General features: G+C 59.8%; 56 protein-coding genes, 1 other RNA gene and 4 pseudogenes (2 of these 61 only partly in view). 39 read left to right on the forward strand and 22 right to left on the reverse strand.

Features of this window, described 5'->3' with window-relative positions; translation table 11 throughout:
- The 3 genes from JFU37_RS13290 to sutA all read left to right on the forward strand — a co-directional run.
- A protein-coding gene (locus tag JFU37_RS13290) for an ammonium transporter (protein WP_201115710.1) crosses the window boundary here: on the forward strand, positions 1-654 show its end. 684 nt of this gene lie to the left of the window's left edge; 654 of the gene's 1338 nt are visible here — the last part of the coding sequence; its start codon lies off the left edge, out of view; its stop codon occupies positions 652-654.
- A 214-nt stretch (positions 655-868) separates the two neighbouring features.
- Positions 869-1294, forward strand: a complete 426-nt coding sequence (locus JFU37_RS13295; RefSeq protein WP_201115711.1) for a secondary thiamine-phosphate synthase enzyme YjbQ — start codon at positions 869-871, stop codon at positions 1292-1294.
- Positions 1295-1396: 102 nt separating this feature from the next.
- On the forward strand, positions 1397-1720 hold the full coding sequence (gene sutA / locus JFU37_RS13300; protein ID WP_201115712.1) for a transcriptional regulator SutA: 324 nt from the start codon (positions 1397-1399) through the stop codon (positions 1718-1720).
- A gap of 159 nt (positions 1721-1879) precedes the next feature.
- On the opposite strand, the gene JFU37_RS13305 is transcribed toward sutA, so the two are convergent.
- From JFU37_RS13305 to lptM, 6 genes are read right to left on the reverse strand one after another with little or no spacing between them, the layout of a single operon-like run.
- Positions 1880-2587 (reverse strand): HAD family hydrolase, encoded by a 708-nt coding sequence (locus JFU37_RS13305; RefSeq protein WP_201115713.1) that lies wholly within the window; start codon positions 2585-2587, stop codon positions 1880-1882.
- Positions 2584-3483, reverse strand: coding sequence for a tyrosine recombinase XerC (gene xerC, locus JFU37_RS13310; RefSeq protein ID WP_201115714.1), 900 nt, complete (start codon positions 3481-3483; stop codon positions 2584-2586). Before xerC ends, JFU37_RS13305 begins: the two co-directional genes overlap by 4 nt.
- A gap of 2 nt (positions 3484-3485) precedes the next feature.
- On the reverse strand, positions 3486-4211 hold the full coding sequence (locus JFU37_RS13315) for a DUF484 family protein (RefSeq protein WP_201115715.1): 726 nt from the start codon (positions 4209-4211) through the stop codon (positions 3486-3488).
- Positions 4212-4224: 13 nt separating this feature from the next.
- Positions 4225-5055 carry a diaminopimelate epimerase gene (gene dapF, locus JFU37_RS13320; RefSeq protein ID WP_201115716.1) on the reverse strand — a complete coding sequence of 277 codons (831 nt, stop codon included), beginning with the start codon at positions 5053-5055 and terminating at the stop codon, positions 4225-4227.
- A 4-nt stretch (positions 5056-5059) separates the two neighbouring features.
- Positions 5060-6307 (reverse strand): diaminopimelate decarboxylase, encoded by a 1248-nt coding sequence (lysA, locus tag JFU37_RS13325; protein ID WP_201115717.1) that lies wholly within the window; start codon positions 6305-6307, stop codon positions 5060-5062.
- Positions 6308-6316: 9 nt separating this feature from the next.
- Positions 6317-6490, reverse strand: coding sequence for an LPS translocon maturation chaperone LptM (gene lptM / locus JFU37_RS13330; protein ID WP_201115718.1), 174 nt, complete (start codon positions 6488-6490; stop codon positions 6317-6319).
- 338 nt (positions 6491-6828) lie between these two features.
- Between lptM and cyaY the strand changes: the two genes are divergently transcribed.
- From cyaY to rnk, 3 genes are all read left to right on the forward strand, one after another.
- Complete coding sequence (gene cyaY / locus JFU37_RS13335; RefSeq protein ID WP_059403923.1) at positions 6829-7161, forward strand: iron donor protein CyaY; 333 nt, start codon at positions 6829-6831, stop codon at positions 7159-7161.
- Positions 7162-7165: 4 nt separating this feature from the next.
- Complete coding sequence (locus tag JFU37_RS13340; RefSeq protein WP_201115719.1) at positions 7166-7393, forward strand: DUF1289 domain-containing protein; 228 nt, start codon at positions 7166-7168, stop codon at positions 7391-7393.
- A 308-nt stretch (positions 7394-7701) separates the two neighbouring features.
- Complete coding sequence (rnk, locus tag JFU37_RS13345) at positions 7702-8112, forward strand: nucleoside diphosphate kinase regulator (protein WP_201115720.1); 411 nt, start codon at positions 7702-7704, stop codon at positions 8110-8112.
- Between the two features lie 6 nt (positions 8113-8118).
- Here the strand turns inward: rnk and JFU37_RS13350 are convergent, their stop codons facing one another.
- The 3 genes from JFU37_RS13350 to JFU37_RS13360 form a co-directional block, all read right to left on the reverse strand.
- On the reverse strand, positions 8119-10965 hold the full coding sequence (locus tag JFU37_RS13350) for a class I adenylate cyclase (protein WP_201115721.1): 2847 nt from the start codon (positions 10963-10965) through the stop codon (positions 8119-8121).
- A 197-nt stretch (positions 10966-11162) separates the two neighbouring features.
- The gene (locus JFU37_RS13355) at positions 11163-11408 is read right to left on the reverse strand and encodes a TIGR02647 family protein (RefSeq protein ID WP_201115722.1); all 246 of its coding nucleotides are present in this window, start codon (positions 11406-11408) and stop codon (positions 11163-11165) included.
- A gap of 234 nt (positions 11409-11642) precedes the next feature.
- Positions 11643-11927 carry a hypothetical protein gene (locus tag JFU37_RS13360; RefSeq protein ID WP_123403861.1) on the reverse strand — a complete coding sequence of 95 codons (285 nt, stop codon included), beginning with the start codon at positions 11925-11927 and terminating at the stop codon, positions 11643-11645.
- 124 nt (positions 11928-12051) lie between these two features.
- Between JFU37_RS13360 and JFU37_RS13365 the strand changes: the two genes are divergently transcribed.
- Positions 12052-12711 (forward strand): glutathione S-transferase family protein, encoded by a 660-nt coding sequence (locus JFU37_RS13365; protein WP_201116491.1) that lies wholly within the window; start codon positions 12052-12054, stop codon positions 12709-12711.
- Positions 12712-12840: 129 nt separating this feature from the next.
- Here JFU37_RS13365 and argH read toward each other — a convergent pair whose 3' ends face one another.
- Positions 12841-14235, reverse strand: coding sequence for an argininosuccinate lyase (gene argH, locus JFU37_RS13370; RefSeq protein WP_201115723.1), 1395 nt, complete (start codon positions 14233-14235; stop codon positions 12841-12843).
- Between the two features lie 349 nt (positions 14236-14584).
- Between argH and JFU37_RS31285 the strand changes: the two are divergent.
- From JFU37_RS31285 to rsd, 8 genes and pseudogenes are all read left to right on the forward strand, one after another.
- Positions 14585-14698 (forward strand): annotated as a pseudogene (locus JFU37_RS31285) (sensor histidine kinase); the annotation flags it as partial.
- Positions 14695-15441: a LytR/AlgR family response regulator transcription factor gene (locus JFU37_RS13375; protein ID WP_201115724.1), complete on the forward strand. Its 747-nt coding sequence runs from the start codon at positions 14695-14697 to the stop codon at positions 15439-15441. The pseudogene JFU37_RS31285 and the gene JFU37_RS13375, both read left to right, overlap by 4 nt.
- A 139-nt stretch (positions 15442-15580) precedes the next feature.
- Positions 15581-16522, forward strand: coding sequence for a hydroxymethylbilane synthase (gene hemC, locus JFU37_RS13380; protein WP_201115725.1), 942 nt, complete (start codon positions 15581-15583; stop codon positions 16520-16522).
- Complete coding sequence (locus JFU37_RS13385) at positions 16519-17286, forward strand: uroporphyrinogen-III synthase (RefSeq protein ID WP_201115726.1); 768 nt, start codon at positions 16519-16521, stop codon at positions 17284-17286. Before hemC ends, JFU37_RS13385 begins: the two co-directional genes overlap by 4 nt.
- Before the next feature lie 16 nt (positions 17287-17302).
- Positions 17303-18457 carry a uroporphyrinogen-III C-methyltransferase gene (locus JFU37_RS13390; RefSeq protein ID WP_201115727.1) on the forward strand — a complete coding sequence of 385 codons (1155 nt, stop codon included), beginning with the start codon at positions 17303-17305 and terminating at the stop codon, positions 18455-18457.
- Entirely contained in the window at positions 18454-19692 is a 1239-nt protein-coding gene (locus JFU37_RS13395; RefSeq protein WP_201115728.1) for a heme biosynthesis protein HemY, read from the forward strand. The genes JFU37_RS13390 and JFU37_RS13395 overlap by 4 nt, the downstream gene beginning before the upstream one ends.
- 430 nt (positions 19693-20122) lie before the next feature.
- A complete protein-coding gene (locus JFU37_RS13400; protein WP_201115729.1) occupies positions 20123-20578 on the forward strand; it encodes a disulfide bond formation protein B in 456 nt (151 codons plus the stop codon).
- 177 nt (positions 20579-20755) lie between these two features.
- Positions 20756-21214 carry a sigma D regulator gene (rsd, locus tag JFU37_RS13405; protein ID WP_201116492.1) on the forward strand — a complete coding sequence of 153 codons (459 nt, stop codon included), beginning with the start codon at positions 20756-20758 and terminating at the stop codon, positions 21212-21214.
- A gap of 78 nt (positions 21215-21292) precedes the next feature.
- On the opposite strand, the gene JFU37_RS13410 is transcribed toward rsd, so the two are convergent.
- Positions 21293-21958, reverse strand: a complete 666-nt coding sequence (locus tag JFU37_RS13410; protein ID WP_201115730.1) for an FKBP-type peptidyl-prolyl cis-trans isomerase — start codon at positions 21956-21958, stop codon at positions 21293-21295.
- A gap of 192 nt (positions 21959-22150) precedes the next feature.
- On the opposite strand from JFU37_RS13410, the pseudogene JFU37_RS31290 reads away from it, so the two are divergent.
- Both JFU37_RS31290 and JFU37_RS31295 read left to right on the forward strand, forming a co-directional pair.
- Positions 22151-22489: pseudogene (locus JFU37_RS31290) on the forward strand (AlgP family protein); the annotation flags it as partial.
- A gap of 179 nt (positions 22490-22668) precedes the next feature.
- Positions 22669-23328 (forward strand): annotated as a pseudogene (locus JFU37_RS31295) (hypothetical protein); the annotation flags it as partial.
- Here the strand turns inward: JFU37_RS31295 and JFU37_RS13420 are convergent.
- Positions 23325-23789, reverse strand: a complete 465-nt coding sequence (locus JFU37_RS13420) for a TIGR02444 family protein (protein WP_201115731.1) — start codon at positions 23787-23789, stop codon at positions 23325-23327. The pseudogene JFU37_RS31295 and the gene JFU37_RS13420 overlap by 4 nt on opposite strands.
- A gap of 50 nt (positions 23790-23839) precedes the next feature.
- Here JFU37_RS13420 and JFU37_RS13425 point away from each other — a divergent pair, with 50 nt between their 5' ends.
- From JFU37_RS13425 to JFU37_RS13445, 5 genes are all read left to right on the forward strand, one after another.
- Complete coding sequence (locus tag JFU37_RS13425; RefSeq protein ID WP_201115732.1) at positions 23840-25750, forward strand: ATP-binding cassette domain-containing protein; 1911 nt, start codon at positions 23840-23842, stop codon at positions 25748-25750.
- Positions 25750-26331 (forward strand): mechanosensitive ion channel family protein, encoded by a 582-nt coding sequence (locus JFU37_RS13430; protein WP_201115733.1) that lies wholly within the window; start codon positions 25750-25752, stop codon positions 26329-26331. Before JFU37_RS13425 ends, JFU37_RS13430 begins: the two co-directional genes overlap by 1 nt.
- Before the next feature lie 211 nt (positions 26332-26542).
- Positions 26543-27175 carry a LysE family transporter gene (locus JFU37_RS13435; protein ID WP_201115734.1) on the forward strand — a complete coding sequence of 211 codons (633 nt, stop codon included), beginning with the start codon at positions 26543-26545 and terminating at the stop codon, positions 27173-27175.
- Between the two features lie 194 nt (positions 27176-27369).
- Positions 27370-29268: an FTR1 family protein gene (locus JFU37_RS13440; RefSeq protein ID WP_201115735.1), complete on the forward strand. Its 1899-nt coding sequence runs from the start codon at positions 27370-27372 to the stop codon at positions 29266-29268.
- A gap of 113 nt (positions 29269-29381) precedes the next feature.
- Entirely contained in the window at positions 29382-29837 is a 456-nt protein-coding gene (locus JFU37_RS13445; protein ID WP_201115736.1) for a YaiI/YqxD family protein, read from the forward strand.
- A gap of 105 nt (positions 29838-29942) precedes the next feature.
- On the opposite strand, the gene elbB is transcribed toward JFU37_RS13445, so the two are convergent.
- Positions 29943-30611, reverse strand: a complete 669-nt coding sequence (elbB, locus tag JFU37_RS13450; protein ID WP_201115737.1) for an isoprenoid biosynthesis glyoxalase ElbB — start codon at positions 30609-30611, stop codon at positions 29943-29945.
- Positions 30612-30726: 115 nt separating this feature from the next.
- Here elbB and JFU37_RS13455 point away from each other — a divergent pair, with 115 nt between their 5' ends.
- Positions 30727-31962 (forward strand): sterol desaturase family protein, encoded by a 1236-nt coding sequence (locus tag JFU37_RS13455; protein WP_201115738.1) that lies wholly within the window; start codon positions 30727-30729, stop codon positions 31960-31962.
- On the opposite strand, the gene JFU37_RS13460 is transcribed toward JFU37_RS13455, so the two are convergent.
- Positions 31943-32569: a DedA family protein gene (locus JFU37_RS13460; RefSeq protein WP_201115739.1), complete on the reverse strand. Its 627-nt coding sequence runs from the start codon at positions 32567-32569 to the stop codon at positions 31943-31945. The genes JFU37_RS13455 and JFU37_RS13460 overlap by 20 nt on opposite strands.
- 207 nt (positions 32570-32776) lie before the next feature.
- Between JFU37_RS13460 and hemB the strand changes: the two genes are divergently transcribed.
- Both hemB and ppk1 read left to right on the forward strand, forming a co-directional pair.
- Positions 32777-33790: a porphobilinogen synthase gene (hemB, locus tag JFU37_RS13465; RefSeq protein ID WP_201115740.1), complete on the forward strand. Its 1014-nt coding sequence runs from the start codon at positions 32777-32779 to the stop codon at positions 33788-33790.
- An 18-nt stretch (positions 33791-33808) separates the two neighbouring features.
- Positions 33809-36031, forward strand: a complete 2223-nt coding sequence (gene ppk1, locus JFU37_RS13470) for a polyphosphate kinase 1 (protein WP_201115741.1) — start codon at positions 33809-33811, stop codon at positions 36029-36031.
- 171 nt (positions 36032-36202) lie between these two features.
- Here the strand turns inward: ppk1 and ppx are convergent, their stop codons facing one another.
- Positions 36203-37705, reverse strand: coding sequence for an exopolyphosphatase (ppx, locus tag JFU37_RS13475; protein WP_201115742.1), 1503 nt, complete (start codon positions 37703-37705; stop codon positions 36203-36205).
- A gap of 365 nt (positions 37706-38070) precedes the next feature.
- On the opposite strand from ppx, the gene trxA reads away from it, so the two are divergent.
- The 5 genes from trxA to JFU37_RS13500 all read left to right on the forward strand — a co-directional run bounded on the left by trxA (position 38071) and on the right by JFU37_RS13500 (position 44675).
- On the forward strand, positions 38071-38400 hold the full coding sequence (gene trxA / locus JFU37_RS13480; protein ID WP_003206727.1) for a thioredoxin TrxA: 330 nt from the start codon (positions 38071-38073) through the stop codon (positions 38398-38400).
- 246 nt (positions 38401-38646) lie between these two features.
- Entirely contained in the window at positions 38647-39906 is a 1260-nt protein-coding gene (gene rho / locus JFU37_RS13485) for a transcription termination factor Rho (RefSeq protein WP_007942421.1), read from the forward strand.
- A 298-nt stretch (positions 39907-40204) separates the two neighbouring features.
- Entirely contained in the window at positions 40205-42160 is a 1956-nt protein-coding gene (locus JFU37_RS13490; RefSeq protein WP_201115743.1) for an acyltransferase family protein, read from the forward strand.
- 80 nt (positions 42161-42240) lie between these two features.
- On the forward strand, positions 42241-43707 hold the full coding sequence (gene ubiD, locus JFU37_RS13495; RefSeq protein ID WP_150712980.1) for a 4-hydroxy-3-polyprenylbenzoate decarboxylase: 1467 nt from the start codon (positions 42241-42243) through the stop codon (positions 43705-43707).
- The gene (locus JFU37_RS13500; protein WP_201115744.1) at positions 43707-44675 is read left to right on the forward strand and encodes a CDP-6-deoxy-delta-3,4-glucoseen reductase; all 969 of its coding nucleotides are present in this window, start codon (positions 43707-43709) and stop codon (positions 44673-44675) included. Before ubiD ends, JFU37_RS13500 begins: the two co-directional genes overlap by 1 nt.
- A gap of 54 nt (positions 44676-44729) precedes the next feature.
- On the opposite strand, the gene JFU37_RS13505 is transcribed toward JFU37_RS13500, so the two are convergent.
- Positions 44730-45209, reverse strand: a complete 480-nt coding sequence (locus tag JFU37_RS13505) for a sn-glycerol-3-phosphate transporter (RefSeq protein ID WP_201115745.1) — start codon at positions 45207-45209, stop codon at positions 44730-44732.
- A gap of 353 nt (positions 45210-45562) precedes the next feature.
- On the opposite strand from JFU37_RS13505, the gene JFU37_RS13510 reads away from it, so the two are divergent.
- Positions 45563-46231: a gamma-glutamylcyclotransferase gene (locus JFU37_RS13510; protein ID WP_201115746.1), complete on the forward strand. Its 669-nt coding sequence runs from the start codon at positions 45563-45565 to the stop codon at positions 46229-46231.
- 45 nt (positions 46232-46276) lie between these two features.
- Here JFU37_RS13510 and JFU37_RS13515 read toward each other — a convergent pair whose 3' ends face one another.
- Positions 46277-47254, reverse strand: coding sequence for an NADPH:quinone oxidoreductase family protein (locus tag JFU37_RS13515; protein ID WP_201115747.1), 978 nt, complete (start codon positions 47252-47254; stop codon positions 46277-46279).
- 150 nt (positions 47255-47404) lie between these two features.
- Here JFU37_RS13515 and JFU37_RS13520 point away from each other — a divergent pair, with 150 nt between their 5' ends.
- Positions 47405-47815: a flagellar basal body-associated FliL family protein gene (locus tag JFU37_RS13520; protein ID WP_201115748.1), complete on the forward strand. Its 411-nt coding sequence runs from the start codon at positions 47405-47407 to the stop codon at positions 47813-47815.
- Positions 47816-47922: 107 nt separating this feature from the next.
- Here JFU37_RS13520 and JFU37_RS13525 read toward each other — a convergent pair whose 3' ends face one another.
- Positions 47923-48372: an EVE domain-containing protein gene (locus JFU37_RS13525; RefSeq protein WP_201115749.1), complete on the reverse strand. Its 450-nt coding sequence runs from the start codon at positions 48370-48372 to the stop codon at positions 47923-47925.
- Positions 48373-48555: 183 nt separating this feature from the next.
- Between JFU37_RS13525 and JFU37_RS13530 the strand changes: the two genes are divergently transcribed.
- Complete coding sequence (locus tag JFU37_RS13530; RefSeq protein ID WP_201115750.1) at positions 48556-48708, forward strand: hypothetical protein; 153 nt, start codon at positions 48556-48558, stop codon at positions 48706-48708.
- A 35-nt stretch (positions 48709-48743) separates the two neighbouring features.
- On the opposite strand, the gene JFU37_RS13535 is transcribed toward JFU37_RS13530, so the two are convergent.
- The 4 genes from JFU37_RS13535 to JFU37_RS13550 all read right to left on the reverse strand — a co-directional run bounded on the left by JFU37_RS13535 (position 48744) and on the right by JFU37_RS13550 (position 50167).
- On the reverse strand, positions 48744-49349 hold the full coding sequence (locus tag JFU37_RS13535) for a 5-formyltetrahydrofolate cyclo-ligase (protein ID WP_201115751.1): 606 nt from the start codon (positions 49347-49349) through the stop codon (positions 48744-48746).
- 85 nt (positions 49350-49434) lie between these two features.
- Positions 49435-49613, reverse strand: a non-coding RNA gene (ssrS, locus tag JFU37_RS13540) — 6S RNA.
- 30 nt (positions 49614-49643) lie between these two features.
- The gene (locus JFU37_RS13545; protein ID WP_201115752.1) at positions 49644-49961 is read right to left on the reverse strand and encodes a cell division protein ZapA; all 318 of its coding nucleotides are present in this window, start codon (positions 49959-49961) and stop codon (positions 49644-49646) included.
- Positions 49958-50167, reverse strand: coding sequence for a TIGR02449 family protein (locus JFU37_RS13550; protein ID WP_007942437.1), 210 nt, complete (start codon positions 50165-50167; stop codon positions 49958-49960). Before JFU37_RS13550 ends, JFU37_RS13545 begins: the two co-directional genes overlap by 4 nt.
- Positions 50168-50369: 202 nt before the next feature.
- Here JFU37_RS13550 and JFU37_RS13555 point away from each other — a divergent pair, with 202 nt between their 5' ends.
- The 6 genes and pseudogenes from JFU37_RS13555 to JFU37_RS13580 all read left to right on the forward strand — a co-directional run.
- Positions 50370-50930: a YecA/YgfB family protein gene (locus JFU37_RS13555; RefSeq protein ID WP_201115753.1), complete on the forward strand. Its 561-nt coding sequence runs from the start codon at positions 50370-50372 to the stop codon at positions 50928-50930.
- 27 nt (positions 50931-50957) lie between these two features.
- The gene (gene pepP, locus JFU37_RS13560; protein ID WP_201115754.1) at positions 50958-52292 is read left to right on the forward strand and encodes a Xaa-Pro aminopeptidase; all 1335 of its coding nucleotides are present in this window, start codon (positions 50958-50960) and stop codon (positions 52290-52292) included.
- Positions 52289-53476 carry a 2-octaprenyl-6-methoxyphenyl hydroxylase gene (gene ubiH, locus JFU37_RS13565; protein ID WP_201115755.1) on the forward strand — a complete coding sequence of 396 codons (1188 nt, stop codon included), beginning with the start codon at positions 52289-52291 and terminating at the stop codon, positions 53474-53476. The genes pepP and ubiH overlap by 4 nt, the downstream gene beginning before the upstream one ends.
- A gap of 70 nt (positions 53477-53546) precedes the next feature.
- Positions 53547-53621 (forward strand): annotated as a pseudogene (locus JFU37_RS31300) (tetrameric acyl-CoA thioesterase); the annotation flags it as partial.
- Between the two features lie 9 nt (positions 53622-53630).
- The gene (locus JFU37_RS13575; RefSeq protein ID WP_201116493.1) at positions 53631-54848 is read left to right on the forward strand and encodes a 2-octaprenyl-3-methyl-6-methoxy-1,4-benzoquinol hydroxylase; all 1218 of its coding nucleotides are present in this window, start codon (positions 53631-53633) and stop codon (positions 54846-54848) included.
- 221 nt (positions 54849-55069) lie between these two features.
- A protein-coding gene (locus JFU37_RS13580; protein ID WP_201115757.1) for an extracellular solute-binding protein crosses the window boundary here: on the forward strand, positions 55070-55262 show its 5' portion. Its footprint extends 812 nt past the window's final position; only the first 193 of its 1005 coding nucleotides appear in the window; its start codon is at positions 55070-55072; its stop codon lies off the right edge, out of view.

Raw genomic sequence — 55262 nt, forward strand, 5'->3', positions numbered from 1 at the left:
TTCCCGACCACGCCGATGGCACCGCACAACCTCGGTTATACCCTGATGGGTGCCGCAATGTTGTGGGTCGGCTGGTTCGGCTTCAATGCCGGTTCCGCCGCTGCGGCCAACGGCACTGCCGGTATGGCGATGCTGGTCACCCAGATCGCAACCGCCGCCGCTGCACTGGGCTGGATGTTCGCCGAGTGGATCACTCACGGCAAACCTAGCGCACTGGGTATTGCTTCGGGTGTGGTCGCCGGTCTGGTTGCAATCACTCCGGCCGCTGGCACCGTAGGCCCGATGGGCTCTCTGGTGATTGGCCTGGCAGCGGGTGTGGTGTGCTTCTTCTGCGCCACCACGCTGAAACGCAAACTGGGCTATGACGACTCCCTGGACGCCTTCGGCGTACACGGCATCGGCGGTATTCTCGGCGCGATCCTGACCGGTGTGTTCGCGGCACCGTCCCTGGGTGGCTTCGGCACCGTTACCGACATCGCCGCACAAGTCTGGATTCAATGCAAAGGTGTGGGCTTCACGGTGATCTACACCGCAATCGTCACCTTCATCATTCTCAAGGTCCTGGACGCTGTCATGGGCCTGCGTATCACGGAAGAAGAAGAGGCTGTCGGCATCGACCTGGCACTTCATAACGAACGCGGCTACAACTTGTAAGACGCGCATAAAAAACTTGCCCGGCTTGCCGGGCATTTTTTTGTCCGGAATTTGTCAGTGAAGAAGCAGCTGAAAGGTTTTTTTCTTACAGCTTTGGCCGTGTTTACGGCGGACGTTTTTCTGCGGCCAATGGCTTACGTGATGGAAGGAATATTAGGGCCTTTGTTTTTTCCCAGAGCGCGCTAGAATGCGCCCCGAACGTGCGGAGAACTGTATGTGGCAACAGACTCTGATTACCCTGCGGGCGAGGCCCCGGGGCTTTCATCTGGTAACGGACGAGTTACTCGCTGGCCTGCCTGAACTCAAGGCGTGTCGGGTCGGTCTGTTGCATTTGTGGCTACAGCATACCTCGGCGTCGTTGACCATCAACGAGAACGCCGATCCGGCGGTACGTCGCGACTTCGAACGATTTTTCAATCGTCTGATCCCACAAGGAGCAGACGGCTATGAGCATAACGACGAAGGCCTGGACGACCTCCCGGCGCACTTCAAGGCCAGCGTGCTTGGCTGTCAGCTCAGTTTGCCGATTACGGCAGGCCGATTGGCGTTAGGGACCTGGCAAGGTGTTTATCTGGGCGAGCACCGTGATTCTGGCGGTGCCCGTAAAGTCCTCGCCACCGTGCACGGTGAAGAGGCATAAGCCGTTGGTCACCAATGGCGGTTGAATTTTTTCCGGCGGCCGTCGACAGACGGCGAAGCTGGGCTATAACTAATCTGCTTTTCGCAAGTCATGAGGTAGAACATGAGCGACGATGATCTGGAAAACGACGACCTCGAAGTAGGCGACGACGACGAAACCGAAGAAGGTCTGGAAGCAGCGGTGGAAGACGTCGCTGAAGACGACGGCGGTGATACGCCCGTTCCGACCGCCAAAGGCAAGGCCAAGGCAGCGGTATCGGTCGATGAGCTGCCGAGCGTCGAAGCGAAAAACAAGGAGCGTGATGCTCTGGCGCGGGCTATGGAAGAGTTCCTGGCCAAGGGCGGCAAGGTGCAGGAAGTGGAGGCCAACGTGGTCGCCGATCCTCCCAAGAAGCCTGACAACAAGTACGGCAGTCGGCCTATCTAAGCGTCTGCTACTTGCTTGCTGAAAAAGCCCGCCGTCGCTGCGGGCTTTTTCATGGGAGCAAGATCAAAAGATCGCAGCCTTCGGCAGCTCCTACAGGAAATCCCATGTAGGAGCTGCCGAAGGTTCGGGCCGCGTTCGGACGATCTTTTCAGAAACGCCTCAAATCCTGGCCGAGTTCCACCGCGCCAACAACGCCGGCAACTCCGTCAAGCTGCGAATCTCGGCATCCGGTGCCTTCTGCGCTTCCCACATTTTGCCCGCCGGGTTAAACCAGATCGCCCGCAACCCTGCCTGCTGGGCGCCGGCAATGTCATCACCCGGATGATCGCCAATATGCACCGCTGTCTGGGCGGTAGCGCCACCCCGCTGCAACGCCTCATGAAACAGTCGCGCGTCCGGTTTGGCGATGCCGATGTCTTCAGCGCACAAGGCAAATCTGAAGTAATCCGCCAGGCCCAGCCGACGCACATCGGCATTGCCGTTGGTCACCACGCCGAGGGCATAGTGCTTGGCCAGAATCTCCAGCGTCGGCTCGACGTCAGGAAATACTTCGATCTGATGTCGCGCATGCAGGAACACTTCAAAGCTCTGATCGGCCAGGTCTGAAGCCTGGCGATGGTTATAGCCAGCCTCTTCCAGTGCATGGAACAGCACCCGTCGGCGCAAGGCACTGATGCGATGTTTGAGCCCCGGTTCACTGCTCAGGACCCGCTCACGAATGGTCCACAAATGTTCCACCGGGACCGAGCCAAGGTTCGGTGCATGCTCGGTCAGCCATTCGCGCAAAACGGCTTCGGCGCTGGCGATCACCGGGGCGGTGTCCCACAGGGTGTCGTCGAGGTCGAAGGTGATCAATTGGATGGTCATGAATCATCGCCCTTAATGCGTTTGGCCCGTGGATGGGCACTGTCGTAGACCGTCGCCAGGTGCTGGAAGTCCAGGTGGGTGTAGATCTGGGTGGTCTTGATGTCCGAGTGTCCGAGCAACTCCTGCACCGCCCGAAGGTCCTGGGAGGACTCCAGCAAGTGGCTGGCAAAGGAGTGTCGCAACATGTGTGGATGCAGATTTTGTCCCAGCTCGCGTTCGCCGGCAGCCTTGACCCGCACCTGAATCGCCCGAGGGCCCAGGCGCCGGCCTTGCTGGCTAACGAACACGGCGTCGTCCGCGGGGTGGGTCATGGCGCGTAGCGGTAACCACAACTCCAGTGCTTCGCGGGCCTTTTTACCCACGGGTAAAAGACGGGTCTTACTGCCTTTACCGAGCACTTGAACCATGCCGTCTGCCAGGTCCAGTTGATCGAGATTGAGCCCGGTCAGCTCCGACAACCGCAATCCGGAGGAATAGAACAGCTCGAGAATCGCCTGATCCCGACGCGCCAGAAAATCATCCTCCACCGCACCTTCAAGCAATTGCAGTGCGCGATCGGTGTCGAGGGTTTTCGGCAGGCGGCGTTCGCCCTTGGGCGGCGCCAGGCCGTTGGCCGGGTCGTGATCGCAGAGACCTTCGCGGTTCAGATAGTGATAAAGCCCACGCACCGCCGACAGTAGCCGCGCCAGGCTGCGGGACGATTGGCCCTGTGAATGCAGGCGCGCGATCAGGCTGCGCAGGCGCTGGATGTCTAGCGCGGCCCAGCTGTCGATGTTCTGTTTGACACACCAGCCCAGCACTTTGTCGAGGTCGTGGCGGTAGGCGTACAGCGTGTGAGGCGACACCTGCCGCTCACTGCGCAGGTGTTCGCAGTAAGCGTCCAGTTGTCGTTCCACGATCAGCGCACCGAGCGTAGGGAATTGTTGACCCGTGGCAAGACGCGGCCCATGACTTCGGCGATGTAGCTCAGGAACAGTGTGCCCACCGAACTCTTGTAGTGTTGCGGGTCGCGGCTGGCGATGGCCAGGACGCCGTGGATGCCCTGGTAGCTGATGGCGACGACGGCGGTGGAACCGATCTGCTTGCGCTGCTCTTCGCCGAACAGGAAGTCCAGCTCGTGCTCACGCAGGCTGCCGCTGACGCTTTTTTCTTCCGAGAGCAGGCCGCCAATGGCCGTTTGTGCGTCGGCATGCGTCACCCAGCGGCCTACTGGCATCGGGTTGTCGCCCAGCAGGATCAGGCTCACAAAGGGCACCTGAAAATCCTGGCGCAGGCTGTCTTCGACGCTGATCACCACGTCGTCCAGGCTGGTGGCATCCATCAGCGCGAGAATCAGGCGGCGGGTCTTGTCGAAGAGACGGTCGTTGTCGCGGGCCACGTCCATCAAGTGCGAGAGGCGATGACGCAACTCGATGTTGCGGTCGCGCAGGAGGGTCATCTGGCGCTCGACCAGCGAAATGGTGTCACCACGCTGGTGCGGAATACGCAGGGCCGGGAGCAGCTCTTCGTGCTCGACGAAAAAATCCGGATGCGCCTCCAGGTACGCGGCAATCGCCGCCGCCTCCGGGCTTTCGGACGGTGATTCGTCGGGCTGTCGGGCGGGTACCTGAGGCTTATCTGTCATGGATTTCGCTCACTCAAAGACGCACTTGTCCTTCGTATACGCGGACTGCCGGGCCGGTCATCATGACCGGTTGGCCAGGGCCTGCCCATTCAATGGACAGGCGCCCGCCGGGCAGGTCGATCAATAGCGGCGAATCCATCCACCCCTGGCTGATCGCGGCCACCGCGGCCGCACAGGCGCCGGTTCCGCAGGCCTGGGTTTCCCCGGCCCCGCGCTCCCAGACGCGCAACTGCGCGCGGTTCCGGTCGATGACCTGGAGAAAGCCGACATTGACCCGCGCCGGGAAGCGCGGGTGATGTTCGATTTTCGGCCCCAGTTCATGCACCGGTGCATTGTTGATGTCACTGACCCGTAGCACGGCATGAGGGTTACCCATGGACACGGCGGCCAGGTCAACCATGGCGCCGTCGACGTCGACCTGATAGCTCAACGCCTGCTCCGGCGCCTGGAAGGGGATATCGGCCGGCACCAGGCGCGGTGCACCCATATTGACACCGATCTGGCCGTCGCTGCGGATATCCAGTTCGATGATGCCGCTTTTGGTCTCGACGCGGATCTGCCGTTTTGCGGTCAGACGCTTGTCGAGTACGAAGCGGGCGAAGCAGCGCGCACCATTGCCGCACTGTTCCACTTCTGAGCCGTCGGCGTTGAAGATCCGATAGCGGAAGTCCACGTCCGGGTTGCTCGGCGCTTCGACGATCAGCAACTGGTCGAAACCGATGCCGGTGTGCCGATCGCCCCATTGCTTGGCGTGCTTGGGCAGAATGTGCGCGTGCTGGCTGACCAGGTCGAGGACCATGAAGTCATTACCCAGGCCGTGCATCTTGGTAAAACGCAGCAGCATGGTTTTACTCCGGCAGCAGGCTTTCGCCAGCAAACAACTCGGCTACCGTCTCACGGCGACGCACTTCAACTGCCTGATGACCGTCCACCAACACTTCGGCGGCGCGGCCGCGGGTGTTGTAGTTGGAACTCATGACAAACCCATAGGCGCCGGCCGAATGCACGGCCAGCAGGTCACCTTCTTCCAGGGCCAGCTGACGATCCTTGGCCAGGAAGTCGCCGGTTTCGCAGATCGGCCCGACGATGTCGTAAGCGCGAGCTGCGGTCGCGCGCGGGCGCACGGCGGTGACGTCCATCCAGGCTTGATACAGTGCCGGGCGGATCAGGTCGTTCATGGCGGCGTCGACGATGGCAAAGTCTTTGTGTTCGGTGTGCTTGAGGTACTCGACCTGAGTCAGCAACACGCCGGCGTTGGCGACGATGAAACGGCCTGGCTCGAACACCAGCGCCAGTTCACGACCGTCGAGACGCTCGCGTACGGCTTTGATGTAGTCGGCAGCCAATGGCGGCTCTTCATCGCGATAACGCACGCCCAAACCACCACCGAGATCGATGTGGCGCAGGTAAATGCCGCAATCGCCGAGGCGGTCGACCAGACCTAGCAGGCGGTCGAGGGCATCAATGAACGGTGGCAGCGTGGTCAGTTGCGAACCGATGTGGCAATCGACGCCGACCACTTCCAGGTTCGGTAGCTGCGCGGCACGGATGTACACGTCTTCGGCGTCGGCGATGGCGATGCCGAACTTGTTCTCTTTCAGGCCGGTGGAGATGTACGGGTGAGTGCCGGCATCGACGTCCGGGTTCACGCGCAGCGAGATCGGTGCGCGAACGCCTAGCTCGGCGGCGACGACTTGCAGGCGTTCGAGTTCGTCGGTGGATTCGACGTTGAAGCAATGCACGCCGACTTCCAGGGCGCGACGCATGTCGTCACGGGTCTTGCCGACCCCGGAGAACACGATCTTGTCGGCGCTGCCGCCAGCGGCCAAAACGCGTTCCAGCTCACCACGGGAGACGATGTCGAAACCGGCGCCAAGACGGGCCAGGACATTCAGTACACCCAGGTTGGAGTTGGCTTTGACTGCAAAGCAAACCAGGTGCGGCATGCCGGCCAGCGCATCGGCGTAAGCCAGGTACTGGGCTTCGATGTGGGCGCGGGAGTAGACGTAGGTCGGCGTGCCAAAACGTTCGGCAATGGCGGACAGGGCAACACCTTCCGCGAACAGCTCGCCGTCACGGTAGTTAAAAGCGTCCATGGCGTTCCCTTATTGGTAGACGTCGTGCTTGTGTGCTTTCGAAGGAGATTGCTGCGACGCCTTGGCCTGCTCGGCAGGATCCTGGCTGTCGTCGGGCAGGTACAGCGGGCCTTTTTGACCACAGGCCGACACTAGGCAGGCAACCGCGACGAGCGCAGCAAGGGAAGAGATCAGGCGCTTCATGGCGAAATCCTTGAAAATGCGTTAATTGCGCCGGAGTATACCGGCCACCCGGCAGCTTGCCTATGCGACGCGGCTCCCGTCCGGCGGGGCTTTGTGGCGAGGGGATTTATCCCCGTTCGGCTGCGCAGCAGTCGCAAGCATTCACGCTTAACCTTGAACTGCTGGGGCTGCTGCGCAACCCAACGGGGATAAATCCCCTCACCACAAAGGCCCGCTCCCACAGGTACAGCGTTTGATGTACCTAAATCGGTCCTTGATCGTTATCCTTTGCAATCACCGGGGCTCGCCCGTATCTTGCGGCGCTTGAGCGTGAGTAGACACTTTTTGAGGTTCCCGCAATGAGTTTGACTGAAGCCCGTTTTCACGATCTGGTCGATGCCACCCAGCAGACGCTGGAGGATATTTTTGACGAGAGTGACCTGGATATCGATCTGGAGAGCTCGGCCGGTGTGCTCACCGTCAAGTTCGAAAACGGCAGCCAGTTGATCTTCAGCCGTCAGGAGCCGCTGCGTCAGTTGTGGCTGGCGGCAGTGTCCGGCGGTTTCCACTTCGACTATGACGAAGAGAGCGAACGCTGGATGTGCGACAAGAGCGAAGAGCAACTGGGCGAAATGCTAGAGCGCATCGTCAAGCAGCAAGCCGGTGCTGATTTCGATTTCGAAGGCCTGTGAGACCGTGACTCAGCCTGTACCTGTTCGTCCGCCCAAGCCGCTCTACAGCAATGTCAGCCCGGCGGTGCCTTCGCCGTGCAGCGGCGTTTGTCGGCTGGATGAGCAAAAGGTTTGCCTGGGGTGTTTTCGCCATGTCGAAGACATCCGCGAATGGCGCTCGGCGGACGATGAGCGCCGCCGGGTCATCTGTGCCCAGGCCTCGAATCGCAAAGCCACCACCAATTCTGTGTAGGAGCTGCCGAAGGCTCGGGCCGCGTTCGGACGATCTTTTGATCTTTTGATCTTTTGATCTTCTGGCGGCGCGGCTCGTAAAGATCAAAAGATCGCAGCCTGCGGCAGCTCCTACAGGGATCGCGCACAGAAGATCGTGTAAAGGGGGCGTGTACAGGGATCGTGCAGACCGTCCGGTGCTGACTTGTATATTTATTGAGCTGTGATAGTGTCCGGAAACGCCTCAACCCATCGAGGCTCGTGAAAACCCCGCCTTTTTCTGGCGGGGTTTTGCTTTTTCTGTGCAGAAGAAAGGAGTCTGCCTCAATCATGACCGCACCTTCCATCACCCTTACTCGACTGGACGTTCAACGTCTGGAGCGCCTGATTGACAGCCTGGATGACACGTTGCCGGGCGTGATCGCGCTGCAAACCGAACTGGACCGCGCCGATACCCTGGTCAGTCACGAAGACGTGCCGGCCGATGTCGTGACCATGAATTCCCGTGTGCATTGCCGCGAAGAGAGCAGTGGCAAGGACTATCACCTGACGTTGGTTTACCCGAAGGACGCCAACGCCGACGAAGGCAAGATCTCCATTCTGGCACCGGTCGGCAGCGCGCTGCTCGGCCTCAAAGTGGGTCAGCACATCGACTGGCCCGCACCGGGCGGCAAAACCCTGAAGCTGACCCTGCTGGAAGTCGAATCGCAGCCGGCCAATGGCGGCGCTTTTCCGGAATAAAACGCCTCAGACCTGCTCGAGCGCCTCGTTCAATGCGCGCTCCAGGTCAGCTTTGTAGCGCAGGTATAAATTGCTTGAACTCGGCCCATCACCGAGCAAACCAGACAGGTCCAGGTCGGTGATGTAGCAGCGGTAGCGCTCAGTCTCGCGGCGCTGCTCGACGATTTCCCGGGCGACCACGCTGAACAGCTGGTCACCATGTTCCAACTCTGAAAATTCCCGCTGATTGCAATACAACGTGACCTGCACTTTACCCGGCTGGGCTTTGCCGACGATCGCCTGCACGTCGTAAAACGGTTTGTTGATCGGGGATTGCGGCGCCGGCCGGGCTTCGACCCGGCGCGCTCGACCCGGACCTGAAGGCAGCAGTTGGTAATACAGCGTTTCCAGGCTCAAAGGTTGTGCGGCGTCCATCGGCAGTAGGGCATCGCGCCGGTACTGGATCGATTGCAGGAAGCGTTGTAACGGCACCAACAGGCTTTGTTCGTCGTGGTAGGGCAGCCGCTGCTGCCACAAGGCGTTGAACTCATCGAGTACATACAGATCGGCGAGGCCTTCGTTGATCCGGTAGAACACCTGAATACAGTCCGTCCGGCCCATCGGCAGAATCAGCGCCAGGTCATGCTCTTCCAGCGCCTTTGGGTCCAGGTGCAGCGGGCTGTAGCTCACCCGTTCTGCGCCCAGGTAATCGAGTAGCGCAGGCAGCGTGGCGAGGGCAACGTGATTGACCTGCCCGGGCACCAGCTCCAGCACGTGATAGTGCTGCTGGACCTGAATCAGGTAGCGATGATTGAGTTTGCTCAGCAGCAGGTTTTGCGCGGTGTCGAGGATTTCCTCGACCCGCTGGGCGATGAACTGCGCACGGTTGTGGCAGAAGCAGCGCACACGCAATTTTGGCGGCTGCGCTGTGGCTGGCAGGTTGTTGAGGTAATCTCGCACGCAGTCGAGCAAGGCGTGGCGGCCATCGAAGCGGTTGACCAGCACCTCGTTCCAGCTATTGAGCGTGACCTGGTCCAGTGTCAGCACCAGATTTTCCCTGACGCCTGCGTAGCTCAGGGAGTCGGTGCGCTCGGTGGTCATCAGAATGTTCAGGTCGCGGTGGTGCTTGAGCGGATCAATGCCGACGTTAACCAGAATCAGCACTTCACTTGGCGCACTGGCGCGCAATAGCGGTTCTTCGGCTACGGTGGGCAGCGGCAGCGCGATGCTCTGTTGCAGGCTGCCGAGCAGGTTGAACAGCTCGAACTCGCTCAGGTCGCTGGTGCCCGGATGCAAGGCCAGTCGGGTGCTGCTGTCGATCACGCCGTTGCGGTGACACCAGGCCAACAACTCCAATAATTGGCGGCTGCGTTTGATCGGGGCGAAATGCTCCCACTCCTGGGCCGTCAGGCTGCCGTTGTACAAACCCCATTGGGCTTGCCCCGATTCTTTCTTGTTCGGCGCCTGCACCAGCGTCAGTGTGTCTTCGGCCAGGTCCGGGGCGATGCCCGGGTTGATGAACTCGACCTTGTTGGCCTTGCGCTCGAAGGCCGCGTACAGCCGCCGACCCAGGACGTTCAGGTCGCGTTTGTTGATCAAGCTGACGGTTTGTTCGCTGCGGGCGAACTGAGTCAGGAAGCGGTAGCTGTAATTCAGCTCGTTGACCAAGGCCCGCCGTTCAGCGCTGACCTGACGCACTTTCCACTGGCTGCGGCTGTCGAGCAAGGCCAGCTGACGCTGATCCCACTGCCACTCGTGGCTCAGGCGTTCAAGCAGCGAGCGTTGCCAACTTTGAGTGCGACTGCTGCTGCCGGTCAGCTTGCGATTGACCTTCAGGTACAGCGCCCGACGCACCAGTTCCAGACGTTCTGGCTCGCCACGGGCGGTGAGGTATTCCTCGATGCGCCGGTAGACCACGACGTAAGGGTCCAGCTCGTCGAGGTCGAGCTGATTGGCGAACACGGCTTGCTTGAAACGCAGGCTCAGGCAGTGAACCCTCGGGTGTTCGCTGGCGTAGACCTCGGTCAGCAGCAGCTTGAGCACCGATTTATAGGGGGACTCGATGCCCTTGAACAGTTGCCAGAGCCCGGCGCCGACGAATTCGCCAGGGGGGATATAGGCCAGGTGCCCCAGGTCCAGGGTTTCATCGGCGCGGATAAAGCGCTTGGAAATCAGCGTGTGGGTGTAGCGGTCGTAGCTTGCCTCTTCGTAGACCGGCACCAGCCACCAGATCGGGGTGCGCCCGGCCAGCCAGATCGCGGTGCGATAAAATTCGTCCAGCAGCAGGTAGTGCTGGGTGGTGCCGCAATCTTCTGAACTCAATTGTGTATCGCGTTCGCCGCGCACGAAACGGGTCGGATCGATCAGGAAGAAGTGTGCCTCGGCACCTTGGCTGGCAGCCCAGGTCTCGAGCAGCTGGCATTTTTTGCGCAGCTCGGCGAGATCGTTTTCGCTCAGGTCCGGACCGTGACAAACCCATACGTCCATGTCGCTCTGATCGGCCTGAGCCAGGGTGCCGAGGCTCCCCATCAGGAACAGGCCGTGAATGGGGCGCGGCGGATTGCTGCCATGACGTGGCTTGTAGGAAAACGAGCGAGTCAGGCGCTGAGCTTCGGCGAGGGTGTTGGCGTCGGGCTCGAAGTTCGACAGCCCGGCCGGTGTACTGCCCGAAACGTAGCCCGGCAGCAGTGGATGATTGACGTGGAAAAACAGCGGCAGCAGGGTCAATACCCCTTGCTGGCGGGACGACAGGCCTTCCATGGCGCGCGCCATCCGGCCCTCGTTGAGCGTCAGAAAACGTGCACGCAGTTGATTCAGAACCTTGCGGTCTATTCCCTCGGCCAGATCGGGGCGGATTTCATGGGTGCGGGTCATGTCAGCTCAAACCGGCTCGCAGGGCTCGGACGTGGAAGGTCACAGGGTGAGGGGCAGTTTAGCGCCTCGGCCCCGGGACTTTTAAGCTGATTTTGTTTTTCTGGCGTCAGATTTCTATCGCGGGGCGACACGGCAGATAACAGAGTGTGCCCGCGGAAATCCCGTGGCAGGGGTTTCCGTGGGCGAAACGATAATGCTCAGGCTGTTTCCTGGACGCTCAGAATGGTGAGAACGGTTTGCACATTTTGCGCGGCGTCACGGCCCAGGCTGGTCAGATAACCACCATCGGGCTGGTCGATCAGTTCTTTTTCGTACAGGCGTTTGGCAGCGGCAATGGCTTTCGGAGCAGCGGTCTGATGAATTTTCAAACCTTCCTGGGAACTGTCCAGGTTGAAGAGCGCGAGGATTTCCAGTTCGGCAACCAACTCAGGGGTAAGCGACATAAGGACTCCAGACTTTCTAGGAATTGGACGACAGCGCCCCTAAGGTGAGCTCACTTGTGCGGCATGTCCAGTGCTCGCGACAGGGTTTTTCGCCTCGGGCGACATTCCCCGGTAACGGAGTGTTGTAGGAGCGAGCTTGCTCGCGAAAATCGTTAACGATCATGCGGGGCATCTGATTTCCCGCAGCGACCTTGAGTTTTTCGCGAGCAAGCTCGCTCCTACAGGGGGGCGGGCTTACTTCTTTTCCGGTGGCAGCTCTGGCAGTGCACGCAGCGCGGTTTCATACCATTCGGTGTTGAACGCGCGGTCTTCTTCGAGGATTGCGTCGATTTCTACCGCCAAAACGTGGGCCATCAGGTTGAGGATTTCTTCCCGTTCGTAGCCCACCAGCGTCAACTTGTTGAACGTCGCCTTGGCGGCTGGCGGGTTGTCGCTTTCAATCTGGTTTTCGATGGCTTCGATCAGGGTGTTTTCGGTAAATTCTTCTTCGTCGCTATCGATGTCGGTTGGCTCGCTCATGGCAGGCTCCTAAAGTTAAGGCAGCCAGTTTACCTGCATTCAGCACTGTGATGCTGCTGGCAAGAATCGCCTTTGCGTTCTATAAAACAGGACTGCCAACCCCGCACGGCCTGGAGGCTTTATGATGCTCAAGCTTTATGGATTTCCCGTCAGTAACTACTACAACATGGTGAAACTGGCGTTGCTCGAGAAGGACCTGCCCTTCGAAGAGGTGCCGTTTTACGCGGGAACAAGCCCGGAAGCGCTGGCCATCAGCCCGCGCGGAAAGATCCCGGTGCTACGTGCCGAGCAAGGTTTCATCAATGAAACCGCTGTGATACTCGAGTACATCGAGCAGAGCCAGAAAGGCACGCCGCTGCTGCCGAGCGATCCATTTGAACGGGCGCAAGTCCTGGCGTTGGCCAAGGAAATCGAGCTGTACATCGAACTGCCCGCGCGAGCCTGTTACGGCGAAGCGTTTTTCGGCACGCCGGTGCCGGACGCGATCAAGGACAAGACCAAGGCTGAGTTGCTGCTGGGGTTCGCCTCGCTGGGCCGGCATGGCCAATTCGCCCCTTACGTAGCGGGTGATAGCCTGAGCGTGGCGGATTTGTATTTCCTGTACAGCGTGCCGTTGGCGAGTGCCGTGGCGCAGAAACTGTTTGGCCTGGATCTGTTGGCGGAGATTCCTGCGGCCAAGGCGCTGCTGGAGCGTTTGGAGAAGAACCCGAACGTGCAGCGGATTGCGGCGGACAAGGAAGCGGCGATGCCAGCCTTTATGGCGATGGTTGCGTCCAAGAGGTAGGTTTGTAGCGTCCTTTAGGCCGCTTTCGCGAGCAAGCCCGCTCCCACATTAGAGGGGTGGTGAACACAAATTCTGTGAACACCGGAGATCCAATGTGGGAGCGGGCTTGCTCGCGAAGCTTTTGACAATTTAGCGGCTGGCGAGCAGTGCCTGGCCGCGAGCCACAGCCTTCTTGACCTGCGCCGGCGCAGTGCCGCCGATATGGTCACGGGCATTTACCGAGCCTTCCAGCGTCAGTACGGCAAATACGTCCTGATCAATCTGGTCGCTGAACTTGCGCAGCTCCTCCAGGCTCATTTCCGCCAGGTCCTTGCCGCTTTCCACGCCGTACTTCACGGCATGGCCAACGATTTCGTGGCAGTCACGGAACGGCAGGCCACGGCGTACCAGGTAGTCGGCCAGGTCGGTGGCGGTGGAGAAGCCGCGCAGTGCCGCTTCACGCATTATTGCGTGCTTGGGTTTGATCGCCGGGATCATGTCGGCAAAGGCCCGCAGCGAGTCGCGCAAGGTGTCGGCGGCATCGAACAGCGGTTCTTTATCTTCCTGGTTGTCCTTGTTGTAGGCCAAAGGCTGGCCTTTCATCAGGGTTAGCAGGCCCATCAGTGCACCGAACACGCGGCCGGTCTTGCCGCGAACCAGTTCTGGCACGTCCGGGTTTTTCTTTTGCGGCATGATCGAGCTGCCGGTGCAGAAACGGTCCGGCAGATCGATGAACTGGAACTGCGCGCTGGTCCACAGCACCAGCTCTTCGGAGAAGCGCGACAAGTGCATCATCGCGATGCTCGCGGCCGAGCAGAATTCGATGGCGAAGTCGCGATCGGAGACGTTGTCCAGCGAGTTGCCGCCGACGGCGTCGAAGCCCAACAGTTGGGCGGTGTATTCACGGTCGATCGGGTAAGTGGTGCCGGCCAGCGCGGCGCTGCCCAGCGGCATGCGGTTGGTGCGCTTGCGGCAATCCACCAGACGCTCGTAGTCGCGGCTGAGCATTTCGAACCAGGCCAACATGTGGTGGCCGAAGGTCACCGGCTGCGCGGTTTGCAGGTGAGTGAAGCCCGGCATGATGCTCCCGGCTTCGCGTTCGGCCTGTTCCAGCAAGCCTTTTTGCAGGCGGGTAATTTCGCCCAGAATCAGGTCGATCTCGTCACGCAGCCACAAACGAATGTCGGTGGCGACCTGGTCGTTACGGCTGCGGCCGGTGTGCAACTTTTTACCGGTCACGCCGATGCGGTCGGTCAGACGCGCCTCGATGTTCATGTGCACGTCTTCAAGGTCGATGCGCCAGTCGAACTGGCCGGCCTCGATTTCACCCTGGATGGTTTTCAGGCCGTCGGTGATGCTGTCGCGCTCGGCATCGGTCAGCACGCCGACCTTGGCCAGCATGGTGGCGTGGGCGATCGAGCCCATGATGTCGTGGCGATACAGGCGCTGGTCGAAAGTGACGGAGGCGGTGAAGCGGGCGACGAAGGCGTCGACGGGTTCACTGAAGCGGCCGCCCCAGGACTGATTGGTCTTGTCAGTGCTCATGAATTCGCTCGTATCGGCTGAAGAAAGATGGCGTAGAAAGCTGCCGCGGATAATAACAGGGTTGCCAATCCTGTCGCTGACACTGGTCGGTACGTTTTTTTCTCATGGCCCGGCCCATACTCGGGGGTGTGCACGGGGCAATTGCGCAACGATATTTTTCAAATGAGCAATATCGTCTCGGCAACCGTCTACAGTTGGACAGTAGGATCAGTGCACTTCTAGATGCTGCAACTGACTATAAGAAGAGGGGATGTTCATATTGTGTATCAACAAACCCTGTGGCGATGCCTCGCCAATGTTGGCCTGGGTCGCCAATCGCCAGGCAGATGAAAATTTAGCCGTCGGTCGGGCGGCACTTTTTGGCCTTCGCGCTAGTCTTAGCGTGGATCGCGGTGACGGACGTCACTTCACCTGTCTACGCTATCCTTGTGCGAGACTCACGCAGGAATCCAGCGCAATATGAATGTCCTGATCGTTGATGACGAACCCCTGGCCCGCGAGCGCCTGAGCCGAATGGTCGGCGAACTCGAGGGATACAGTGTCCTGGAGCCCAGCGCCACGAACGGCGAAGAAGCGTTGGCACTGATCGACAGTCACAAACCGGATATCGTGCTGCTCGATATCCGCATGCCGGGCCTTGATGGCCTGCAAGTGGCTGCACGGTTGTGCGAACGCGAAACCCCGCCCGCCGTTGTGTTTTGCACAGGGCCCGATGAATTTGCCGTGGAAGCCTTACAGGCAAGCGCCGTAGGCTATCTGGTGAAACCTGTGCGTACTGAACATTTACATGAAGCGTTAAAGAAAGCCGAGCGGCCCAATCGCGTCCAGCTCGCCGCCCTGACCCGTCCCGCCGCCGAAAGTGGCAGCGGCCCGCGCAGCCACATCAGCGCCCGAACCCGTAAAGGTATTGAACTGATCCCGCTGGATCAGGTGGTGTACTTCATTGCGGACCACAAATACGTCACCTTGCGTCACGAAAGCGGCGAAGTGCTGCTGGATGAACCGCTCAAGGCGCTTGAAGACGAGTTTGGCGACCGTTTCGTGCGTATCCACCGCAATGCACTGGTCGCACGAGAGCGCATCGAACGCCTGCAACGCACACCGCTGGGGCATTTTCAGCTGTTCCTGAAGGGCCTGAACGGTGACGCCCTGATCGTCAGTCGACGCCATGTGGCTGGCGTGCGCAAGATGATGCAACAGCTTTAATTCGCTGTTCGCAGGCAAATTTCGCACCCGCTTGCCGGACATCCGAGGCCAGGGAGGCCAAGCAGTTTCTGATACAAGTCAAAGAGGATTTGGCTGAGCTGTTATTATCCGCCGTATCTATTCAAGTACGGATTGATCCATGTCCTCTCGCGAAATCCGCATCGCCACCCGCAAAAGTGCTCTCGCCCTGTGGCAGGCCGAATATGTCAAAGCCCGTCTTGAGGAGGCCCATCCAGGTCTGCTCGTGACGTTGGTGCCCATGGTCAGTCGCGGCGACAAGCTGCTGGACTCGCCACTGTCGAAAATCGGTGGCAAGGGCTTGTTCGTCAAGGAACTGGAAACCGCGCTGCTGGAAAACGAAGCCGACATCGCCGTGCACTCGATGAAAGACGTGCCGATGGATTTCCCCGAAGGCCTCGGTCTGTTCTGCATCTGCGAGCGCGAAGACCCGCGCGATGCCTTTGTCTCCAATACCTACGCCAGCCTGGAGGCGTTGCCGCCAGGCAGCATCGTCGGGACGTCCAGCCTGCGCCGTCAGGCCCAGCTGTTGACCCGTCGCCCGGACCTGAAAATCCGCTTCCTGCGTGGCAACGTCAATACCCGGCTGGCCAAGCTCGATGCCGGCGAATACGACGCCATCATCCTCGCCGCCGCTGGCCTGATTCGTCTGGGCTTTGAAGATCGCATCACCTCGGCCATCAGCGTCGACGACAGTCTGCCGGCGGGCGGCCAAGGCGCGGTCGGTATCGAATGCCGCAGCGTTGACAGTGAAATCCACGCGCTGCTGGCGCCGCTGCACCACCAGGACACCGCCACTCGCGTGACGGCTGAACGCGCGCTCAACAAACACCTGAATGGCGGCTGCCAAGTGCCAATCGCCTGCTACGCCGTGCTTGAAGGCGAGCAGATCTGGTTGCGTGGCCTGGTGGGTGATCCGAGCGGCGGCTTGCTGCTCAGTGCCGAGGCCCGTGCACCGCGCAGCGACGCTGAAGCCTTGGGTGTGCGAGTGGCCGAGGACCTTCTGCGCCAAGGTGCCAACGACATTCTAAAAGCAGTCTACGGCGAGGCAGGTCACGAGTGACTGGCTGGCGCCTGCTGCTGACGCGTCCCGCAGATGAGTCGGCGGCCCTGGCCGGTGTGTTGGCGCAGACGGGGATTTTCAGCAGCAGTTTGCCGCTTTTGGAGATAGAGCCGATCCCGGTCTCTGACACAATGCGCAGGGTGATGCAGGATCTGGATGCCTACTGCGCAGTGATCGTGGTCAGCAAGCCGGCGGCCAGAATCGGCATTGATCTGGTCAGCCGGTTTTGGTCACTGCCACCGGCTCTGAAATGGTTCAGCGTGGGCGCGGCAACCGCACAGATCCTCGAAGATCACGGACTGGATGTGAGCTTCCCTGCGGAGGGCGATGACAGCGAAGCCTTGCTTGACCTTCCTCAGCTGCACGAGGCGATCGCACGGTCCGCCCCACGCGTACTGATCATGCGTGGAGAGGGTGGACGCGAGTTACTCGCTGAGCGTTTGCGCGAGCGAGGTGCTAGTGTCGAGTATCTGGAGTTGTACCGTCGTGACCTGCCGCAGTACCCGCCGGCGGCACTCCCTGACCTGATCAAGGCGGAACGCTTGAACGGGCTGGTGGTCAGCAGTGGACAGGGTTTTGAGCACCTGCATCAATTGGCCGGCGATGCCTGGCCGCAGTTGGCGCAGTTGCCGTTGTTTGTTCCAAGCCCGAGGGTCGCCGAGCTGGCATGTGTCGCCGGGGCCCAAACAGTTGTGGATTGTCGCGGCGCCAGTGCCGCGGCTTTGCTGACGGCGTTACGGGAGCATCCCGAACCCGTTCTCTAATGCAAAGGATGGATACGTGAGCGAAACAGCCTTGCCTAAAGATGACGTCCAGCCAGTGCTCGATGCGCCGGTTGAAGCACCGGTTGAAACTGCGCCACCTGCTGCAGTGCAGCGCCGAGGTAACGGGTTGGCAATCGTCGCGCTGCTGCTGGGCGCTGCCGGTGTTGCGGTAGGTGGTTGGGGAGTCTGGCAGGTGCGTCACTTGCAGGCCACGAACCAGCAGCAATTGAGTCAGGTGCAGGCATTGAACGATCAGGCGCAGAGTCTGAAACTCAATGAGCAACGCCTGAGCGCTCGGCTTGAACAGCTGCCTCCCGCCGACGAGCTGGAAGCACGCAGTCGTCTGGTGACGCAGCTGCAAGGCGATCAACAACGCTTGAACCAGCGACTGGAAACCGTCCTGGGTGCCAGTCGAAAAGATTGGCGTCTGGCCGAGGCCGAGCACTTGTTGCGCCTGGCCAGCCTGCGTCTTTCCGCCTTGCAGGACATCAGCAGCGCCCAGGCCCTGGTGCAGGGCGCTGATGAAATTCTCCGCGAACAGAACGACCCGGGCTCCTTTGCCGCTCGCGAGCAAGTGGCCAAAACGCTGGTGGCATTGCGTAGCACCGAACAGCCGGATCGCACAGGGCTGTTCCTGCGACTGGGTGCCTTGCGCGATCAGGTGATCGACCTCACAGAGCTGGCGCCTGAGTTCAAGGAGCGTAACGAATCCCTGATGCGCCCGACCGCCGATGGCGACGGCGCCAGTCGCTGGTCGCAATGGTGGGATCAGATTTCGCGCTACATCCGCATCGACTTCGATGCTGACAAGAACGTGCGGCCCTTGCTGGCCGGGCAGAGTTTGAGCCAGGTACGCCTGGCCCTGAGCCTGGCGCTGGAGCAGGCACAATGGGCTGCGCTCAATGGCCAGGTAGCCGTTTACACCCAGGCGCTGACAGAAGCGCGGGACGTACTCAAAGGCAATTTCAACCCGGATAACCCTCAAAGCAAAGTGATGCTTGAGCAGATTGGCGAGTTGAGCAGGCAGCCGGTCACCGTCGTCACGCCGGATCTGACCGGTACGCTAAGTGCGGTTCAAGGTTATCTGGAGCGGCGTAATGTCAACGCCGAAGACTCGATCAAGCCCATGGCGAAACCTGCCGCGAATACCTCGCAGGAGACCACGCCATGAAGCGTCTCTATGTGATCGTGTTTCTGGTTATCGCCGCTGCCGCCGCGTTGGGGTTGGCGATTGCCGAGCATTCCGGCTATGTGCTGATCGCCTACAAGAGCTTCCGTTTCGAATCGAGCCTATGGGCAAGCCTGGCGTTGTTGGCGGTCCTCTGGCTGGTGTTCTGGGGCATCAAGGCGTTGATCGAATTGGTGACGACCTCCAGCGGTGTGGTCAATCCCTGGTCCCGGCGCAATCGTAGTCGCCGGGTGCAAGCGGCGATAGAACACGGTCAGCTGGATCTGGCTGAGGGTCGCTGGGCTAGCGCGCAACGTCATCTGCATCGGGCCGCCGAAGCCGAGCGTCAGCCGCTGCTTTACTACCTCGGGGCAGCTCGTGCCGCGAACGAACAAGGCCGCTACGAGGAAAGCGACAACTTGCTGGAGCGCGCCCTCGAGCGTCAGCCCCAGGCCGAGTTGGCGATTGCCCTGAGTCACGCGCAATTGCAGACCGATCGCGGTGATACCGAAGGCGCCCTGACGACCCTGGAAGCCATGCATGAGCGTCATCCTCATAACGTTCAGACCTTGCGTCAATTGCATCGCCTGCATCAGCAGCGGGGCGATTGGCCGGCGGTGATTCGCCTGCTGCCCGAACTGCGCAAGGACAAGGTCCTGCCACCGTCCGAGCTGGCTGAACTGGAGCGCCGTGCCTGGGGTGAAAATCTGTCTCTGGCGGCGCATCAGGAAGAGGGCGGAACGATCGGTCTGCAATCGCTCAATAGTGCCTGGCAACAGCTGACCTCGGCCCAGCGCCAGGAGCCGCAATTGGTGCTCGCTTATGCCGAGCAACTGCGGCAACTGGGTGCGCAGGTCGAGGCCGAAGAGGTCCTGCGAGCGGCACTCAAGCGCAACTACGACAGCCATTTGGCGCGTCTGTACGGGTTGGTTCGCGGCAGTGATCCGGCGCGTCAGTTGCACACCGCCGAAAGCTGGCTAAAGGACCATCCGGCCGATTCGAGCTTGCTGCTGACGTTGGGCCGCCTGTGTCTGCAGAGCAGTCTTTGGGGCAAGGCGCGGGATTACCTGGAAAGCAGCCTGCGTGTGCAGCGCAATCCGGAAGCCTGCGCGGAGCTGGCGCGACTGCTGGCTCAGCTGGGCGATACCCAGCGCAGCAATCAGTTGTTCCAGGAAGGCCTGGGCCTCCTGGATGAGCGTCTGCTGGCGGCACCGTTGCCGGTTCCAGCACACGCCTGATGTTTCACCTCTGTAGCGGCCTGCGTTCGGCTGCGAAGCAGTCGCAAAACCAGGCTCCGCCGTGCATCAGGTACACCGTGCATGCAGGTTTTACGACGGCTTCGCCGCCGAACGCAGCCTCGCGGGCTCGGCAGCTGCTACAAAGATCGAAGTCGTACCCGCCCCTGTAGCAGCTGGCGAAGCCTGCGTCCGGCTGCGCCAGCTGCATACAGGGGGCGTGGTTAATAGGGTTGTCCAGGCGCGAATACTCGACGATTTCTTACGTCCGTAGTTCTTCATCGGCATAGTCCTACATAGGACTACACCTGATCCTCTCGCTCCTGTCGGGATTTCCCTACACTTCTGTTGAAGTGTCCCTGCAAGCCTGCCTTGTAAGGCTGGCGCGCTTTCCTCTACCGTAACTGCCTGTCTCAACTGTTACGGAAAAGCCATGCCTTTGGCCTGCACACGTTCCTTGTTCTTCATGACTTTCATTGCAGGTGCCCTGACGTTGGGCGTTTCTTATTACCTGGAATATGCGGTTGGCCTAAAGCCCTGCGACATGTGCGTGTTGCAGCGGATTTGCCTGGCGCTGCTCACCGGTGTCTACCTGATGGCGTCGTTACACGGTCCCGGCGGCTTCGGAACGTTTGTGTATTGGTTGCTCGGGCTGTTTTGCAGTCTGGCCGGTACAGTCACGGCGTGGCGCCAGGTGTTGTTGCAGTGTGATCCCGACTGTGCCGAAGTTTCGTGGACACTGTTCGACCTGAGCATTCCGGAGTGGAGTCTGCTGTTTTTCGTTGCGATGATGATGCAGGGCGTTTCCCAGTTGCTGCGCGCCGTCTGGATCGCTACTTCGCGACCACTCAGCGGCGAGTCGTCGCACCGGGCATTGGCGGGCGATTAAACACTTGTATGAACTTTATCGCGTGCGTACCTTGAAGGCATTGTCGCGCGGGCATAATCTGGCCCGCACGTGTCATTGGAATTATGTTGCTCGAATGACGCTCTGCCTGGTCGATTCTTGGTCTTCAAGTTGCGACAGGTGTAGAGCAGCATGACCCACAAGGGAAGAGAGATCACCATGCTCGAAAGTTGTCAGAATGCTCAGGAACGTTGGGGTGGAGTGCATCTGCTGATCGATCGCTGGTTGCAGGAGCGTCACGAACTGGTTCGGGCCTATGATGCTCTTGGCGCCAAGCCTGAGGCTCTGGGCGAAGACCGAAAACCGTTGCAGGAATTCTGCGGAGTGCTGGTCGATTACGTGTCTGCCGGACATTTCGAGATCTACGAACAGTTGACCGGCGAAGCCAAAGCGTTTGGTGACACTCGCGGGTTGGAACTGGCCGAGACGATCTACCCGCGCATCGACGTCATCACCGAGAAGCTGCTCGCCTTCAACGACCTGTGTGATGCAGGTCAATGCGTAGCGGAGAAATTCAAGGAACTGGGTGGCTTGCTGCATGAACGCTTCGAACTGGAAGACTGCCTGATCGAAGTGCTGCACACCGCTCACAAGGAAGAGGACTCGGTTCAGGCCTGAACCCCCTTCCAGCAAGACCCGGCCTTCCAGCAAAAAGCTAAACGGTGCGCTCTGCGCGCCGTTTTTCGTTTGTGCTGTTCAGCTCGTGGCACCGCGTAATTCGACCTCGAACACCAGCGGCGTGAACGGCGCGATCAAGTCGCCGGCACCGTCGGCGCCATAGGCTTGGGCCGATGGAATCACCAGGCGCCATTTCGCGCCCACCGGCATGTTTTGCAGCGCACTGCGCCATCCAGTGATCACGCTATCGAGACTGAACCACTGCGGTTGAGTGTTCTGATCGAACACGGTGCCGTCGGGAAGACGACCGATATACAACACCTGGACTTTTCCGTTCGGGCCGGCTTTGGCGCCCGTGCCCGGAGCCAGCTCGGTCACCAATATTCCATCGGCCAATTCACGAACGCCGGGTTTGGCTTTTTCTTCGGCGAGAAAACGCCGTTCTTTTTCGAGGGCGACTTCGCTTTGTGCAACGGCGGGTTGCTCGGCGACCTGCGCTTCGTGCTCGGCCAGGATCTGTTCGATCTGCTCGTCCTTCAGTGCCAAAGGCTTGCCTTGATAGGCTTGCTGCAAACCGTCGAGCAGGGCCTGTAGTTGCAGATCAGGAACCTCCTGGCGCAAGCGTTCGCCGAGGCTCGCACCGAGGCTGTAAGCAAGATCGTGAGCGTCATTTTCCTTGGTTTTTTCGGCGGCCTGAGCCACGGAAAAAAACACGCACAGCGATAAAAAAAGGTAGCGCGACATGGGCACTCTCCGACCTGAGATGCGCAGGATTATGCCAGTGTGAATGTGCTTAACGGTGAACTGGTTTTGCGCAGGCGCAGAAGATTTTCCATTCGTTGCAACGCAGCGCTTTGGATACTGTCAACATGCCCTAGCGGCGGTAGCAGCAGAGGTCTAGTATGAGCCGCACCCACGTCAGCCAGGAGGTAAACCATGTCGGCCACCAAGAAGCCTGTAAATACCCCGTTGCACTTACTCCAACAACTCTCGGGCAGCTTGCTCGAGCATCTGGAAACCGCTTGTTCCCAAGCCATGGCTGATGCTGAAAAACTGCTCGCCAAACTGGAAAAGCAGCGCGGAAAAGCGCAAGAAAAATTGCACAAATCCCGTACCAAATTGCAGGACGCCGCAGCGGCCGGTAAGGCCAAGGCGCAAACCAAAGCGAAGGACGCGGTGAAGGAGCTTGAGGACCTGCTTGATGCCCTCAAGGATCGTCAATCCGAAACTCGCAGCTACATCCTGCAACTCAAACGCGATGCTCAAGAAAGCCTGAAACTGGCCCAGGGCGTCGGTCGTGTACAAGAGGCCGTCGGCAAGGCGTTGTCCCTGCGTTCGGCCAAGCCTGCTGCGGCTCCTGCCAAGAAAGCCGCTGCCACACCGGTTGCTGCAAAAGCACCCGCTAAACCTGCCGCCAAAGCTCCGGTGAAAGCCGCCGCCAAAGCTGCAGCAAAACCAGCAGCGAAAAAACCGTCGCTGCCAGCGCTGCGAAACCGGCTGCTAAAACAACGGCTGCCAAGCCTGCCGCCGCCAAGCCAGCCACTGCAAAAACGGCTGCTGCAAAACCAGCCGTGGCGAAAACAACGGCTGCCAAACCAGCTGCAAAAACAGCCGCTAAACCTGCTGCCAAACCAGCTGCAAAAACGGCCGCTAAACCTGCAGCCAAACCAGCTGCCAAAACCGCTGCGGCAAAACCTGCTGCGAAGCCGGCTGCCAAACCTGTCGCGGCTAAAGCTGCTGCAAAACCAGCTGCCAAACCAGCGGTAAAAGCTGCTGCAAAACCAGCAGCCAAACCAGCGGTAAAAGCTGCTGCAAAACCAGCCGCTAAACCGGCAGCAAAACCTGCTGCGGCTAAACCTGCCGCTGCTGCCAAGCCGGCCACTGCCAGCGCTGCAAAACCTGCCGCAGCCAAACCTGCTGCCAAGCCAGTCGCGGCCAAACCAGCGGTGAAAAAACCGGTTGCCGCCAAGCCGGCCGCCGCGCCAGTTGCCAAGCCAGCCAACCCGGCTCCGGTAGCAACGTCTGCTTTAGCAGCAGCCACCTCGACAGCCACGCCAGCGCCAACGCCGGCCGCCGCATCGATCGCAGCAACCACCCCAACCAGCGCTTCCTAAGTGCCGGTTGCCGCGACGCGCAGCTGATGCAGCGCGTCGCGGTCCAGGGGGGCGGCGCCAGCCGCCATACCTTCCAGCCAGGCCGATAGATCGGTCGCCTCACACTGCGGCCAGCTTTGCGCCAAACGCTCCAGTCGCAATAACAGATGCCGTTCGGCTTCCATCTCCAAAAACTTCACTTCTTCGCGTAAATCATTAAGTCCCACATCCTCGCTAGCGGCGTCTTTCCATTGCGCCCGCAAGGCGCGCAACGGTTGCACGACATCCGCGTCCCAAGGCCCGGCGACATCGCGAAGCAGCTGCAAGCGTTGGTCGTTGCAGGTAACGCCACGCTCTCCCAGCCACAACCCGCACAGCAGCAGGCATACATTCACACCCGTCGACTGCAAGTGCAGGCAGACAGGTTCAACGCCGCGACGGGAATAAGTGTCGACGGAAAAGCTCCACAGGTCAGAGGACATAGTGCTACTCGCGCTAGTTGCGATCGAAGCTGGTAGACTCCGCCGCCATTATGATTCGACTTCAGAACCTGACTTTACAGCGTGGCCCGCAACGTCTGCTAGAAGACGCCGAGCTGACCCTGCACGCCGGCCACAAAGCCGGCCTCATCGGTGCCAACGGCGCCGGCAAATCGAGCCTGTTCGCCTTGCTTCTGGGTGACCTGCACCCGGACTCGGGTGATTGCTTCTTGCCGGCAGACTGGCGCATCGCCCACATGCGTCAGGAGATCGACACCCTCGATCGCGTGGCGGTCGACTACGTGCTCGATGGCGACCTGCGCCTGCGCGAGGTGCAACGCGACCTCGCCGCAGCCGAAGCGGCGCATGACGGTGCCGCTCAGGCCCGCCTGCACTCGGAGCTCGACAGCGCTGACGGCTACACGGCCGACGCCCGGGCCCGCAAGTTGCTGGCCGGCCTTGGGTTCACCAACGATCAGATGGATCGCCAGGTCGGAGATTTCTCCGGTGGTTGGAGGATGCGTCTGAACCTGGCGCAGGCTTTGATGTGTCCATCAGACTTGTTGCTGCTCGACGAACCGACCAACCACTTGGACCTCGACGCGATCATCTGGCTCGAAGAGTGGCTCAAAAGCTATCCCGGCACCTTGATGCTGATTTCCCACGACCGGGATTTCCTCGATGCCGTGGTCGATCACGTGGCCCACGTCGATCAGCGCAAGATCACCCTGTATCGCGGCGGCTATAGCGCCTTCGAGCGTGCCCGCGCCGAACGTCTGGCCCAGCAACAGCAGGCTTACGAGAAGCAGCAGGTGCAGCGTGCGCACATGGAAAGCTACATCGCCCGGTTCAAGGCCCAGGCCACCAAGGCCCGCCAGGCCCAGAGCCGGATCAAGGCGCTGGAGCGAATGGAAGAGCTGTCCGCCGCTCACGTCGATTCCCCGTTCGATTTCGTCTTCCGCGAGTCGGTGAAGATCTCCAGTCCGTTGATTGATATCTCCGACGCTCGACTGGGTTACGGCGAGCGAGCCGTGCTGGAGAAGGTCAAGCTGCAACTGACCCCTGGCGCGCGGATCGGGTTGCTCGGCCCTAACGGTGCGGGTAAATCGACCCTGATCAAAAACCTTGCGGGTGAGCTCGAGCCGTTGTCCGGCCGATTGACCCGTGGCGAGAACACCGTCGTCGGCTACTTCGCTCAGCATCAGCTGGACTCTCTCGACGCCAAGGCGAGCCCGTTGCTGCATATGCAGCGCCTGGCGCCGACCGAGCGCGAGCAGACCCTGCGTGACTTCCTTGGCGGTTTCGACTTCCGCGGCGCACGCATCGACGAGCCGGTGCTGAATTTTTCCGGTGGCGAAAAGGCTCGTCTGGCGCTGGCGTTAATCGCCTGGGGCCGGCCGAACCTGTTGCTGCTCGACGAACCGACCAACCACCTGGACCTGGAGATGCGCCTGGCACTGACCATGGCCCTGCAGGAATTCAGCGGCGCGGTATTGGTGGTCTCCCACGATCGTCATTTGCTCAAAAGCACCACCGACAATTTCTATCTGGTGGCGGACGGTAAGGTCGAGGAGTTCGACGGCGACCTGGAAGACTACACCCGGTGGCTGGTGGATTATCGCCAGCGCAATGCGCCGGTCAGCAACACGCCGGTCAACCCGGACAAGACCGACAAGAAAGCCCAGCGCCAAGCCGCTGCTGCGTTGCGTCAGCAACTGGCACCGCACAAGCGTGAGGCTGACAAGCTGGAAGCCGAGTTGGGCAAGCTGCATGAGAAGCTGGCGAAGATCGATGCCAGCCTCGGTGACAGCGACATTTACGAGCCGGCACGCAAGAACGACTTGCGTGATCTGCTGGCCGAACAGGCCAAGCTGAAGGTGCGTGAAGCCGAACTGGAAGAAGCCTGGATGGAAGCCCTCGAATTGCTCGAAAGCATGCAGGCGGAGCTAGAGGCGCTGTCCTGATGGAGGCGTTCAAGCTGCCATTGCCTGCGGTGTGGATTGAGCCGATCTGGCTTGTCGTGCAAATTCTGCTGATTCTGCTGGCCGGTTACTTTACCCAGCGCTTCGTCGCCAAATGCCTGACTCGTTTGGGCGAGCGCTACCCGTTTCCACCACAGCTGCTGATGCCGCTGCGGGGCGGTCTGCGCTGGTTGATCATGGGCAGCGCGTTGATCTTCGTGCTGGAGCGCCTCGGGGTTTCCGCCACGGTGCTGTGGACTGCGTTGTCCGGCTTCGTCGCTGTCGCCGCGGTGGCGTTCTTCGCCATGTGGAGTGTGCTCTCCAATCTGCTGTGCGCGATTCTGATTTTTACCGTCGGCCCGTTCCGCCTCGGTGACGTGGTCGAGTTGGTGGACACCACGGACAAGCCCGGCGTTAAAGGCCGGGTGGTGGCGATCAATCTGCTCTACACCACGCTGATCGAAGCCGAAGCGCTCGGCACCGGCAGCGCCATGGTGCAAGTGCCCAATAGCCTGTTCTTCCAGCGCTCGGTTCGACGCTGGCGCGGCAGCGATGTATTCCCTTCAAGCGGGTTTGAAAAGTAAGCCCGCTTGCGACTAAAGCGTTCAAGCAAAAAAGATCGCAGCCTTCGGCAGCTCCTACAGGGGATCGCATTCCAATGTAGGAGCTGCCGAAGGCTGCGATCTTTTGCTTTTGGCGCTTCGCGATCCCCGTTTCCTACAAAAAAATCGGTAGTCATCGGCTCAAAGCCGCATTAGCTTAGACGTCTGTTACGGGTTTGAGTCGAGGTGTGCGATGGAGCTTCAAACATGGCTGGCGTTTTTTGCCGCCTGCTGGGTGATCAGTTTGTCGCCTGGTGCCGGCGCCATTGCGTCGATGTCCAGTGGTTTGCAATACGGTTTCTGGCGTGGTTACTGGAACGCCCTGGGCCTGCAATTGGGCCTGGTGGTGCAGATCGCGATTGTCGGCGCCGGCGTCGGCGCAATCCTCACCGCGTCGGCCTCTGCTTTCTATGCGATCAAATGGTTCGGCGTGGCGTATCTGGTTTATCTCGCGGTCAAGCAATGGCGCGCGCTGCCCAGCAACATGAGCGATAACGCGGCGATACGGCAAATCGGTAAACCGCTGGTGCTGGTGTTCCGTGGTTTCCTGGTGAACATCAGCAACCCCAAGGCGCTGGTGTTCATGCTGGCGGTATTGCCGCAGTTCATTGACCCTCATGCGCCACTGCTGGCTCAGTACCTGATCATCGGTGCGACCATGGTGTGCGTGGATCTGATCGTCATGGCCGGTTACACCGGGCTGGCGTCCAAGGTATTGCGTCTGCTGCGCACTCCCAAACAGCAAAAACGCATGAACCGGACCTTTGCCGGACTGTTCATTGGTGCGGCGGCGTTCATGGCGACGCTGCGTAAAGCGACGATGTAATACCGTCAGGTACAAAAAAGGCGACCCTTGAGGTCGCCTTTTTTGTGTGTTGCAAACTCATTGTGGCGAGCGAGCTTGCTCAATTTGTGAGCATTAAAATCGGCGCCAATCGCGAAGCCACTACAACAAAGCTTGAGTGAAAGTCATTGGGAGTGAACAATGTGTTACTTCGTATTATCAATTGAGATTCATTCATGACTGCCCCGTCCCGTTTCCTGGCCTGGCTGGTGTTTCCTCTGTTTGCCTTGTGCAGTTTCAACCTGCTGGCTGACACCGTGGAAGGTGCGCCGCAAGCGCTGCATTTACTCGACTACATCAGCGCGGATTACCCGGAGTCGGTGCAAGCGGGCAAGGTCATCAATGAGTCCGACTACCGCGAGCATCTGGACGCTATCAAGACGCTGCAAGGGTTGATCGCGGCGATGCCGGCCAAACCGGAAAAAGTCGGCTTGGAGCAGGGCGTCGGCACGCTACGCAATGCAATCGTTGCACATCAGGACGCCGCGGACGTCACCCGCCAGGCACGGCAACTCGGTGCGAAGCTGGCCGTGGCCTACGAAGTCAGCCAGGCACCGATCATTACGCCGGATCCCACCCGCGGCGCGCCGCTGTACGCTCAACATTGCTCGGTCTGCCACGGCGACGCGGGGGCGGGTGATGGTCCGGCCGGTGTCGGTCTGATGCCGCCTCCGTCCAACCTGCGTGATGCCGCGCGCATGGACCACCTGAGCCTCTACGCGATCTACAGCACCTTGGGCCTGGGTGTCGAAGGTACCGACATGCCGGCCTTCGCCGATCAGCTGGATGACCGTCAGCGTTGGGACCTGGCGACCTACATCGCCAGCTTCAGCGCCGATCCGGCTGCCGCAACAGCCAACGAGACCTACAACATCGCCGACCTGGCCCGCCAGACGCCGGCCGAAGTACAGAGCGCCAAAGGCCCGCAAGCCGCAGCGAGCTATCGTGCGCAACGCGCTCAGCCGCCGCAGGTCAAGCGTGGCCCTGCGCAGCTGCTCGATTACACCGCAGCGACGCTGGACAAAAGTATCGCGGCTTACCGTGCCGGTGATCACGATCAGGCGTATGACTTGTCGGTAGCGGCGTATCTGGAAGGTTTCGAATTGGTCGAAAGCTCCCTCGATAACGTCGACGCCAACGTGCGCAAGGACACCGAAAAATCCCTGATGGCTTACCGTCAGTCATTGCAGGATGGTTTGCCGGTGGCCCAGGCCCAGCAACGCCTGGACACGGCCAAGGCCAAGTTGAAGGAATCTGCCGGGCTGCTGGGCAGTGATGGCTTGAGCTGGTCGTTGAGCTACATATCCGGCCTGCTGATTCTGTTGCGCGAAGGCCTGGAAGCGATTCTGGTGCTGGCGGCGATCCTCGCTTTCTTGCGCAACACCGGCCAGCAGTCGGCGGCGCGTAGCGTCAACGTCGGCTGGGGGCTGGCGCTGTTGGCCGGCCTGGGGACCTGGGCGCTGGCGGCCTATGTGATTGATGTCAGCGGTTCGCAGCGGGAATTGCTGGAAGGCGCGACGGCGCTGTTTGCCGCGGTCATGGTGCTCTGGCTCGGTGTGTGGATGCACGACCGTCGCCACGCGGCGGCCTGGCAGGATTACATCAAGAGCAGCCTGGTGGGCGGTGGCGGACGTTTCGGCTTTGCGACGCTGGCGTTCTTCTCGGTCTATCGCGAATTGTTTGAAGTGATTTTGTTCTACGAGACCCTGTGGTTGCAGGCAGGTCCGGCAGGACATAACGCGGTACTGGCCGGTGGTGCAACGGCGTTGGTGCTGCTGGTCGGTCTGGCGTGGGTGATTTTGCGTGGCTCGGCGAAGCTGCCGCTGTCGCTGTTCTTCAGCATCAATGCCGGTCTGTTGTGTGCGTTGTCGGTGGTGTTCGCCGGGCATGGTGTGAAAGCATTGCAGGAGGCCGGCATTTTCGGCACCCGGCCGGTGCCGTTCTTTGACTTCGACTGGCTGGGGATCCACGCTGATGCGTATTCGCTGAGTGCGCAGGCCGTGGCGATCATTGCGATCATCGTGCTGTATAGCCGCAGCCGGATGGCCGAGAAGCGGCGGGTGCAGGTTTCCTGACCGAGTGATCCTTTAAAAGATCGCAGCCTTCGGCAGCTCCTACAGGGGATCGACGTACACCTGTAGGAGCTGCCGAAGGCTGCGATCTTTTGCTTTCAACAGAGGAAAAAACAATGCGTGTCTGGATCGATGCCGACGCTTGCCCTCGGGCAGCCAAGGACCTGGTGGTGAAGTTCGCGCTCAAGCGTCAGTTCGAGGTGGTGCTGGTGGCGGGGCAGCCGCAGATCAAGCCGGGGCTGGCGTTGGTGAAGCTGATCGTGGTGCCGAGTGGCCCGGATGCGGCCGACGATTACCTGGTGGAGCACGCCGTACCCGGTGAGTTGGTGATCTGCAGTGATGTGCCATTAGCGGATCGGCTGGTAAAGAAAGGCGTGGCGGCGTTGGACCCACGGGGCAAGGAATTCGATGCGCAGAACATGGGCGACCGGCTGGCGGTGCGTAACCTGTTCACCGATTTGCGTGAACAGGGTCAGATGAGCGGCGGGCCAGCGCCCTTCGGCGAACGCGAGAAACAGGCGTTTGCCAATGCGCTGGACCGGATCCTGACGCGGCTATCGCGCAAGCTGTAGGAGCGAGCTTGCTCGCGATAAACCTGAGAGCGACCGGGAGTGTCAGGCTTGCTGCGTCATCGTTGACGACCATCGCGAGCAAGCTCGCTCCTACGGTAAACCGTGTCAGGCATCGTTTTCGTGGGTCAGTTCGAGTACGCGGTCGACCAGTTTGTTGATGCCCGAAGCCGCCTCGCTGATGCTCTGCGCCAGCATATAGGCCGGCGTACTGACCAGTTTTCGTGCCTTGTCTTCGACTATTTCGCTCACAGCGCAGTCGGTATGGGTGGCGCCCATCTTGTTCATGGCGGCGGCCGTCTCGGCGTCGTTGCCGATGGTGCAGGTCACGCCAGGCCCGTAGATTTTCGCGGCCAAGGCCGGCGAGATGCAGATCAGCCCCACCGGTTTGCCCGCTTCGGCAAAGGCTTCAGCCAACGCCAGCACGTCGGGTTGCACGGTGCAGCCGGCGCCTTCGACGGCGAAGTTGGAGAGGTTCTTGGCCGCCCCGAAACCGCCAGGAACAATCAGCGCATCGAAGTCTTCAACGTTCGCGTCGCGAATGTCCTGAATGTTTCCCCGGGCGATTCGCGCCGACTCCACCAGCACATTGCGCGACTCGGGCATTTCTTCGCCGGTCAGGTGATTGATCACATGCAACTGCGCAACATTGGGTGCGAAGCACTGCACCTGAGCACCCCGCTGGTCCAGTCGTAGCAAGGTGATCACACTTTCGTGGATCTCGGCGCCGTCGTACACGCCACAACCGGAAAGGATCACTGCAATTTTTTTGCTCATGGGTTTTTCTCCAGATTCATGGCGTTAAATGTCCACTAATTTGTCACTCGTTGCCATAGGGTTAATTCACGACTACACCTAGGATCTGTCCTCAAGATTCCGACCAGGACGCGTCATGGACTTCATTCTGTATGCGGTGCCGTTTTTCTTTGTGCTGATTGCCGTCGAACTGCTGGCCGACCGTTGGCGCGGGGTGAGCAACTATCGGGTGGCAGATGCGATCAACAGCATCAGCACCGGGGTGCTGTCGACCACCACCGGCCTGTTGACCAAAGGCGTCGGCCTCGTCACGTATGCGTTTGCCCTCAAGCATCTGGCGCTGTTCGAATGCTCGGCCGACAGCGTTTGGGTCTGGGTATTCGCCTTTGTTCTTTACGACTTCTGCTATTACTGGCTGCATCGCATGGGCCACGAGCGCAATATTCTCTGGGCCGCCCACTCGGTGCATCACCAGAGCGAGGATTACAACCTTTCCACGGCCCTGCGCCAGACCAGTACCGGCTTCCTGCTGAGCTGGATTTTCTACTTGCCCATGGCGGTGCTCGGCGTGCCGTTGCTGGTGTTTGTCAGCGTCGCCGCGCTGAACCTGCTGTACCAATTCTGGGTGCATACCCGACACATTCCCAAGCTCGGCTGGTTCGAGTGGTTCTTCGTCACGCCGTCCAATCATCGGGCCCACCATGCACAGAACGCTCTCTACATGGATCGTAACTACGGCGGGGTGTTCATTATTTGGGACCGTCTATTTGGCTCGTTCCAGGAAGAGGACGACAACGAACCGGTGATTTTCGGCGTGACCACACCGCTGGCGAGCTGGAATCCGTTGTGGGCGAACGTGCAGTTCTATGCGCAGCTGTGGGAAGACGCGCGGCGCGCCGACAGTGTCTGGGACAAACTGCGGATCTGGTTCATGCGCACCGGTTGGCGGCCGGCGGACGTCGCGGCCAAGTACCCGATAAACAAGCCTGATCTGGGCCAGTTTCGCAAATTCGACGTGCCACTGGACGGACGTCAGCAGCGGTATATCGCGTTGCAGTTCTGCGTCTACATCGCCCTGGGCAGCTACTTGATGAACCTGGAGCCGCATCTACCGACTGCCGCGTTGGTGCTCGGCTGGAGTGCCGTGGCGCTGGGATTGTTTACCTTGGGCGTGGCCCTGGAGAATCGCCCGTGGGCGTTGAAGCTGGAGCTGTTGCGGCTGGCATCGAATGTGCCGCTGGTATGGCTGGCGCCGGTGGTCGGGCTGTGGCCGGCCAGCGCAGCAGGCTGGGTCGGCTTGCTCAGTTACAGCCTGCTTAGCGGAATCGGTCTCTACTGTTGCAGAAACCGCTTCACTCGACTCGTGTCTTAGTCCCGGCGGCTTTTTCGGCCTTCAGGGCCTGCTCGTCAGCGTAGATTTTTTTCGCCAGACGGGCGTTCTTGAAGCGCCGGCGCAGCCACAGGACAAAGCCCAGCACCAGCAGGGCGCCGAGCACCCACAGCTCGTACTTCTTGACGCTACCCAGCAAGCCTTCAAGTACCGCGCCGAAATGATAGGCGGCAGCGGCCAGCGCGGTTGCCCAGATGGCTGCGCCAATCCCGTTCAGCAGCAGGTAACGTCCCGGCGGATAGCCCGACAGGCCAATCGCCACGGGCATCACCGTGCGCAAACCATAGACAAAACGGAAGCTCAGCACCCAGATGTCCGGGTGCTTGCGGATATGTTCCAGCGCCCGATCGCCCATCATTTGCCAGCGCGGTTTGCGTGCCAGCAACTTGCGGCCGTGCCTGCGGCCCAGGAAGTACCACAGCTGGTCGCCGGCATAACTGCCGAAAAATGCCACGACAACCACAATGTTGATGTCCATGTATCCACGGAACGCGAGGAAGCCTGCGAGCACCAGAATGGTTTCGCCTTCGAAGAACGTGCCGAGGAAGAGGGCAAAGTAGCCGAAGTCATGCAGAAATTGTTGGAGCATTGTCTGGGTGCTGGCGAAATGAACGCGCAGCCTAACCCTTCATGCACATTCATGAAAGTGTCCAAATGTGTCTCGACGTGAACATTTCCTACAAGGACAATGGAATGCGACTACCTGTCACAGGGTGCGCATAACTGTCACGCGTTCGTCATAATGGCCGCTTATAACTGTCACGCTCGCCTGCCAGCGCGGGCTCAGGAGTCTGTCGTGAGCTTTACCCCCGCCAACCGTTTGTTTCCTGCAACCCGCCTGCGTCGCAACCGTCGTGATGATTTCTCGCGTCGACTGGTCCGTGAAAACGTCCTGACCGTCGATGACCTGATCCTGCCGGTGTTTGTGCTGGACGGTGAAAACCGTCGCGAAGCGGTGGCTTCGATGCCGGGCGTCGAACGCCTGACCATCGACCTGTTGCTTGAAGAAGCCGCCAAGTGGGTGGCGTTGGGGATTCCGGCGCTGGCGCTGTTCCCGGTAACACCGTCCGAGCTCAAGTCGCTGGACGCCGCCGAAGCCTGGAACCCTAATGGTATTGCCCAGCGCGCCACTCGCGCCTTGCGTGCGCAATTCCCTGAACTGGGTGTGATCACCGACGTGGCCCTGGACCCGTTCACCACCCATGGTCAGGACGGCATTCTCGACGAAGAAGGCTACGTACAGAACGACATCACCGTCGACGCACTGGTCAAACAAGCCCTGTCCCACGCCGAAGCCGGCGCTCAGGTGGTGGCCCCGTCGGACATGATGGACGGTCGCATCCAGGCCATTCGCGAAGCCCTGGAGCTGGCGGATCACGTGAACGTGCGGATCATGGCCTACTCGGCCAAATACGCCAGCGCCTATTACGGCCCGTTTCGCGATGCGGTTGGTTCGGCGCTGAACCTGGGCAAGGCCAACAAGGCCTCCTATCAAATGGACCCGGCTAACAGCAATGAAGCCCTGCACGAAGTGGCGGCGGACTTGTCAGAAGGCGCGGATATGGTCATGGTCAAGCCAGGCATGCCGTACCTGGACATCCTTTACCGGGTCAAAGAAGAATTCAAAGTGCCGACGTTTGTTTATCAAGTCAGCGGCGAATACGCCATGCACATGGCGGCGATCCAGAATGGCTGGTTGAGCGAAGGGGTTATCCTCGAATCCCTGACCGCTTTTAAACGTGCAGGTGCCGATGGCATCCTGACTTACTTTGCCGTCCGTGCCGCTCAATTGTTACGAGAGCAAAAATAGCCCTCCCAGGAACATTCCATGAATACCGAAGGACTCACTGAAGTTGCCGTAAAAGAGGCTCAACCCGTGGTCGAGCAAATCGCCGAAACCCCGCCGGAGCTGGAGCCAGCTCCGCCTGCGGTGGTGGCCGACACCGCAGCAGCGGCGCCGGCGATTGCCATTCCCGGCCTGGATGACAGCAGCCTGTACATCCATCGCGAGCTTTCGCAACTGCAGTTCAACATCCGCGTGCTGGAACAGGCGCTGGATGAGTCCTACCCGTTGCTGGAGCGGCTGAAGTTTTTGCTGATCTTCTCGAGCAACCTGGACGAGTTCTTCGAAATTCGAGTGGCCGGCCTGAAGAAGCAGATCACCTTCGCCCGTGAACAGGCCGGTGCCGATGGCTTGCAACCGCACCAGGCGCTGGCCCGGATCAGCGAGCTGGTGCACGGTCACGTTGACCGCCAGTACGCGATCCTCAACGACATTTTGTTGCCGGAGCTGGAAAAACATCAGGTCCGCTTCATCCGTCGCCGTTATTGGACAACCAAGCTGAAAACCTGGGTCCGCCGTTTTTTCCGCGACGAGATCGCGCCGATCATCACCCCGATCGGCCTCGATCCGACGCACCCGTTCCCATTGTTGGTGAACAAAAGCCTGAACTTCATCGTCGAGCTGGAAGGGATCGACGCCTTCGGTCGCGACTCCGGTCTGGCGATCATTCCGGCGCCGCGTCTGCTGCCGCGCGTGATCAAGGTGCCAGAAGAAGTCGGCGGTCCTGGCGACAACTATGTGTTCCTGTCGTCGATGATCCACGCGCATGCCGATGACCTGTTCCAGGGCATGAAGGTCAAGGGCTGCTACCAGTTCCGCCTGACCCGTAACGCCGACCTTTCCGTTGATACCGAAGACGTGGAAGACCTGGCCCGCGCCCTGCGCGGCGAGTTGTTTTCCCGTCGCTACGGCGATGCGGTGCGTCTGGAAGTCGCCGATACCTGCCCGAAACACTTGTCCGACTACTTGCTCAAGCAGTTCAACCTGCACGAAACCGAGCTGTATCAGGTCAACGGTCCGGTCAACCTGACCCGCCTGTTCAGCATCACCGGCCTGGATAGCCAGCGAGAGCTGCAATACCTGCCGTTCACGCCGCAGATTCCGAAACTGCTGCAGAACAGTGAGAACATTTTTAGCGTGATCAGCAAGCAGGACATCCTGCTGCTGCACCCGTTCGAGTCGTTCACCCCGGTGGTCGACCTGCTGCGCCAGGCTGCCAAGGACCCACATGTATTGGCGGTTCGTCAGACCCTGTACCGCTCCGGTGCCAACTCGGAAATCGTCGATGCGCTGGTCGATGCCGCACGAAACGGTAAGGAAGTCACTGCGGTGATCGAGTTGCGCGCGCGGTTCGACGAAGAGTCCAACCTGCAACTGGCCAGCCGTCTGCAAGCCGCCGGTGCGGTGGTGATCTACGGCGTGGTGGGCTTCAAGACCCACGCCAAGATGATGCTGATCCTGCGGCGCGAGGCTGGCGAGATTGTCCGTTACGCTCACTTGGGGACCGGCAACTACCACGCGGCCAACGCCCGCTTGTACACCGACTACAGCTTGCTGACTTCCGACGATGCCTTGTGCGAAGACGTCGGCAAACTGTTCAGTCAACTGATCGGCATGGGTAAAACCCTGCGCATGAAGAAGCTGCTGCACGCGCCGTTCACGCTGAAGAAGGGCATGCTCGACATGATTGCCCGAGAGACTCAGTTCGCCCTCGACGGCAAACCGGCGCACATTATTGCCAAGTTCAACTCGTTGACCGATCCGAAGATCATCCGCGCGTTGTACAAGGCCAGTCAGTCCGGGGTGCGTATCGATCTGGTGGTGCGTGGCATGTGCTGCCTGCGTCCGGGCATCGCCGGGGTTTCGCACAACATCCACGTGCGCTCGATCATCGGGCGCTTCCTGGAGCATACCCGGGTCTTCTACTTCCTCAATGGCGGTGAAGAGCAGATGTTCCTCTCCAGCGCCGACTGGATGGAGCGCAACCTCGACAAACGCGTCGAGACTTGCTTCCCGGTGGAAGGCAAGAAGCTGATCCTGCGGGTCAAGAAAGAGCTGGAGCTTTATCTCACCGATAACACCCACAGCTGGAGCCTGCAGGCGGACGGTCGCTACATCCGCAACACGCCGACCGGCAACCAGAACCCGCGCAGCGCCCAGGCAACGCTGCTGGAGCGCTTGGGCAGCCCGATTCTGGCTGTGCGCTAATCCTGGAGTGATGAAAAAAATGGCGATCCCCGTGGATCGCCATTTTTGTTTCCGCCGCCCCTGTAGGAGCGAGCTTGCTCGCGATAAATTTGCAGGCGGCGCAATTATCCAGGCCGCACGCGTCATCGTTAACGTCCATCGCGAGCGAGCTCGCTCCTACACGGACCGTGTTCAGCGCACGTTCAGCACGAAACCGACGCGGGTCAGCCATTCGGCTTCGAGGGCGAAGTCGGCCTGGGTTAGCTGGTTATCGTCCAGCCAGTGTTCCGGGAACAACACATCCAGGCTGTCGCCATTGGCTTTGAGCACCACCTGGGGCATTTCCTGGGTGCCGCGAATGTGATGGAACAGAATCGCAAAGCGCAGCAGCACGCACAGCCTGATCAGCTTGATGCCGTCGTCGTCGAATTCGGCAAATTTGTCCCGGGGAATATTGCGCCGGTGGCCACGCACCAATAACGCGAGCATTTGCTGGTCCTCGCGGGAAAAACCGGCGAGGTCCGAGTGCTCGATCAGGTAAGCGCCGTGCTTGTGGTAGTGATAGTGAGCGATGTCCAGGCCCACTTCATGAACCTTGGCCGCCCAACCGAGCAATTCGCGCCAGACGCCGTCATCCAGATCCCAATCCTCGGCCACCTGGTCGAAAGCATGTAGCGCTTTGCGCTCGACCCGCACCGCTTGTTCCAGGTCGACGTGATAACGCTCCATCAACGAGCTGAGCGTGCGCTCACGGACGTCTTCGTGATGATGACGGCCAAGGAGGTCATAGAGCACGCCTTCGCGCAGGGCGCCTTCACAGTGGTCCATGCGTTGCAGTTCGAGGGCGTCGAAGATGGCTTCGAGAATCGCCAGGCCAGCCGGGAAAATCGCCCTGCGGTCAGGCTTGATGCCTTCGAAATCGATCTTCTCGACGTCGCCGAGCTTGAACAGTTTGCGTTTAAGCCAGGCCAGGCCTTCGGCGTTCACTTCGCCCGTACCGTGGCCGCCGGCCTTCAGCGCCAGCCCGATGGCGCGAATGGTGCCCGAGGAGCCGATGGCTTCATCCCAGGTCAGACGATGCAAGGCGTGTTCGATGCTCATGATCTCCAGCCGCGCCGCGGTGTACGCCTGGGCGTAGCGGGCCGGGGTAATCTTGCCGTCCTTGAAATAGCGCTGAGTAAAACTGACGCAGCCCATTTGCAGGCTTTCGCGCAGCAACGGTTCGAAGCGCTGGCCGATGATGAATTCGGTACTGCCACCGCCGATATCAGCCACCAGGCGCTTGCCCGGGGTGTCCGCGAGGGTGTGGGAAACGCCGAGGTAGATCAGACGCGCTTCTTCACGGCCGGAGATGACTTCCACCGGGTGGCCGAGGATTTCTTCGGCGCGGTGGATGAATTCGGCACGGTTACGGGCTTCACGCAGGGCGTTGGTGCCAACGATCCGCACAGCACCGGGTGGCATACCGTTGATCAGTTGGGCAAAACGTTTCAGGCAGTCGAGCCCGCGCTGCATGGACTCTTCGTTGAGCTGGCGCTCTTCATCGATGCCGGCGGCCAGCTGAACCTTTTCCCCGAGACGTTCGAGAATGCGGATTTCGCTGTTCTGGGCCTTGGCCACGACCATGTGAAAGCTGTTGGAGCCCAGGTCGATTGCGGCGATCAGGGACAGATTCTTGGCTTGGGATTGCGGCATGGTCAGGGGTCTCGGTCGATAACCTCGACATCGTGCCACGATCAAAGGCTGGCGCCAACGCGCAGGTGACCGCTTCCCGGTCAATCGCGAGCAGGCTCGCTCCCACAGGGTTCTATGTTGCCTCCAGTTCGGCAGACGACACTGAACCAATGTGGGAGCGAGCCCTGCTCGCGATGGCGGCCGCGAAAGCGCCAAATGCTGCATAGCGGGTCGCAATTACCTTCGTTGCTCCCGCCAACGCTTGACTTGAGCTATACCCAAACTCATGCACCACCATAGCGAGACTCAATCAACTGCACCTTCCTGAACGAGGGAAGGGCAGCTATGATGGGCCACGTTTTTTTGCTTACAACCTGGAGACTTCCATGAGCAGCGATCTTATCAAACACGTTAGCGACGCTAGCTTCGAGGCCGATGTACTCAAGGCCGAAGGCGCTGTATTGGTCGACTACTGGGCTGAATGGTGCGGCCCTTGCAAAATGATCGCTCCAGTTCTGGACGAAATTGCAGAGACTTACAAAGGCAAGCTGACCGTTGCCAAACTGAACATCGATGAGAACCAGGAAACCCCGGCCAAGCATGGCGTGCGTGGTATCCCGACGCTGATGCTGTTCAAGAACGGCAACGTCGAAGCAACCAAGGTTGGCGCACTCTCGAAGTCGCAACTGGCTGCTTTCCTCGACGCCAACATCTAAGTGTCGATTTGAGTGTCCGAAAAAGGCCCCGCACATTGCGGGGCTTTTTCGTTATTGAGGGCTAGACGCTCTGAAACTCAGGTGTTACATTCGGCCCCGCACTGGTTTCTCCACTGCCCCCTGCTAGCCGTCGCCGACGCACTCCTTTTCGAATAAGTACGCGATCCTGTCGCCTTCTCTGCGGCGCGGCCTCATTAAGCCAAAAGCTTAATTTCCCCCCTCCATAAATGATTACGTCATTCCTATATGAATCTGACTGAACTCAAGCAAAAGCCGATTACCGAACTGCTCGAATTGGCCGAACAGATGGGCATAGAAAATATGGCCCGTTCGCGCAAGCAGGACGTGATTTTCTCCCTGCTCAAAAAGCACGCGAAAAGCGGCGAGGAAATCTCCGGTGATGGCGTGCTGGAGATTCTCCAGGACGGCTTCGGCTTCCTCCGCTCCGCTGATGCGTCCTATCTTGCCGGCCCGGACGATATCTACGTCTCGCCGAGCCAGATCCGTCGCTTCAACTTGCGCACCGGTGACACCATCGTTGGCAAGATTCGCCCTCCAAAGGAAGGCGAGCGTTATTTCGCTCTGCTCAAGGTCGACACGATCAACTACGATCGTCCCGAGAACGCGAAAAACAAGATTCTCTTCGAGAACCTGACCCCGCTGTTCCCGACCGTGCGCATGAAGATGGAAGCCGGCAACGGTTCCACCGAAGACTTGACCGGTCGAGTCATCGACCTGTGCGCCCCGATCGGCAAAGGCCAGCGCGGTCTGATCGTTGCACCGCCGAAAGCCGGTAAAACGATCATGCTGCAAAACATCGCGGCGAACATCGCTCGTAACAACCCTGAAGTTCATCTGATCGTATTGCTGATCGACGAACGTCCGGAAGAAGTAACTGAAATGCAGCGCACCGTGCGCGGCGAAGTGGTTGCCTCGACGTTCGACGAACCGCCAACCCGCCACGTGCAGGTTGCCGAAATGGTGATCGAGAAGGCCAAGCGCCTGGTCGAACACAAGAAAGACGTGGTGATCCTGCTCGACTCCATCACCCGTCTGGCCCGCGCCTACAACACTGTGATCCCGAGCTCCGGCAAAGTACTCACCGGTGGTGTCGATGCCCACGCCCTGGAGAAACCGAAACGTTTCTTCGGCGCCGCGCGGAACATCGAAGAAGGCGGTTCGCTGACCATTATCGCCACCGCGCTGGTTGAAACCGGCTCGAAGATGGACGAAGTGATCTACGAAGAATTCAAAGGCACCGGCAACATGGAACTGCCTCTGGATCGCCGCATCGCTGAAAAACGCGTCTTCCCGGCCATCAACATCAACCGCTCCGGCACCCGCCGCGAAGAGTTGCTGACGGCTGACGACGAGTTGCAACGTATGTGGATCCTGCGCAAGCTGCTGCACCCGATGGACGAAATCGCCGCCATCGAGTTCCTGGTCGACAAGCTGAAAACGACCAAGACCAACGACGAGTTCTTCTTGTCGATGAAGCGTAAGTAAGTCGAAACACGCTTCAACAAGAGCGCCCTGAAAGGGCGCTTTTTTTTGCTCGAGATATTTGTATCGAGATATTTGTATCCGGATACATACGCTGCGTAAACTGGCGCCCAGTCCATGGGCGTCACCGCCCGCTCACAGCTGATCCATCGCTAGGCATTCCCTGCGTTCAATTTTGCTGGCGATTGGTCAAGTGTTCCGACAGGTTAGTCCACGGTTGACCACCTTCGAATATCTCCATTCGCGCTACCGGTGAGCCCCTTTTTCAATCGGTTTTGTATCTGAAACGACAAGGGGCTTCATGCATACGTTTGGCAATCGCCGTGATATCGACGGCTTACGGGCGCTGGCCGTTATTCCGGTTGTGCTGTTTCACTTCGGCTTTAGCACCTTCAGCGGTGGCTTCGTCGGCGTCGATATCTTCTTCGTCATTTCCGGCTTCCTGATTACCACCATCCTGTTCCGTGAGATCAGCGCGCAGCGTTTCAGCTTCGTTGATTTCTGGGCGCGTCGTGCCCGGCGCATCATCCCGGCCTTGAGCGTGGTGATAGTGGTGACGTTGGTGCTGGGTTGGCTATTGCTGACGGCCAAGGATTTTGCGGAGCTGGGGCGGACGGTCCGTTATCAGGCGCTTTTTATATCGAACATTCTGTTCATGCGAGAGGACGGCTACTTCCAGCCGGCATCGGAGTTGAAGCCGCTGCTTCATACGTGGTCGTTGGCCGTTGAAGAGCAGTACTACATTTTCTTTCCGCTGCTGATGGCATTGTTGATGCGCCATGTTCGCCATTGGCGCTGGATGCTGTTTGCCGTGCTTTTGGTGTCCTTCGGGTTGAACGTCGCCTATATCGACCGCAAGCCAGATGTCGCATTCTTCTCTCTGCCGACGAGGGCCTGGGAACTGTTGTGCGGTGCGATGCTGGCGGTTTTGCCTGCGTCGAAGTACTCGGCGCGGCCCTGGTTCTATCAGTTTGTCGGGCTGGCCGGGTTTGTTGCGGTGCTGGTTGCTGTTTTCACGTTCAACAAAACCACCGCGTTCCCTGGCTGGGCTGCATTGCTGCCGGTTCTCGGTGCGACCGCCATGATCTGGTCGGGCGGCCAGGGTACGACGTGGGTCGGTAAATTGTTGAGTGCCCGCGGGCTGGTTTGGATTGGTTTGATTTCCTACTCCCTGTATTTGTGGCACTGGCCGGTCTACGTCTACGCAAATGCCATCTCGATTGACGGTATTCAGCCAGTTGAGGCGATAGGCTGGATTGGACTGGCGCTGGGTCTGGCGTGGGTGAGCTGGCGTTTCGTCGAGCTTCCATTCCGTGAAAAGCGAGTGCTTGCCGGACGAAGATCCGTGTTGGTGGGCGGTTTGCTGACAATGGCGGCTCTGGCGGTCATAGGTTCGGCCGTGCGATCGGCGGATGGCGTTCCTCAGCGTCTGACCGGCAAAGCCCTGGATTATGCGCAGTCTCGCGAATGGAAGGCTGGGCAGTTGAAGTGCATGTTGGTGACCTCAGACAAAAACCTGGACAAGGCGTGCCTGGTCGGTGGCAACACTGATGTTCCTGCGACGAAGATGTTCTGGGGCGACAGTCATGCCGCGGCGCTGTTACCGGCCATCGAACACAACGCACAACTTGAAGGTCATCCGGTGTGGCTGTACAGCATGAGTGCCTGTTCGCCGGTTCTCAGCGACGATCAACGCCAGCGCTGCAATGACTTCAACGAGCGAACAATGGAGCGGGTTCGCAGCCTGAAGATCAAGGATGTGGTACTGGCATCCAACTGGAGCCTTAACGTTTACGGCCGTGAAGACGGTGATAAAAAAGTGCTGCTCAACGAGCACGACGACACGGCTCATGCTGAGCAGCGCATGGCCACAGCACTCAAGGCGCGGGTGGCGGCATTACGGGAGGCGGGCGCGCAAGTCTGGCTGTTCAAGGAAGTACCGCTGCAGCGCAAGGGCAGCGTTTCTCGCCTGACCAGCCTGGCCCGTATCGGCGGCTCGGTCGAAGGGTTGGGGCGGCCGCTTGAGGAGCATTTGGCAAGGCAGCGCTTTCTCAGTGCCCTGTTCGACTCGATGAGCGCCGCAGACCCGGGCGTGCATGTCATCGACCCGACGCCGATGATGTGTTCGGACCGGATCTGCAACATCGAAATCAACGGTCGCTCGTTGTACAAGGATGAAGATCATCTGTCGGACAGCGGCAGCGCCAGATTGAGCCCTTTGTTTACTCCGGTGCTGCTGGGTGCAAATCAAAATTGATCAGTGCTGAGCGCTGACAGGCTGCTGTTCGGCCGTCAGAGCAGGTAGGATGTACGCCTATTTTCGGGGTGGCATCTTCAATGAAATTCAAGGACCTTCGGGATTTCGTGCAGCAACTTGAGCAGCGCGGAGAGTTGAAACGCATCCAGATCCCCGTCTCTCCAGTGCTGGAGATGACAGAAGTCTGCGACCGCACGCTGCGGGCCAAAGGCCCGGCGCTGTTGTTCGAGAACCCTACCGGCTACGACATCCCGGTACTTGGCAACCTGTTCGGCACCCCCGAGCGGGTGGCCATGGGCATGGGCGCCGAGGCGGTCAGTGAACTGCGCGAGATCGGCAAGCTGCTGGCTTTCCTAAAAGAGCCTGAGCCACCGAAAGGCCTGAAAGACGCCTGGTCGAAGCTGCCGATTTTCCGCAAGATCATCGCGATGGCGCCGAAAGTCGTCAAAGACGCGGTCTGCCAGGAAGTGGTCATTGAAGGCGATGACGTTGATCTTGCCATGCTGCCGGTGCAGACCTGCTGGCCCGGCGACGTCGGCCCGCTGATCACTTGGGGTCTTACCGTCACCAAGGGGCCGAACAAGGATCGCCAGAACCTCGGCATCTACCGTCAGCAAGTGATCGGCCGCAACAAGGTCATCATGCGCTGGCTGAGTCACCGTGGCGGCGCACTGGATTACCGCGAATGGTGCGAGAAACACCCCGGCCAGCCGTTCCCGGTATCCGTGGCGTTGGGGGCTGACCCGGCGACAATTCTTGGCGCGGTGACGCCGGTACCGGACAGCCTTTCTGAATACGCTTTCGCCGGACTGCTGCGCGGTAACCGCACCGAACTGGTGAAGTGCCGAGGTAATGACCTCCAAGTGCCGGCCACCGCCGAGATCATCCTCGAGGGTGTGATTCATCCTGGCGAGATGGCCGACGAAGGCCCGTACGGCGACCACACCGGTTACTACAACGAAGTCGACAGCTTCCCGGTGTTCACTGTCGAGCGCATCACCCATCGGATCAAACCGATCTACCACAGCACTTACACCGGCCGTCCGCCGGATGAGCCGGCGATTCTCGGCGTGGCGCTGAACGAAGTGTTCGTGCCGATCCTGCAGAAGCAGTTCCCGGAGATCACCGACTTCTACCTGCCGCCCGAAGGTTGCTCGTACCGCATGGCCATTGTGACCATGAAGAAGTCGTATCCCGGCCATGCCAAGCGGGTAATGCTCGGTGTCTGGTCGTTTTTGCGACAGTTCATGTACACCAAGTTCGTTATCGTCACCGACGACGATATCAACGCACGCGACTGGAACGATGTGATCTGGGCCATCACCACGCGCATGGACCCCAAGCGCGACACGGTGATGATCGACAACACGCCGATCGACTACCTGGATTTCGCCTCGCCGGTTTCCGGCCTGGGGTCGAAAATGGGGCTCGATGCCACGCATAAATGGCCGGGCGAAACCACCCGCGAGTGGGGCCGGGTCATCGTCAAGGACGAGGCCGTTACCCAGCGGATCGATGCCATCTGGAATCAGTTAGGAATAGATTGATGCGTGTAACTTTGCAGCCCTCCGGAGCAGTGCTAGAGATTCTGCCCGGTGAGCGGATTCTCGATGGCGCGCGGCGTCTGGGCTATGAATGCCCACAAAGCTGCCGCAACGGCAATTGCCATATATGCGCCGCGTTGCTGGTGGAAGGGCGGGTCGAACAGGAAGGCGGTGTGCGCGACCATGGCGAGTTCTACACTTGCATAGCAGAGCCGCTGGAAGACTGCATCGTGCTGTGGGATGGCGTGCTCGCGCTGGGAGAATTGCCGGTGCGCAACTTCTCGTGTCAGGTCATTGAATGCAGGGACGTCGGCGGCGATACCTGGCGCGTGCGGCTGCGAGCACCGGCTGGCAAGCCACCGCGCTATCACGCCGGGCAGTATCTGATGATCGAGCGTGAGAGTGGCGAGAAATCCGCGTTCTCCCTGGCCTCCGCGCCGCATGGTGGGCGTGATCTGGAAATACATGTGTTGGCGCGCGAAAGCAGTGCCCTGAGCCTGATCGAGCAGCTGCAGCGCAATACGTTGGTGCGCATCGAGATGCCATTCGGCGATACCCATCTGGCGGAACTGCCTGACGGTCCGTTGGTGCTGATTGCGGCGGGCACCGGCATGGGCCAGATTCACAGCCTGATCGAGCATTGCCGCGCCACGGGCTTCAAGCATCCTGTGCATTTGTATTGGGGTGTGCGTCGTCCGGAAGACTTTTATGACATAGAACATTGGGATGAATGGCTGAAACTGCCCAATCTGTTCCTGCATAAAGTGGTGAGCGATCAATGTGGCTGGCAGGGGCGCTGTGGCATGTTGCATGAGGCGGTGTGTGAAGACTTCCCTGACCTGAAAGCGCTGCATGTGTATGCCAGCGGTTCTCCGGCAATGGTCTATGGCACGCTGGATGCCTTGGTTGAGGCCGGGATGGACGCCCATCAGATGCGCGCCGATGTATTTGCATACGCGCCACGATCTTGATCCTCGATTTTGATCGGCGATCTTGATCCCCGTTCTTGGCGCCTGTTAGTCCTTCTAGAATCGTAACCCTGTCGTCACCATGAAGGCGTTGGCGCCGAGCAGTACCAGCTCGGCGGCCAACGGGCCGTAGTGGGTGCCAATGGACGGAATAATCACCGGTGCCACTCCAAAGCGGTTGAGAGGAATCTTGTCCTGGTACTTTCCGCTGTAACCTTCAAGCAGCCCTCCGGTAAGTTTTAGATAAACCGGATATTGGGCGCTGTCGAAGCGTTTGCCCGCATAGGCATAGTTTGAACGCTGGCTGAACGAGTTACGAAAAGTCGCCCCGCCAAATACCCAGCCGGACGCTTCGTTACGTTCAATGCCAATCAGGTCCTGATTGTTATTGTGGTCGGGATCCGGCGAGTAATGTTTGGTATAGACGCTGGTCTGTGCATACCAGAAGCCCTTGTCTTGTTGCGCGTCATCTTGCGCCATGGCGAGGCCGGCCGGGATCATTAACAACAACATGGCGCAAAGCGCTGGTTTTTTCATCATGCAGCCCTGTTAAACAGTGTGGCTTGCGCCTTGGGGAGGCTGTTATACGTGGACGTCCGACGATGGGAAAGGTAGAGAGTCTGAGAGTTTAGTAGGAAATGTCTGGCGCCTTCATGAATGGATCCTGAATGAGTCGAACGCTTATGCATATGTCATTCAGGTATTTAAGATATTTCCAAAATGGTATTAGGCTATATAAAACGTAACGCCGCCAGTGATGACCACTATTTGTGGGTGTCACAACTGTCATACATCCTTTAGCACTTTTCGTTTTACCGTTACTGCTATATGTTCTATGAAGCGAATCTTGCTTATATCTTGTAATACTTGTGGGGCCGAACACTTTCGCCATGAGCGCCATTGAATCTGCTTTTTTGAATCTGGCTTACCCTCCGCGGCTCGATCTGGGGCCGCAGCTTACGCACGAACAATTGCTCAGCTCGATGCAGTCGACCATGGCACGCCATAAGGGTGGCCCGGTCTGGCTGTTCGCGTATGGCTCGCTGATCTGGCGGCCTGAATGCGCGGCGGTGGAGCGGGTGCGCGGTCGTGTGCATGGCTACCATCGCGGTTTGTACCTGTGGTCCCACGAACATCGCGGCACGCCGGAAGTACCGGGGCTGGTGTTTGGCCTGGATCGCGGCGGTTCTTGCAGCGGTTTCGCTTATCGCTTGCCCGAAGAACAACTCGACGCTTCGCTCTATGCCTTGTGGCAGCGCGAAATGCCATTCCCCTCCTATCGTCCACACTGGCTCAACTGCCGCCTCGAAGACGGAAACCAGGTTCAGGCATTGGGGTTTGTTTTAGAGCGTCACCTGCCCAGCTATGCCGGCAACTTGCCCGATCATGTGCTGAGCCACGTGTTCGAAAACGCCTGCGGGCGTTACGGCACCACGCGCGATTATGTCGAGCAGACCGCCCACGCCCTGCGTAGCCACGCCATGCCAGACCGGAATCTGGAGGCACGGCTCAAACGTTGTCGATCAAAGTCCGATCAGGCGAGCGCTTCGCGGGTCTAGGGTTGAAAAAGCGATCTGAACACTCTCCAGACCGCTTCATTCGGCTCAGCGAACCTGAACCACCACCTTCCCGACCGCCTTACGCTGCCCAAGATCATTAATCGCCTGCGCCGTATTGTTCAGCGGATACACCTGCGACACCAACGGCTTCAACTTGCCCTCGGCAAACCAGCCAAACAACTGCTGGAAGTTAGCCGCGTTATCCTGTGGCTGACGTTGGGCAAACGAGCCCCAGAAAACGCCAATCACTGACGCACCTTTGAGCAGGGCAAGGTTCACCGGCAGTTCCGGAATGCGTCCGCTGGCGAAACCGACCACCAGCAGGCGACCGTTCCAGGCGATGGCGCGGATGGCCTGGTCGAACAGATCGCCGCCGACCGGGTCGTAGATCACGTCGGCGCCCTGGCCATCGGTCAGGCGCTTGATTTCGTCCTTGAGGCTGGTTTCGCTGTAGTTGATCAGTTCATCGGCGCCGGCAGCCTTGGCCACGGCAAGTTTTTCGGCGCTGCTGGCGGCGGCGATCACGCGGGCGCCCATGGCTTTGCCGATTTCCACGGCGGCCAGGCCGACACCGCCCGAAGCGCCGAGGACCAGCAGGGTTTCCCCCGGTTGCAAGTTGCCCCGTTGCTTGAGCGCATGCATCGAGGTGCCGTAGGTCATGCTGAACGCGGCGGCGGTGTTGAAGTCCATGGACGGCGGAATGGGCAGCACGTTGTAACCCGGCACGGCGACCTGTTCGGCGAAGCTGCCCCAACCGGTCAAGGCCATGACCCGGTCACCGACTTTCAGATGGCTAACCTTTTCGCCCACCGCGCTGACCACGCCAGCCGCTTCGCCACCCGGCGAAAACGGGAAGGGCGGCTTGAACTGGTATTTGCCCTCGATGATCAACGTGTCCGGGAAATTGACCCCGGCGGCGTGCACATCCAGCAGGATTTCATTCTTCTTCGCGACAGGGCTGGCGACGTCTTCCAGCACCAGCGATTCGGCAGGGCCGAAGGCTTTGCACAGCACGGCTTTCATCAGGGCTATTCCTTTGGGAGTGATGGCCGATAAGTGTAGGTGTGTGAATCGATGGGTCAACGAGCATGCCCGGCCCTGATAGGCAGCCATAAGCTTGTGCTAGCGCGGCGGGTCGTTATGCTAGGCCGCAAACCGGATTAGGAGCGAATTGTGAAAGCGTGGATCATGTTGATGCTGGCCCTGTCTCTGCCCATGGCAGTGATGGCCGAAGAAGCAGCCAAAGAAGGTGAAGGCCCGAAAGTCAGCTATTTGAGCCTGAGCCCGCCGTTCGTGGGTAATTATGGGTTGGATGGCACGCCGAAGTTGAAGGTTTTCAAGGCTGATGTGGCGTTGCGTGTGACCGGTGAAGAAGCGACCAAACTGGTGAAGGCCAATGAGCCATTGATTCGCAATCAACTGGTCGCGTTGTTCGCCCAGCAGACGACCGAGGCGATGAACAGCGTCGACGGCAAGGAAAAGCTGCGTCAGGAAGCCCTGAAACAGACCCAGCAAGTGATGAACGACGAAACTGGCAAGCCGGTGGTTGAGGACTTGTTGTTCAACAACCTCATTATTCAGTAAGTTCTGATTTGAATGGCTTATCGCCAAGATCGCAGCCTTCGGCAGCTCCTACATGGGTTCGCATTTCCCTGTAGGAGCTGCCGCAGGCTGCGATCTTTTAGCGGTCTTCAACGTAACGCGATAACAGCTGCCCATTGCTCAGCCGTCACCGGCATCACCGATAGGCGCGAACCTTTCTGCACCAATGGCATCTCGGCCAGCGCCGTCTGCTGCTTCAGGTAGTCCAGCTTCAGAACGTTGGAAAACGTCTCGACGTGAGCGACGTCAATCGCGCTCCAGGCATTTTTCTCGGCAGTAGCCTTCGGATCGTAGTAATGGCTCTCAGGCTCCAGCGCTGTCGGGTCCGGATAGGCCGCTTCGATAATTTTGCCGATCCCGGCAATCCCGGGCTCCGGGCAGCTGGAGTGATAGAAGAAGAACTCGTCGCCCACCGCCATCGCACGCAAGAAGTTGCGCGCCTGATAGTTGCGAACCCCATCCCAGCGCGCTTTTCCAAGCTTCGCGAGGTCTTTGATCGAGAGCTCGTCGGGCTCGGATTTCATCAGCCAATAGGCCATGGTTTTTGCTCCTTGCGAGGTGAGGGGGCAATTTTATGACAAACCGACGGTCGGTTGACGCCATCGTTTGCGTGTCGGTTCACGTTGTCGCAGAATGCCGGCCTTCTAAGCTTGACGCTGCTGCACGGCCTACAACGGAAACCGCTGCTGTCATCGTGTTGATGTGCCTTTGGGGGGCAATCGATGAAACGCAAACCGGATTTACTATGGATTTTGGTTATTTTATTCGGCCTTGGCGTCGTGACCACCGGCTATGCCCAAAGCCTGTGGAACAACAATCCCGATGCACCGATCGAAATCGCACAGCAACAAAAGCCGTCGGCCTTCAAGCGCTGAACCCGTCCTTTGGGCGCCGCTGATTCCAGTGGCGTCTAGCCTGCGAAATACCACGCCTTGTCTGTCACCGTTCCTTGCAACGGTACATCCCAGCTCGCTTGAGCCAATCGTTCGACCTTCTGACATTCATGGGCCAGCCCCAGCAGCGTCGGCTTGCGCCAGTTTTTGCGTCGTGCCAGGTACGCCAGGCTCCGGTCGTAGAAACCACCGCCCATGCCCAGTCGCCCGCCGACATCGTCAAACCCCACCAACGGCAACAAGACCAAATCCAGCGCCCAGACTTTGCGTTGCCGGGCGAGGTTGTGTCTTGGCTCGAGAATACGGAAGCGGTTGGGTTTCAGTTTTTCGCCGGGTCGAATCCGCTGGAACACCATTTTGGTTCGCGGCCAGGCACTGAGTACCGGCAGATAGGTGGCCTTGCCCCGACGCTGAGCGGCACGCAGCAGCACGCTTGGATCAATTTCACCGTCGGTGGGCAGATAAAGAGAAATGTGTTTTGCGCGGCGGAACAGCGGTTGCTGGGCCAATTGCTTGTACAGCCCGCGAGCCGCCTGGTGCTGCTGACTGGGTGTCAGTGCGCGGCGGGCCTTGCGCAGCATGCGTCGAAGTTGCGGGCGGGGCAGCAGCGCAGGTTCGGTCATGAATTCAGCTTCGGCAGGACGAGTACATAAAGCGTACCCGTAAAAAAGCCGATGCCGGTATTTAAACCGGCATCGGACTGGAATCAGGCTCCCCGGATGTACCGCTGCTGACTTAGCCCTTGAACCCGAAAGTTCAAGGTGGAAGATGCAGTAGGCTTTAAGGCTTTCCGTCTAGCGGACATGCACACCAGCCCAACGTGCAACTTCCAGGGTAGTGCGAATCGGCTCAGGGACGTGGTCAACTGGCAAGCACCCCAGGGAGTGATGCGAGTATACCTCAAGCGGTTTCGCGTTTCAGCCCTTGGTGACATCCGGATCGGTGGCGAGCACCAGATCGACGCGATCCAGCAGGTCGCGAACCTGTTCGCGGGTCGAGCCGCTGGCCTGCACATCCGGGCGCTCTTCCTTGTGCAGAAGATCGTGCGTGATGTTCAGCGCGGCCATCACGGCGATGCGGTCGGCACCGATGACTTTGCCGCTGCTGCGGATTTCGCGCATCTTGCCGTCGAGGTAGCGGGCGGCGCTGACCAGGTTGCTGCGCTCTTCCTGGGGGCAGATGATCGAATATTCTTTGTCGAGGATCTGCACGGTAACGCTGTTGTTTGAACTCATGAGTCTTGCTCCAGGGCCTTGAGGCGCGAAATCATCGACTCGACCTTACGCCGGGCGATTTCATTTTTTTCAATGAGGTGCGCGCGTTCCTCGCGCCAGGTCTTTTCCTGAGCTAGTAGGAGTCCATTTTGACTCTTAAGTTGCTCGACTCGGCTAATTAGTAGCTCGAGTCTGGCCATCAGCGCTTGCAGGTCGGTGTCTTCCATTGTCTTCACTGTCTTCACTGTCTGATGGGTGTTTGACTGTAGGAGCGAGCTTGCTCGCGATGAACCCGAGAACGCCGCGGGTGTCAGGTACCCAGCGTTATCGTTAGCGACCATCGCGAGCAAGCTCGCTCCTACAGGGGTAGTCGATGTAGGATACAAGGCCTTCATTCTAGACATAGCGCCGTCTGGCGCCTAGCTGCCCATGCCCATTCAGAATTCCCCGTATAAAGCCTTCGCCACCCTGCTGACTTCCAGCGGTCATAACGTCTCGCCTGCCGAACTGCATGGCCTGCTGCTCGGCCGCAGTTGCGCCGGCGCCGGTTTCGATGCTGAAGGCTGGCTAATTGATGCCGCCGAGCTGCTCGAAGGCGAGCCGCAAGACAACGTTCGCAATGCCTTGATTGGCCTGCAAGAGATGGTCAAAGGCGAGCTCACCGGCGACGACGTGACCGTTGTTCTGCTGCTGCCGACTGATGACGAGCCGCTGGCTGACCGCGCCGCAGCACTGGGCCAATGGTGCCAGGGTTTCCTCAGCGGTTTCGGCCTGAACTGCCGTGACAGCAGCATGCTGAGCACCGAGGCCACCGAAGTGCTGCAGGATCTGGCGGCCATCGCCCAGGTGCAAGATGCACTGGAAGAATCCGACGACGGCGAAAGCGACTACATGGAAGTGATGGAGTACCTGCGCGTCGCGCCGCTGCTGCTGTTCTCCGAAACCAAGAAGCCGGACGCGCCGGCTGCTGCCAAACCGTCGTTGCATTAATCGCGAGCCAGGAAAAGCCATCTGCCCATGATTCATATCCCGAAATCGGAATACAGCCGTCGCCGCAAGGCCTTGATGGCGCAGATGGAACCCAACAGCATCGCCATACTGCCCGCCGCCGCGGTGGCCATCCGCAACCGCGACGTCGAGCACGTCTACCGTCAGGACAGCGACTTCCAGTACCTCAGCGGCTTCCCCGAGCCTCAGGCTGTTCTGGTTTTGATGCCGGGGCGTTTGCATGGCGAATACATTCTGTTCTGCCGTGAGCGTAACGCCGAGCGCGAATTGTGGGACGGCCTGCGCGCCGGCCAGGAAGGCGCGATCCGTGACTTCGGCGCCGACGACGCGTTCCCCATCACCGACATCGACGACATCCTGCCGGGTCTGATCGAAGGGCGCGACCGGGTCTATTCGGCCATGGGCAGCAACCCGGAATTCGACCGGCACCTGATGGACTGGATCAACGTGATCCGCTCTAAAGCGCACCTTGGCGCCCAGCCGCCGAACGAATTCGTTGCCCTGGATCACTTACTGCACGACATGCGCCTGTATAAATCGGCGGCAGAAGTGAAGGTCATGCGTGAAGCCGCGCGGATTTCCGCTCAGGCGCACATTCGCGCCATGCAGGCCAGCAGGGTCGGGTTGCATGAGTTCAGCCTCGAAGCCGAGCTCGATTACGAGTTCCGCAAGGGCGGGGCGAAAATGCCGGCTTATGGCTCGATCGTCGCGGCGGGCCGCAACAGTTGCATCCTGCACTACCAACAGAATGACGCGGTACTCAAGGATGGCGACCTGGTACTGATCGACGCCGGTTGCGAAATTGACTGCTACGCGAGTGACATCACTCGCACCTGGCCGGTCAACGGCAAGTATTCGGTGGAACAGAAAGCAATCTACGAATTGGTGCTGGCATCGCAAGAAGCCGCGTTTGCCGAGATCGCTCCGAACAAACACTGGAATCAGGCGCACGAAGCCACCGTCCGGGTGATCACCGCCGGTCTGGTGAAGTTGGGTCTGTTGCAGGGCGACGTCGACGAGTTGATCGCCAGCGAAGCGTATAAAGCGTTTTACATGCACCGCGCCGGCCATTGGCTGGGCATGGATGTGCATGACGTCGGCGAGTACAAGGTCGGCGGCGAATGGCGCGTGCTGGAAGTTGGCATGGCGCTGACAGTGGAGCCGGGGATCTATATCGCTTCGGACAACCAGAATGTTGCGAAGAAATGGCGCGGCATAGGCGTGCGCATCGAGGACGACGTGGTGGTGACCAAGACCGGTTGTGAAATCCTGACTAAAGGCGTGCCGAAAACGGTCGCCGAGATCGAGGCCTTGATGGCCGCTGCAAGGACACAGGCGGCATGAGTCGAGTCAATCTGGCAATCATCGGTGGTGGCCTGGTCGGCGCCAGCCTGGCGTTGGCGTTGCAGGCCGGGGCCAAGTCTCGCGGCTGGAAGATCGTGCTGATTGAACCGTTCGCCCCGGGTGACACCTATCAACCGAGCTACGACGCGCGCTCTTCGGCCTTGTCCTACGGTGCCAAACAGATTTATCAAAGGCTGGGCGTGTGGCAGGAAATCTCCCGCCGCGCCGAGCCGATCAAGCAGATTCATGTCTCCGACCGTGGACGCTTCTCCACGGCGCGACTGTCGGCCATGGAGGAGGGCGTTCCGGCGCTGGGTTATGTGGTGGAAAACGCCTGGCTTGGCCAATGCCTGTGGCAAGGTCTGGACAAGGACGTGATCAGCTGGCGGTGCCCGGCGGAAGTCACGCGCATGGAGCCGCTGACCGATGGCTATCGCCTGACCCTCAACGATGAAACCACGTTGGAATGTGATCTCGCGGTGCTCGCTGACGGCGGCCGTTCAGGCCTGCGCGAGCAACTCGGGATCGGCATCAAGAAGCGTCCGTACAACCAGAGCGCGCTGATCGCCAACATCACCCCGAGTGAAGCGCACAACGGTATGGCCTTCGAGCGCTTCACCGATGATGGCCCGATGGCCTTGTTGCCATTGCCGGAAAACCGCTGCGCGTTGATCTGGACCCGCCTGGGCATGGACGCACAACGGCTGGCCGCTCTCGATGAACGTAGCTTCCTCAGCGAGTTGCAGGGCGTGTTTGGTTATCGCCTTGGCACACTGAAGCAGGTCGGTGCGCGCAATCTTTACCCGCTGACGCTGATCGAGGCTGAAGAACAGGTGCGTCCGCACCTGGCGATTCTTGGCAACGCCGCTCACAGCCTGCATCCGATCGCCGGCCAGGGTTTCAACCTGTCCCTGCGCGATGCTCAGGCCTTGGCCGATGCGCTGCTGGCCAGCGAAACGGCGCCCGGCGACTTCGCAACCTTGCAGGCTTACCGCGAGCGTCAGCGTCTGGATCAAAACCTGACGGTAGGTTTCTCGGATCAGGTCACCCGCTTGTTCGGCAGCACTCAGCCGTTGGTCTCGCTGGGCCGCAACATCGGCCTGCTCGGCCTCGATTTGCTGCCGCCGGCCAAACGCTGGTTCGCCAGGCAGGCCATGGGTTTGGGGACACGCCCCGATGCTTAAGTGGCTGACGGAAGCGTTCGACAAAGCGCGATTGATGCGTTGGTTCATGACCTTTTACCCGCCGTACCTCGGCGCCGGCCATCTGGTGGCGCGGGTCGGGAAAACCCTTTACGTGCGGCTCAAGCCGCAAGCGAGACAGGCTTAAAGCATGGAAATGCGCGCAGATCTGCTGATTGTCGGGGCCGGAATGGTCGGCAGTGCCCTGGCGCTGGCGTTGCAGGACAGTGGGCTGGAAGTCCTGCTGCTGGACGGCAGCCCCCTGAGCGTCAAACCCTTCGATACTCAGGCCACGTTCGAGCCGCGGGTGAGCGCCTTGTCGGCGGCCAGTCAGCGGATTCTGGAACGTCTGGGCGTTTGGGATGGCATTGCCAAGCGGCGCAGTAGCCCTTACACCGACATGCAGGTCTGGGATGGCAGCGGCACCGGGCAAATCCATTTCTCGGCGGCCAGCGTGCACGCTGAAGTGCTGGGGCATATTGTCGAGAACCGTGTGGTTCAGGATGCCTTGCTCGACCGTTTGCACGACTGCGACCTCGGGATGCTGGCCAATGCGCGGCTGGAACAGATGCGTCGCTCGGGTGACGACTGGCTGCTGACCCTGGCGGATGGCCGGACCTTGCGGGCGCCGTTGGTGATCGCGGCGGACGGCGCCAACTCGGCAGTACGGCGCCTGACCGGTGTTGCGACGCGCGAGTGGGATTATCTGCACCACGCCATCGTCACCAGTGTGCGCAGCTCCAAACCTCATCAAATGACCGCGTGGCAGCGCTTCACCGACAACGGTCCATTGGCGTTTCTGCCGCTGGAGCGCGAGGGCCAACAGGATTGGTGTTCGATCGTCTGGTCGACCACACCGAGCGAAGCCGAGCGCCTGATGGCGCTGGATGACAAAGGCTTCTGTCACGAACTGGAGCGGGCCTTCGAAGGCCGGCTCGGCACGGTGCTCAGCGCCGACCCGCGCCTGTGCGTGCCGCTGCGTCAGCGCCATGCCAAGCGTTATGTGGCGCAGGGGCTGGCGTTGATCGGCGATGCGGCGCACACCATTCACCCATTGGCCGGGCAGGGCGTGAACCTCGGCTTTCTCGATGCCGCCGTGTTGGCCGAAGTGCTGCTGCAAGCGTCGGCGCGTGGCGAGCGGTTAGCGGATGTGAAAGTGCTCAGCCGTTACGAGCGTCGGCGCATGCCGCATAACCTCGCGTTGATGGCGGCGATGGAGGGCTTCGAGCGCTTGTTCCAGGCGGATCCGTTGCCGGTGCGCTGGTTGCGTAACGCCGGGTTGAAGATGGTTGATCAATTGCCGGAGGCCAAGGCGTTGTTTGTGCGTGAAGCGCTTGGGCTGACCGGGGATTTGCCGGCACTGGCCAAGGCCTGACATCGTCCTTGCGGCTTATGGCCTCTTCGCGAGCAAGCCCGCTCCCACATTTGAAATGCATCCAAATGTGGGAGCGGGCTTGCTCGCGAAGGCGTCGGTACATCCACCGCAACTCTCAACCTGTGCAACATCTGGTAACTCCTCCGCGAACTGTTCGATTGAGAAGCTAAATGTGAGTCTTTATCATTTGGCCTCACTTTTTCAATCGAGAGACCGCTCCCATGCTGGCACCGAAGCGTCTACTGACCGCCCTCGCCCTGACCCTGACTGGCATTACCGCCGCCCAGGCTGCCGACGAGGTGGTGGTTTACTCTTCGCGTATCGACGAGCTGATCAAACCGGTCTTCGATGCCTACACCGCGAAAACCGGCGTGCAGGTCAAGTTCATCACTGACAAGGAAGCGCCGCTGATGC

It is taken from the genome of Pseudomonas sp. TH41 (assembly GCF_016650695.1).
Classification (GTDB): Bacteria; Pseudomonadota; Gammaproteobacteria; order Pseudomonadales; family Pseudomonadaceae; genus Aquipseudomonas.

Excerpts from the sequence above, each read along its gene's own strand:
- JFU37_RS13515 (WP_201115747.1), bottom strand. The coding sequence starts at position 47,254 with ATGAAAGCCGTGCTGTGCAAAGCCTTCGGCCCTGCCGAATCGCTGGTG.
- lptM (WP_201115718.1), bottom strand. The coding sequence starts at position 6,490 with ATGAAGCGCCTGATCTCTTCCCTTGCTGCGCTCGTCGCGGTTGCCTGC.
- lysA (WP_201115717.1), bottom strand. The coding sequence starts at position 6,307 with ATGGACGCTTTTAACTACCGTGACGGCGAGCTGTTCGCGGAAGGTGTT.
- JFU37_RS13400 (WP_201115729.1), top strand. The coding sequence starts at position 20,123 with ATGCCTTTGGCCTGCACACGTTCCTTGTTCTTCATGACTTTCATTGCA.
- JFU37_RS13510 (WP_201115746.1), top strand. The coding sequence starts at position 45,563 with ATGAGCGCCATTGAATCTGCTTTTTTGAATCTGGCTTACCCTCCGCGG.
- ppk1 (WP_201115741.1), top strand. The coding sequence starts at position 33,809 with ATGAATACCGAAGGACTCACTGAAGTTGCCGTAAAAGAGGCTCAACCC.
- argH (WP_201115723.1), bottom strand. The coding sequence starts at position 14,235 with ATGAGCACTGACAAGACCAATCAGTCCTGGGGCGGCCGCTTCAGTGAA.
- trxA (WP_003206727.1), top strand. The coding sequence starts at position 38,071 with ATGAGCAGCGATCTTATCAAACACGTTAGCGACGCTAGCTTCGAGGCC.
- JFU37_RS13360 (WP_123403861.1), bottom strand. The coding sequence starts at position 11,927 with ATGAGCGAGCCAACCGACATCGATAGCGACGAAGAAGAATTTACCGAA.
- JFU37_RS13315 (WP_201115715.1), bottom strand. The coding sequence starts at position 4,211 with ATGACAGATAAGCCTCAGGTACCCGCCCGACAGCCCGACGAATCACCG.
- JFU37_RS13425 (WP_201115732.1), top strand. The coding sequence starts at position 23,840 with ATGATTCGACTTCAGAACCTGACTTTACAGCGTGGCCCGCAACGTCTG.
- JFU37_RS13355 (WP_201115722.1), bottom strand. The coding sequence starts at position 11,408 with ATGTCGCTTACCCCTGAGTTGGTTGCCGAACTGGAAATCCTCGCGCTC.
- JFU37_RS13410 (WP_201115730.1), bottom strand. The coding sequence starts at position 21,958 with ATGTCGCGCTACCTTTTTTTATCGCTGTGCGTGTTTTTTTCCGTGGCT.
- JFU37_RS13500 (WP_201115744.1), top strand. The coding sequence starts at position 43,707 with ATGCGTGTAACTTTGCAGCCCTCCGGAGCAGTGCTAGAGATTCTGCCC.
- JFU37_RS13435 (WP_201115734.1), top strand. The coding sequence starts at position 26,543 with ATGGAGCTTCAAACATGGCTGGCGTTTTTTGCCGCCTGCTGGGTGATC.
- JFU37_RS13365 (WP_201116491.1), top strand. The coding sequence starts at position 12,052 with ATGCTCAAGCTTTATGGATTTCCCGTCAGTAACTACTACAACATGGTG.
- JFU37_RS13350 (WP_201115721.1), bottom strand. The coding sequence starts at position 10,965 with ATGACCCGCACCCATGAAATCCGCCCCGATCTGGCCGAGGGAATAGAC.
- ubiD (WP_150712980.1), top strand. The coding sequence starts at position 42,241 with ATGAAATTCAAGGACCTTCGGGATTTCGTGCAGCAACTTGAGCAGCGC.
- JFU37_RS13455 (WP_201115738.1), top strand. The coding sequence starts at position 30,727 with ATGGACTTCATTCTGTATGCGGTGCCGTTTTTCTTTGTGCTGATTGCC.
- JFU37_RS13505 (WP_201115745.1), bottom strand. The coding sequence starts at position 45,209 with ATGAAAAAACCAGCGCTTTGCGCCATGTTGTTGTTAATGATCCCGGCC.
- pepP (WP_201115754.1), top strand. The coding sequence starts at position 50,958 with ATGATTCATATCCCGAAATCGGAATACAGCCGTCGCCGCAAGGCCTTG.
- ppx (WP_201115742.1), bottom strand. The coding sequence starts at position 37,705 with ATGCCGCAATCCCAAGCCAAGAATCTGTCCCTGATCGCCGCAATCGAC.
- JFU37_RS13420 (WP_201115731.1), bottom strand. The coding sequence starts at position 23,789 with ATGTCCTCTGACCTGTGGAGCTTTTCCGTCGACACTTATTCCCGTCGC.
- sutA (WP_201115712.1), top strand. The coding sequence starts at position 1,397 with ATGAGCGACGATGATCTGGAAAACGACGACCTCGAAGTAGGCGACGAC.
- JFU37_RS13430 (WP_201115733.1), top strand. The coding sequence starts at position 25,750 with ATGGAGGCGTTCAAGCTGCCATTGCCTGCGGTGTGGATTGAGCCGATC.
- JFU37_RS13395 (WP_201115728.1), top strand. The coding sequence starts at position 18,454 with ATGAAGCGTCTCTATGTGATCGTGTTTCTGGTTATCGCCGCTGCCGCC.
- JFU37_RS13555 (WP_201115753.1), top strand. The coding sequence starts at position 50,370 with ATGCCCATTCAGAATTCCCCGTATAAAGCCTTCGCCACCCTGCTGACT.
- JFU37_RS13375 (WP_201115724.1), top strand. The coding sequence starts at position 14,695 with ATGAATGTCCTGATCGTTGATGACGAACCCCTGGCCCGCGAGCGCCTG.
- elbB (WP_201115737.1), bottom strand. The coding sequence starts at position 30,611 with ATGAGCAAAAAAATTGCAGTGATCCTTTCCGGTTGTGGCGTGTACGAC.
- JFU37_RS13545 (WP_201115752.1), bottom strand. The coding sequence starts at position 49,961 with ATGAGTTCAAACAACAGCGTTACCGTGCAGATCCTCGACAAAGAATAT.
- JFU37_RS13295 (WP_201115711.1), top strand. The coding sequence starts at position 869 with ATGTGGCAACAGACTCTGATTACCCTGCGGGCGAGGCCCCGGGGCTTT.
- JFU37_RS13525 (WP_201115749.1), bottom strand. The coding sequence starts at position 48,372 with ATGGCCTATTGGCTGATGAAATCCGAGCCCGACGAGCTCTCGATCAAA.
- JFU37_RS13530 (WP_201115750.1), top strand. The coding sequence starts at position 48,556 with ATGAAACGCAAACCGGATTTACTATGGATTTTGGTTATTTTATTCGGC.
- hemC (WP_201115725.1), top strand. The coding sequence starts at position 15,581 with ATGTCCTCTCGCGAAATCCGCATCGCCACCCGCAAAAGTGCTCTCGCC.
- JFU37_RS13305 (WP_201115713.1), bottom strand. The coding sequence starts at position 2,587 with ATGACCATCCAATTGATCACCTTCGACCTCGACGACACCCTGTGGGAC.
- rho (WP_007942421.1), top strand. The coding sequence starts at position 38,647 with ATGAATCTGACTGAACTCAAGCAAAAGCCGATTACCGAACTGCTCGAA.
- JFU37_RS13535 (WP_201115751.1), bottom strand. The coding sequence starts at position 49,349 with ATGACCGAACCTGCGCTGCTGCCCCGCCCGCAACTTCGACGCATGCTG.
- ubiH (WP_201115755.1), top strand. The coding sequence starts at position 52,289 with ATGAGTCGAGTCAATCTGGCAATCATCGGTGGTGGCCTGGTCGGCGCC.
- JFU37_RS13490 (WP_201115743.1), top strand. The coding sequence starts at position 40,205 with ATGCATACGTTTGGCAATCGCCGTGATATCGACGGCTTACGGGCGCTG.
- rsd (WP_201116492.1), top strand. The coding sequence starts at position 20,756 with ATGCTCGAAAGTTGTCAGAATGCTCAGGAACGTTGGGGTGGAGTGCAT.
- dapF (WP_201115716.1), bottom strand. The coding sequence starts at position 5,055 with ATGCTGCTGCGTTTTACCAAGATGCACGGCCTGGGTAATGACTTCATG.
- cyaY (WP_059403923.1), top strand. The coding sequence starts at position 6,829 with ATGAGTTTGACTGAAGCCCGTTTTCACGATCTGGTCGATGCCACCCAG.
- JFU37_RS13575 (WP_201116493.1), top strand. The coding sequence starts at position 53,631 with ATGCGCGCAGATCTGCTGATTGTCGGGGCCGGAATGGTCGGCAGTGCC.
- JFU37_RS13460 (WP_201115739.1), bottom strand. The coding sequence starts at position 32,569 with ATGCTCCAACAATTTCTGCATGACTTCGGCTACTTTGCCCTCTTCCTC.
- JFU37_RS13445 (WP_201115736.1), top strand. The coding sequence starts at position 29,382 with ATGCGTGTCTGGATCGATGCCGACGCTTGCCCTCGGGCAGCCAAGGAC.
- JFU37_RS13550 (WP_007942437.1), bottom strand. The coding sequence starts at position 50,167 with ATGGAAGACACCGACCTGCAAGCGCTGATGGCCAGACTCGAGCTACTA.
- rnk (WP_201115720.1), top strand. The coding sequence starts at position 7,702 with ATGACCGCACCTTCCATCACCCTTACTCGACTGGACGTTCAACGTCTG.
- JFU37_RS13440 (WP_201115735.1), top strand. The coding sequence starts at position 27,370 with ATGACTGCCCCGTCCCGTTTCCTGGCCTGGCTGGTGTTTCCTCTGTTT.